Source organism: Methylobacterium oryzae (genome assembly GCF_036441375.1).
Taxonomy (GTDB): domain Bacteria; phylum Pseudomonadota; class Alphaproteobacteria; order Rhizobiales; family Beijerinckiaceae; genus Methylobacterium; species Methylobacterium oryzae_A.
This window is the reverse complement of sequence record NZ_MLCA01000010.1, coordinates 779,616-834,896: the sequence shown is the minus strand read 5'-3', so window position 1 is coordinate 834,896 and position 55,281 is coordinate 779,616. Positions and strand designations below refer to the sequence as shown.

55 protein-coding genes, 1 tRNA gene and 8 pseudogenes (2 of these 64 running past the window's edge) are annotated in these 55,281 nt (G+C 64.7%); 23 read left to right on the top strand and 41 right to left on the bottom strand.

The window, feature by feature from the left end:
* Positions 1-2,220, top strand: partial view of a glycosyltransferase family 2 protein gene (locus tag MOTC310_RS22420; protein ID WP_331303344.1) — the 3' portion only. The gene continues 165 nt to the left of window position 1, outside the view; only the last 2,220 of its 2,385 coding nucleotides appear in the window; its start codon lies off the left edge, out of view; its stop codon occupies positions 2,218-2,220.
* Between the two features lie 123 nt (positions 2,221-2,343).
* Here MOTC310_RS22420 and MOTC310_RS22415 read toward each other — a convergent pair whose 3' ends face one another.
* The 8 genes from MOTC310_RS22415 to MOTC310_RS22380 all read right to left on the bottom strand — a co-directional run bounded on the left by MOTC310_RS22415 (position 2,344) and on the right by MOTC310_RS22380 (position 11,119).
* Positions 2,344-4,002, bottom strand: coding sequence for a GDSL-type esterase/lipase family protein (locus tag MOTC310_RS22415; RefSeq protein WP_331303343.1), 1,659 nt, complete (start codon positions 4,000-4,002; stop codon positions 2,344-2,346).
* A gap of 22 nt (positions 4,003-4,024) precedes the next feature.
* On the bottom strand, positions 4,025-5,269 hold the full coding sequence (locus tag MOTC310_RS22410; RefSeq protein WP_331303342.1) for a hypothetical protein: 1,245 nt from the start codon (positions 5,267-5,269) through the stop codon (positions 4,025-4,027).
* Between the two features lie 78 nt (positions 5,270-5,347).
* Positions 5,348-6,682 (bottom strand): coagulation factor 5 8 type domain-containing protein, encoded by a 1,335-nt coding sequence (locus MOTC310_RS22405; RefSeq protein WP_331303341.1) that lies wholly within the window; start codon positions 6,680-6,682, stop codon positions 5,348-5,350.
* Between the two features lie 138 nt (positions 6,683-6,820).
* Positions 6,821-7,771 carry an N-acetyl-gamma-glutamyl-phosphate reductase gene (argC, locus tag MOTC310_RS22400; RefSeq protein ID WP_234080953.1) on the bottom strand — a complete coding sequence of 317 codons (951 nt, stop codon included), beginning with the start codon at positions 7,769-7,771 and terminating at the stop codon, positions 6,821-6,823.
* Between the two features lie 171 nt (positions 7,772-7,942).
* Positions 7,943-8,428, bottom strand: a complete 486-nt coding sequence (gene rpsI, locus MOTC310_RS22395) for a 30S ribosomal protein S9 (RefSeq protein ID WP_012318176.1) — start codon at positions 8,426-8,428, stop codon at positions 7,943-7,945.
* Between the two features lie 2 nt (positions 8,429-8,430).
* Positions 8,431-8,892 (bottom strand): 50S ribosomal protein L13, encoded by a 462-nt coding sequence (gene rplM, locus MOTC310_RS22390; RefSeq protein ID WP_012318175.1) that lies wholly within the window; start codon positions 8,890-8,892, stop codon positions 8,431-8,433.
* 210 nt (positions 8,893-9,102) lie between these two features.
* On the bottom strand, positions 9,103-9,720 hold the full coding sequence (locus tag MOTC310_RS22385; RefSeq protein ID WP_331303340.1) for a CoA-binding protein: 618 nt from the start codon (positions 9,718-9,720) through the stop codon (positions 9,103-9,105).
* A 127-nt stretch (positions 9,721-9,847) separates the two neighbouring features.
* Positions 9,848-11,119 (bottom strand): nucleotide sugar dehydrogenase, encoded by a 1,272-nt coding sequence (locus tag MOTC310_RS22380; RefSeq protein ID WP_331303339.1) that lies wholly within the window; start codon positions 11,117-11,119, stop codon positions 9,848-9,850.
* 196 nt (positions 11,120-11,315) lie between these two features.
* On the opposite strand from MOTC310_RS22380, the gene MOTC310_RS22375 reads away from it, so the two are divergent.
* From MOTC310_RS22375 to MOTC310_RS22365, 3 genes are all read left to right on the top strand, one after another.
* On the top strand, positions 11,316-11,597 hold the full coding sequence (locus MOTC310_RS22375; RefSeq protein ID WP_012318172.1) for a hypothetical protein: 282 nt from the start codon (positions 11,316-11,318) through the stop codon (positions 11,595-11,597).
* 69 nt (positions 11,598-11,666) lie between these two features.
* Entirely contained in the window at positions 11,667-11,801 is a 135-nt protein-coding gene (locus tag MOTC310_RS22370; RefSeq protein WP_020096204.1) for a hypothetical protein, read from the top strand.
* Between the two features lie 137 nt (positions 11,802-11,938).
* On the top strand, positions 11,939-12,292 hold the full coding sequence (locus MOTC310_RS22365; protein ID WP_331303338.1) for a hypothetical protein: 354 nt from the start codon (positions 11,939-11,941) through the stop codon (positions 12,290-12,292).
* Between the two features lie 257 nt (positions 12,293-12,549).
* Here MOTC310_RS22365 and MOTC310_RS22360 read toward each other — a convergent pair whose 3' ends face one another.
* From MOTC310_RS22360 to MOTC310_RS22345, 4 genes and pseudogenes are all read right to left on the bottom strand, one after another.
* Entirely contained in the window at positions 12,550-12,915 is a 366-nt protein-coding gene (locus MOTC310_RS22360) for a c-type cytochrome (RefSeq protein ID WP_012318169.1), read from the bottom strand.
* 398 nt (positions 12,916-13,313) lie between these two features.
* Positions 13,314-13,496 carry a hypothetical protein gene (locus MOTC310_RS22355; RefSeq protein ID WP_331303337.1) on the bottom strand — a complete coding sequence of 61 codons (183 nt, stop codon included), beginning with the start codon at positions 13,494-13,496 and terminating at the stop codon, positions 13,314-13,316.
* A 533-nt stretch (positions 13,497-14,029) separates the two neighbouring features.
* Positions 14,030-14,926 carry an IS701 family transposase gene (locus MOTC310_RS22350; RefSeq protein WP_331303336.1) on the bottom strand — a complete coding sequence of 299 codons (897 nt, stop codon included), beginning with the start codon at positions 14,924-14,926 and terminating at the stop codon, positions 14,030-14,032.
* A gap of 335 nt (positions 14,927-15,261) precedes the next feature.
* Positions 15,262-15,509, bottom strand: a pseudogene (locus tag MOTC310_RS22345) (IS5/IS1182 family transposase); the annotation flags it as partial.
* A gap of 115 nt (positions 15,510-15,624) precedes the next feature.
* On the opposite strand from MOTC310_RS22345, the pseudogene MOTC310_RS22340 reads away from it, so the two are divergent.
* Both MOTC310_RS22340 and MOTC310_RS22335 read left to right on the top strand, forming a co-directional pair.
* A pseudogene (locus tag MOTC310_RS22340) lies at positions 15,625-15,888 on the top strand (Arm DNA-binding domain-containing protein); the annotation flags it as partial.
* Between the two features lie 111 nt (positions 15,889-15,999).
* The gene (locus MOTC310_RS22335) at positions 16,000-16,905 is read left to right on the top strand and encodes a tyrosine-type recombinase/integrase (protein ID WP_331303387.1); all 906 of its coding nucleotides are present in this window, start codon (positions 16,000-16,002) and stop codon (positions 16,903-16,905) included.
* Between the two features lie 153 nt (positions 16,906-17,058).
* Here the strand turns inward: MOTC310_RS22335 and MOTC310_RS22330 are convergent, their stop codons facing one another.
* Positions 17,059-17,283: a hypothetical protein gene (locus tag MOTC310_RS22330; RefSeq protein WP_331303335.1), complete on the bottom strand. Its 225-nt coding sequence runs from the start codon at positions 17,281-17,283 to the stop codon at positions 17,059-17,061.
* A 44-nt stretch (positions 17,284-17,327) separates the two neighbouring features.
* On the opposite strand from MOTC310_RS22330, the gene MOTC310_RS22325 reads away from it, so the two are divergent.
* Entirely contained in the window at positions 17,328-17,594 is a 267-nt protein-coding gene (locus MOTC310_RS22325; RefSeq protein WP_331303334.1) for a hypothetical protein, read from the top strand.
* A gap of 62 nt (positions 17,595-17,656) precedes the next feature.
* On the opposite strand, the gene MOTC310_RS22320 is transcribed toward MOTC310_RS22325, so the two are convergent.
* The 3 genes from MOTC310_RS22320 to MOTC310_RS22310 form a co-directional block, all read right to left on the bottom strand.
* Positions 17,657-18,349, bottom strand: coding sequence for a hypothetical protein (locus tag MOTC310_RS22320; protein WP_331303333.1), 693 nt, complete (start codon positions 18,347-18,349; stop codon positions 17,657-17,659).
* Positions 18,350-18,831: 482 nt separating this feature from the next.
* On the bottom strand, positions 18,832-19,512 hold the full coding sequence (locus MOTC310_RS22315; protein ID WP_331303332.1) for a hypothetical protein: 681 nt from the start codon (positions 19,510-19,512) through the stop codon (positions 18,832-18,834).
* Positions 19,509-19,952: a hypothetical protein gene (locus tag MOTC310_RS22310; RefSeq protein ID WP_331303331.1), complete on the bottom strand. Its 444-nt coding sequence runs from the start codon at positions 19,950-19,952 to the stop codon at positions 19,509-19,511. Before MOTC310_RS22310 ends, MOTC310_RS22315 begins: the two co-directional genes overlap by 4 nt.
* A 131-nt stretch (positions 19,953-20,083) precedes the next feature.
* On the opposite strand from MOTC310_RS22310, the gene MOTC310_RS22305 reads away from it, so the two are divergent.
* Positions 20,084-20,353: a hypothetical protein gene (locus MOTC310_RS22305; protein WP_331303330.1), complete on the top strand. Its 270-nt coding sequence runs from the start codon at positions 20,084-20,086 to the stop codon at positions 20,351-20,353.
* Positions 20,354-20,528: 175 nt separating this feature from the next.
* Positions 20,529-20,723 (top strand): hypothetical protein, encoded by a 195-nt coding sequence (locus MOTC310_RS22300; RefSeq protein ID WP_331303329.1) that lies wholly within the window; start codon positions 20,529-20,531, stop codon positions 20,721-20,723.
* A gap of 7 nt (positions 20,724-20,730) precedes the next feature.
* Here MOTC310_RS22300 and MOTC310_RS22295 read toward each other — a convergent pair whose 3' ends face one another.
* From MOTC310_RS22295 to MOTC310_RS22275, 5 genes are read right to left on the bottom strand one after another with little or no spacing between them, the layout of a single operon-like run.
* Positions 20,731-21,048: a hypothetical protein gene (locus MOTC310_RS22295; RefSeq protein WP_331303328.1), complete on the bottom strand. Its 318-nt coding sequence runs from the start codon at positions 21,046-21,048 to the stop codon at positions 20,731-20,733.
* Positions 21,045-21,422: an SLOG family protein gene (locus tag MOTC310_RS22290; protein WP_331303327.1), complete on the bottom strand. Its 378-nt coding sequence runs from the start codon at positions 21,420-21,422 to the stop codon at positions 21,045-21,047. Before MOTC310_RS22290 ends, MOTC310_RS22295 begins: the two co-directional genes overlap by 4 nt.
* Positions 21,410-21,574 (bottom strand): hypothetical protein, encoded by a 165-nt coding sequence (locus MOTC310_RS22285; protein ID WP_331303326.1) that lies wholly within the window; start codon positions 21,572-21,574, stop codon positions 21,410-21,412. The genes MOTC310_RS22290 and MOTC310_RS22285 overlap by 13 nt, the downstream gene beginning before the upstream one ends.
* On the bottom strand, positions 21,571-21,909 hold the full coding sequence (locus MOTC310_RS22280; RefSeq protein ID WP_331303325.1) for a hypothetical protein: 339 nt from the start codon (positions 21,907-21,909) through the stop codon (positions 21,571-21,573). Before MOTC310_RS22280 ends, MOTC310_RS22285 begins: the two co-directional genes overlap by 4 nt.
* Positions 21,909-22,403 (bottom strand): hypothetical protein, encoded by a 495-nt coding sequence (locus tag MOTC310_RS22275; protein ID WP_331303324.1) that lies wholly within the window; start codon positions 22,401-22,403, stop codon positions 21,909-21,911. Before MOTC310_RS22275 ends, MOTC310_RS22280 begins: the two co-directional genes overlap by 1 nt.
* A 102-nt stretch (positions 22,404-22,505) precedes the next feature.
* Between MOTC310_RS22275 and MOTC310_RS22270 the strand changes: the two genes are divergently transcribed.
* From MOTC310_RS22270 to MOTC310_RS22255, 4 genes are all read left to right on the top strand, one after another.
* Positions 22,506-22,949: a hypothetical protein gene (locus MOTC310_RS22270; RefSeq protein WP_331303323.1), complete on the top strand. Its 444-nt coding sequence runs from the start codon at positions 22,506-22,508 to the stop codon at positions 22,947-22,949.
* 3 nt (positions 22,950-22,952) lie between these two features.
* Complete coding sequence (locus tag MOTC310_RS22265) at positions 22,953-23,141, top strand: hypothetical protein (RefSeq protein WP_331303322.1); 189 nt, start codon at positions 22,953-22,955, stop codon at positions 23,139-23,141.
* Positions 23,142-23,151: 10 nt separating this feature from the next.
* Positions 23,152-24,888 (top strand): hypothetical protein, encoded by a 1,737-nt coding sequence (locus MOTC310_RS22260; protein ID WP_331303321.1) that lies wholly within the window; start codon positions 23,152-23,154, stop codon positions 24,886-24,888.
* Between the two features lie 217 nt (positions 24,889-25,105).
* The gene (locus tag MOTC310_RS22255) at positions 25,106-25,303 is read left to right on the top strand and encodes a hypothetical protein (RefSeq protein WP_331303320.1); all 198 of its coding nucleotides are present in this window, start codon (positions 25,106-25,108) and stop codon (positions 25,301-25,303) included.
* Positions 25,304-25,416: 113 nt separating this feature from the next.
* Here the strand turns inward: MOTC310_RS22255 and MOTC310_RS22250 are convergent, their stop codons facing one another.
* Complete coding sequence (locus tag MOTC310_RS22250; RefSeq protein WP_331303319.1) at positions 25,417-25,620, bottom strand: hypothetical protein; 204 nt, start codon at positions 25,618-25,620, stop codon at positions 25,417-25,419.
* A gap of 4 nt (positions 25,621-25,624) precedes the next feature.
* Between MOTC310_RS22250 and MOTC310_RS22245 the strand changes: the two genes are divergently transcribed.
* A complete protein-coding gene (locus MOTC310_RS22245; protein WP_331303318.1) occupies positions 25,625-27,772 on the top strand; it encodes a hypothetical protein in 2,148 nt (715 codons plus the stop codon).
* Between the two features lie 93 nt (positions 27,773-27,865).
* Here the strand turns inward: MOTC310_RS22245 and MOTC310_RS22240 are convergent.
* Together MOTC310_RS22240 and MOTC310_RS22235 are read right to left on the bottom strand one after the other, a co-directional pair.
* Positions 27,866-28,992 (bottom strand): annotated as a pseudogene (locus tag MOTC310_RS22240) (IS701 family transposase).
* Between the two features lie 74 nt (positions 28,993-29,066).
* Positions 29,067-29,872 (bottom strand): IS5 family transposase gene (locus MOTC310_RS22235; RefSeq protein ID WP_091784875.1). Its coding sequence is split into 2 segments (ribosomal slippage): positions 29,067-29,542 and positions 29,542-29,872, totalling 807 coding nucleotides; the frame shifts between segments, so codons are not numbered across the junction.
* A 180-nt stretch (positions 29,873-30,052) separates the two neighbouring features.
* On the opposite strand from MOTC310_RS22235, the pseudogene MOTC310_RS22230 reads away from it, so the two are divergent.
* From MOTC310_RS22230 to MOTC310_RS22205, 6 genes and pseudogenes are all read left to right on the top strand, one after another.
* Positions 30,053-30,163, top strand: a pseudogene (locus tag MOTC310_RS22230) (NlpC/P60 family protein); the annotation flags it as partial.
* 98 nt (positions 30,164-30,261) lie between these two features.
* On the top strand, positions 30,262-30,750 hold the full coding sequence (locus MOTC310_RS22225) for a TIGR02594 family protein (RefSeq protein WP_331303317.1): 489 nt from the start codon (positions 30,262-30,264) through the stop codon (positions 30,748-30,750).
* Between the two features lie 80 nt (positions 30,751-30,830).
* Entirely contained in the window at positions 30,831-31,391 is a 561-nt protein-coding gene (locus tag MOTC310_RS22220; protein WP_331303316.1) for a hypothetical protein, read from the top strand.
* Complete coding sequence (locus MOTC310_RS22215) at positions 31,391-31,639, top strand: peptidoglycan-binding protein (protein WP_331303315.1); 249 nt, start codon at positions 31,391-31,393, stop codon at positions 31,637-31,639. Before MOTC310_RS22220 ends, MOTC310_RS22215 begins: the two co-directional genes overlap by 1 nt.
* Positions 31,640-31,850: 211 nt before the next feature.
* Positions 31,851-32,339, top strand: a complete 489-nt coding sequence (locus MOTC310_RS22210) for a hypothetical protein (protein ID WP_331303314.1) — start codon at positions 31,851-31,853, stop codon at positions 32,337-32,339.
* The gene (locus MOTC310_RS22205; RefSeq protein ID WP_331303313.1) at positions 32,339-32,722 is read left to right on the top strand and encodes a hypothetical protein; all 384 of its coding nucleotides are present in this window, start codon (positions 32,339-32,341) and stop codon (positions 32,720-32,722) included. The genes MOTC310_RS22210 and MOTC310_RS22205 overlap by 1 nt, the downstream gene beginning before the upstream one ends.
* A gap of 317 nt (positions 32,723-33,039) precedes the next feature.
* Here MOTC310_RS22205 and MOTC310_RS22200 read toward each other — a convergent pair whose 3' ends face one another.
* The 8 genes and pseudogenes from MOTC310_RS22200 to MOTC310_RS22160 all read right to left on the bottom strand — a co-directional run.
* Positions 33,040-33,708 carry a hypothetical protein gene (locus MOTC310_RS22200; RefSeq protein WP_331303312.1) on the bottom strand — a complete coding sequence of 223 codons (669 nt, stop codon included), beginning with the start codon at positions 33,706-33,708 and terminating at the stop codon, positions 33,040-33,042.
* Positions 33,709-33,990: 282 nt separating this feature from the next.
* Positions 33,991-35,132 (bottom strand): IS3 family transposase gene (locus MOTC310_RS22195; protein ID WP_331303311.1). Its coding sequence is split into 2 segments (ribosomal slippage): positions 33,991-34,865 and positions 34,865-35,132, totalling 1,143 coding nucleotides; the frame shifts between segments, so codons are not numbered across the junction.
* A gap of 381 nt (positions 35,133-35,513) precedes the next feature.
* Entirely contained in the window at positions 35,514-36,257 is a 744-nt protein-coding gene (locus MOTC310_RS22190) for a class I SAM-dependent methyltransferase (protein WP_331303310.1), read from the bottom strand.
* 664 nt (positions 36,258-36,921) lie between these two features.
* Positions 36,922-37,653, bottom strand: coding sequence for a class I SAM-dependent methyltransferase (locus MOTC310_RS22185; RefSeq protein ID WP_331303309.1), 732 nt, complete (start codon positions 37,651-37,653; stop codon positions 36,922-36,924).
* Positions 37,654-37,884: 231 nt separating this feature from the next.
* A complete protein-coding gene (locus tag MOTC310_RS22180) occupies positions 37,885-39,027 on the bottom strand; it encodes a glycosyltransferase family 61 protein (protein ID WP_331303308.1) in 1,143 nt (380 codons plus the stop codon).
* A complete protein-coding gene (locus tag MOTC310_RS22175) occupies positions 39,027-39,632 on the bottom strand; it encodes a hypothetical protein (protein WP_331303307.1) in 606 nt (201 codons plus the stop codon). The genes MOTC310_RS22180 and MOTC310_RS22175 overlap by 1 nt, the downstream gene beginning before the upstream one ends.
* Positions 39,633-39,634: 2 nt before the next feature.
* Positions 39,635-40,414, bottom strand: coding sequence for a class I SAM-dependent methyltransferase (locus tag MOTC310_RS22170; protein ID WP_331303306.1), 780 nt, complete (start codon positions 40,412-40,414; stop codon positions 39,635-39,637).
* A 551-nt stretch (positions 40,415-40,965) separates the two neighbouring features.
* A pseudogene (locus MOTC310_RS22160) lies at positions 40,966-41,334 on the bottom strand (IS701 family transposase); the annotation flags it as partial.
* A gap of 184 nt (positions 41,335-41,518) precedes the next feature.
* On the opposite strand from MOTC310_RS22160, the pseudogene MOTC310_RS22155 reads away from it, so the two are divergent.
* Positions 41,519-42,294: pseudogene (locus MOTC310_RS22155) on the top strand (IS256 family transposase); the annotation flags it as partial.
* 52 nt (positions 42,295-42,346) lie between these two features.
* On the opposite strand, the pseudogene MOTC310_RS22150 reads toward MOTC310_RS22155, so the two are convergent.
* Positions 42,347-43,743, bottom strand: a pseudogene (locus MOTC310_RS22150) (transposase).
* An 86-nt stretch (positions 43,744-43,829) separates the two neighbouring features.
* Here MOTC310_RS22150 and MOTC310_RS22145 point away from each other — a divergent pair.
* Together MOTC310_RS22145 and MOTC310_RS22140 are read left to right on the top strand one after the other, a co-directional pair.
* Positions 43,830-44,285: pseudogene (locus tag MOTC310_RS22145) on the top strand (transposase); the annotation flags it as partial.
* 338 nt (positions 44,286-44,623) lie between these two features.
* Positions 44,624-45,907, top strand: coding sequence for a hypothetical protein (locus MOTC310_RS22140; RefSeq protein ID WP_331303305.1), 1,284 nt, complete (start codon positions 44,624-44,626; stop codon positions 45,905-45,907).
* 973 nt (positions 45,908-46,880) lie between these two features.
* On the opposite strand, the gene cysC is transcribed toward MOTC310_RS22140, so the two are convergent.
* The 8 genes from cysC to MOTC310_RS22100 all read right to left on the bottom strand — a co-directional run.
* Complete coding sequence (cysC, locus tag MOTC310_RS22135) at positions 46,881-47,561, bottom strand: adenylyl-sulfate kinase (RefSeq protein ID WP_331303304.1); 681 nt, start codon at positions 47,559-47,561, stop codon at positions 46,881-46,883.
* A gap of 540 nt (positions 47,562-48,101) precedes the next feature.
* A complete protein-coding gene (locus MOTC310_RS22130; RefSeq protein WP_331303303.1) occupies positions 48,102-48,326 on the bottom strand; it encodes a helix-turn-helix domain-containing protein in 225 nt (74 codons plus the stop codon).
* 793 nt (positions 48,327-49,119) lie between these two features.
* A complete protein-coding gene (locus MOTC310_RS22125; RefSeq protein ID WP_331303302.1) occupies positions 49,120-49,914 on the bottom strand; it encodes an ABC transporter permease in 795 nt (264 codons plus the stop codon).
* 398 nt (positions 49,915-50,312) lie between these two features.
* Positions 50,313-50,402, bottom strand: a tRNA-Ser gene (locus tag MOTC310_RS22120).
* A 141-nt stretch (positions 50,403-50,543) separates the two neighbouring features.
* Positions 50,544-52,814 carry a glycogen debranching protein GlgX gene (gene glgX, locus MOTC310_RS22115; RefSeq protein ID WP_331291279.1) on the bottom strand — a complete coding sequence of 757 codons (2,271 nt, stop codon included), beginning with the start codon at positions 52,812-52,814 and terminating at the stop codon, positions 50,544-50,546.
* 124 nt (positions 52,815-52,938) lie between these two features.
* Entirely contained in the window at positions 52,939-53,922 is a 984-nt protein-coding gene (locus MOTC310_RS22110) for an ABC transporter substrate-binding protein (protein WP_331303301.1), read from the bottom strand.
* A 180-nt stretch (positions 53,923-54,102) separates the two neighbouring features.
* Positions 54,103-54,825 carry an NUDIX hydrolase gene (locus MOTC310_RS22105; protein ID WP_331303300.1) on the bottom strand — a complete coding sequence of 241 codons (723 nt, stop codon included), beginning with the start codon at positions 54,823-54,825 and terminating at the stop codon, positions 54,103-54,105.
* On the bottom strand, positions 54,818-55,281 hold the 3' portion of the coding sequence (locus MOTC310_RS22100) for a PhzF family phenazine biosynthesis protein (RefSeq protein WP_331291276.1). Its footprint extends 421 nt past the window's final position; the window shows 464 of its 885 coding nt (coding positions 422-885); its start codon lies off the right edge, out of view; its stop codon occupies positions 54,818-54,820. The genes MOTC310_RS22105 and MOTC310_RS22100 overlap by 8 nt, the downstream gene beginning before the upstream one ends.

Here is a 55,281-nt window from a genome sequence, read left to right as displayed (position 1 = left end):
GCCCGGCTTGGGCGACGGCCCCGTGCCGACTTCAGCGCGCCGCCAGACGAGACCTTCGACGGCAGCTTCGTCAATCCCTTCGCGGCCTGGCTCCGCGCGCGGGCCGAGACCGAGCCGGCGCCGGCCTGGAACCGGCCGGTCGTCTCGGTCCTGTGCATCAGCTACAACCAGGCGGCCTTCATCCGGCAGACCCTGGAGAGCATCCTCGGCCAGGCCACGGACTTCCCCTTCGAGCTGCTGGTCGGCGACGACCGTTCCACGGACGGGACTGCCGAGATCATCGCCGAGTACGCCGCGCGCCACCCCAATCTCGTGGCGGTCCTGCGCAGCGAGAATCTCGGGCCGAACCGGAACTTCGCCGACCTCACGGCACGCGCCCGCGGCGAGTTCGTGGCGATCTGCGAGGGCGACGATTACTGGACCGACCCGCGCAAACTCCAGCGGCAGGTCGACTTCCTGCGGGCGCGCCCGGAATTCACCCTCTGCTTCCACCGGGTGCGCGTCGTCTACGAGGACATGCCGGGGGTCGACGAGCTGTACCCGAAGCAGTGCAGCCCGCAGCCGTCGCTGTCCGATCTCGTGGCGCACAACTTCGTCCAGACCAACAGCGTGCTCTACCGCTGGCGCTACCACGGCGAGGAGGCGTTCGTGTTCGACGAGGGCATCGCCCCCGGCGACTGGTACGTCCACCTGATGCACGCCGAGGTCGGGCGCGTCGGCTTCCTGCCGGAGGTGATGGCGGTCTACCGCAAGCACGCCGCCGGGATGTGGGCGACCTACGCCACCGAGCTCGCCCGCCACAAGAAGCTCGGCAATTCCGAGATCGCGTTCTTCCGCAAGCTGCGCGGCCATTTCGGCGGCCGCTACGCGGCGGGCTACGAGGCCGCGCAGAAGTCGATCTTCCGGCGGCTGGCCGAGGCCTATCTCGACGAGGAGGACGTGCCGAGCCTCGGGCGCCTGATCGAGGCCAACCCCGACATCGCCCGGGACGCCTTGAGCGACATGGGCCTCGACGCGCCGGATGACCTTTCAGGAGAGCCGGAGGCCCTGCGCGCGTGGCTGCTGGAGCAACTCACCGTCAGCGTCATCGTCACGGCCTACAACCACGCCGCCGATATCGGCCGCTGCCTCGACGCGGTGCTGGGCCAGCGCGGCCTGTTCCGGCTGCAGGTCGTGATCGGCGACGACAAGTCCACCGACGGCACTGCCGCGATCGTCGAGCGCTACCGGGCACGCGACCCGGAGCGGATCGCGGTGCGGCCGCGGCCGCAGAACCTCGGCATGCTGCGCAACATGCAGGATTGCCTCGCCGCCTGCACGGGCCGGTACATCGCCTTCTGCGAGGCGGACGATTACTGGCTGTCGGACCGCAAGATCGCCATGCAGATGCGGATGCTGCGCAACGACCGCAAGCTGGGCATGTGCTTCAACTGGGTGCTGCTCCACTACCCGGCGACCGGCTCCTACGTCCCACACGACGAGCAGGGCCGCTATCCGACCGGCCCGATCAGCTTCCCGGTCCTGGCGAACTCGCCGCTCACCGCCAACTTCTCCTGCTGTTTCTACCGCGCCGAGGCCCTGCGCCGGGTGCCGGAGGCCTATTACGCGAACACCTCGGCGGCCGACTGGCTGATGAACCTCTACGTCGCCGACAAGGGCCGGATCGCGTTCCTGCGGGAACTGCTCTCGGTCTACACGGTCCAGGAGAAGGGGCAGTGGTCGGGCCTGCCGGAGGACATCAAGAACGCCCGGATCGCCCAGTACCAGAAGGAGTTCGCCGGCATCTTCGGGGAGGGGCGCGGCTTCGAGAAGTACGAGGTGGGCTGCACGGTCGCCGAGCTCGACGGCGAACTGCCGGATTCCTTCGCCCGCGCGAACCTGGAGGCCCCCCAGGACCGGGTCTGGGCCGAGATCCAGGACGGGCAGGTGGTGCTGGCGGGCTGGGTCGTCTCGGCGAGCCGCGCCAAGGCGACCCTGATCGTGGAGGCCGACGGCGAGGTCCAGCGCATCCCCGCGGACGTCCACCGGCCGGATGTGATCGCCGCGGTGCTGGGCGACACGCCCACCACGATGGAGGAGGCCCGCTGCGGCTTCCGCTTCACCCTCCCCTACGCGCTCCACCTCGAGGTGCTGCTCTCCATCGAGGTCGAGCACGAGGTCGCGCCCTGGCTCTCGGTGATCTTCACCCACCGGGTGAGGCGGGGGCCCCAGCAGGGCTGACTTTCGACATTGGACGGGGCGAAGCGACTCCGTGCAGCGCGACGTACCCCCTCTCCCGCACGAGAGAGGGAACCTGCGCCAATCGCGGCGCCGCGACCCCGGTGCGACGCCCTTGGCTGGGCTCTATCGCCGCCGACCGCCGAGGAGGTGCCGTAGACGCGCCAGTGGCGTGCGGGCGCGGGCCCGGTCCAGGGCCCCGCGGATCTCCGCGGCCAGCCGGGTCGCGACGATCTCGCGGGCGGGATCGTCGTAGTGGACGATGTCGTAGAAGGTCCCCTCCTCCCGGTCGCGGAAGATGCCGCTGAGGTCGAGGGCCGTGAAGGTGCGCCGGTACGGGCGCCGCGCCGCGAGCTGCGCGGTGAACGCCTCCAGCTTGGCGTATTGCCGGTCGAGATAGGCCAGGAACGCCCCCGAGGCGACGCCGCTTTCCACCTCGGTGAGGTGGCTTTTGCGCAGGATCGTCGGCTGCAGCACGCTGACGATCGGCACCCGGTGGTCGTGGGACAGCTTGGTCAGCCGGTGCGCCGCCAGCGCGTAGTGGTGGATGATCGCCTCCTCCCAGCCCGGGCTCTGCCAGCCCACCTCCGCGCGCAGCCGCTTCAGCTCCTCGTAGATCAGCGTGATGAGCGCCTCGTAGGACAGGCCGTCCTCGCGGGCCCGGGGATCGTGCGTGTCGAAGAAGTGGTCGTAGAGCCGCTGGGTGATGAAGGCGTTGTAGGGATGGCCCGGCCGCGGATCGTAGGTCCAGGGCTGGAACAGGTCGGTGCTGCCGCTCAGCACGAGGATCGCGTCGGGGCTGTAGGTCACCAGGCGCGACCAGATCAGGTGGGTCATCTGCGTGAGGCAGCTCGACATCACCCCGAAATTGTAGACCTTCGCGCTGTCGAGGCCGTCCGCCCGCAGGATCCGCTCGATGCGGCCCGGCAGGGTGTTGGCGATGTCGCCGCCGTCGATCGTGGTCGAGTCGCCGACGACCAGGATCCGGGTCTCGCCCTCGGGCTTGCGCGCGACGATCGGGGCGGCGTTCAGGAAGCCGTCGGCGTCGAACGGGACACCGTAATGGCTCGCCCCCGGCTTGCCGGCGAACTGGATGAACGGGCTCGGATAGCGCGTGTTCGAGTCGAGATAGCCGAAATGGTGCAGGAACTTGCGCCGCCGCGCGGCGTCCTCGCTCTCCGGTGGGGCCCAGATCTGCTCGACGCCCGGGGCGGTCAGAGCCGCCATCATCGCGCCCCTGAGCGCCGCGTGGCCGGCGGCGTTCAGCCGGATGCCGTCGTCGCTGAGAGCGGGCCTGAGCGCGCCCGTCCCGGTCGCCAGGACGGCGTCGTAATCGATGAACTGCGCGCCGTATGCCTGCACGTGATCGCGCAGCCACGCGTTGACCTGCCCGATGAGCGGGACGGGCAAGCCGGCCGCGGCCGGCGAGGCCGGATCCACCGGCGGTATCGAGCCGACCCAGGTCCGCACGTAGAGGTCGCGCGCGTCCTGCAGCATCGCGGCGAAGTCGGCCACGATGCTGTCCAGCGACGGCGCGGCCTTGCCGCTGAGGATGTCGTCGCGGCCGCCGATGAGGTGCAGGCCGCGGGCTCCGTAGAGGGCTATGTCGGAGCGAAGCCGGCGCCCCATGTCCCGGGTCGACTGCCCGGCAATTCCGCGCGCGACCGTCTGGGGGCCGGAGAAGAGCGGCGGTGTCTCGGCCACCAGCTCCGCCGTGACCGAATCGCCGAAGAAGAGGATCGGCCCGAACGGGAACAGCGGCTTGTCCTGCATCGGCGTGCTCATGCCGTCGCGATCCGGGGCGGCGTCAGCGCGCCGCGAAGATCTCGATCCCGTCGAGATGCAGGTGCTGCTCCTCGTCGAGATCGATCTTGAGGTAGCGGAACCGCGCGTTGTCGAACCGCAGGTGGAGGGGCAGGCCGGGATGGCAGTGGGCGTCCACGGCGTCGAAGACGAGGCTGTAGTCGCCCTCGGTCTCCCCCAGCCAGACCCGCATCAGCTGCGCCCGCTCGCTGAGCTGCCCCCAGCGATTGTAGATCCGGATCTCCGAGATCCGCTCGACCGCGCCGAGATCGAGGACGAACCAGGGGTTTCGGTCGAGCCCGGTGTGGAAGAAGAAGGACGGGTCGCCGGTGGTGCGCGCGCCGTAGGTGCCGGTCGTGCCCGACCAGGGCGAGGCGGAGCTCGCCGTCCAGGTCTTGCCCAGCGCGATGTTCTCGGAGGGGCGCATCGCCACCAGCGTGTCCATCTCCAGCTCGTCGATCAGCGTCCGGATCTGCTTGGACGGCTGCCGCAGGGGCGGGATTTCCAGCTCGAGCTTGTAGATCAGGTTCGACAGGATGCTCTGGTCGAAGCGGTGGTCGATGAAGCCCTCAAGATCCGGCAGGCCCATCTGATTCGGGATGTCGGTGACGACCCGCGGATCGCCGGCGTAGCGCAGCCACTCGGCCACGAGCCGGCGGGTGGCGGGGCTGACCATGAAGGCGATCCAGGAGGCCTGGATCTGGTCGGCGTCCCAGTAGCGCGCCGAGTCGCACTCCATCAGCACGAAGCAGTCGCGCTTGGTCCAGGCCCGCTGCGGCTTGCCGTGCAGCACGCCCACCGCGACCCGGCGCTCCGAGCCGTCGAGCCAGGTGAGCAGCGGCGCCACCGGCGGCAGCGGGTCGTCGCCGACCGCCTGCATGCCGGTGTCGCTGAACACGATGAAGTCGCCGTCGCGGCGCTTCTCCAGCGCCTCGGCGATGACGTAGGGCTTCCAGGCCCAGTTGCCGGCGCCCCGGGACCGGTCGAGGATCTCCCGGTGCGCGCGGTAGAAAGGCGTCTCGCGCAGCCGGTCGGGGGACCAGCTCTCGATCGTGTCGAAATCGCCCGTGGCGGCGGCCGAGGCCACCAGCCGGCGCTGGCTCTCGACGTAGTGGTACTTGGCGGCGAAGCTGACCAGGGTGGTGTGGCGCGGCCGGAGCCGGCGCCGCAGCCGCATCAGCACCTCGGCCCGGTGCATGTCGAAGGCGTTGACGCGCAGGGCCTCCGGGGATGGGTCAGCGCTGGCCAAGTCTGTCCTCCGGCGGTGGCTCGAGGGCTTGTCACCGGTTTTGCCGGCTTCGGCAAGGCGGCCGCGGCGGGGCCGGGCTCAGGCGTCGTCGAAGGCGAGGTTCTCGGCCGGATACGCGAGCATCAGCGCGCGGCGCTCGGGCGAGTTGTCCCACTCGCCGACCTTCGTGTAGCCGCCGGCGACGTCCAGCACTTCCACGACGCGTCCGATGGTCGGGATGCTCTTGAAATGCTGCGGCCAGCCGGAGGCGAAGTAGTAGACCTGCTCGACGTGCTCGGAGAGCTGGCAGACCCCCGGCCCGAACGTGCCGAGCCCGAAGACGAGGTAGCGCCCGTTCATCAGCGCCGCGACGTCGTCGATGAGGGTGCCGCTCTGAGTCGTCAGCGGCACGCCGATCTCGGCGATCCACGCTTCCAGCACCGGGATCACCGGGTTGAGCCGGTTCTCGAACACCATCTTGATCCGGGCGATGCGGCCCCCCGCCAGGAGCCGCCGGATCACCATCTGGTAGAAGGCGAGCGGTGGCTGCGGGTAGGTCGGCGCCACCCAGGTGCTGAAGATGTCCCCCGAGCGGATGTGGATCAGCAGCTCGTCGTCGGGCTTGGCCGGGATATCCCGCGGCAGCCGGTTGAACAGCGGCCGGATGCAGGTCCGCACGATGTCCCGGGTCTCGTCCGGGCCGAGGGTGCCGGCGAGCTGCTGGATCCCGAGGTCGAAATACATCCCCGACAGGAACATGCCCGCCTCCGGCAGCGGCTCCGAGCCGGGGATGAAGGTGAGGCCGCCGCAGGTCAGGGGGCCGGTGAGGCCGATCACCTCGCTCCGGTCGGCGGCCGGGAGCTTGATGTATTTCAGGTTCAGGTTGCGGGCGATGCCGATGGCGAGCAGCAGCTGGATCAGGCAGTTGCCGAAGGCGCCGCACTCGTAGAGCGCGAGCCCGACCAGGGCGCGGGAGCGCGGCCGCTCGGCGCTGACGAGGCGGTAGGAGACGTAAACGTTCGCGCCGGGCCGCTCGTCGGCCATGTCGAAGGGCACGTCGAGCACGCGCCGCAGGGCGATGAGGTCGAAATCCGCCCGGTCGCACAGCACCCGCACCGCCGGCGGCGCGCTTCCCGCGGGGCCGTCCGGGGCGACGCGGACGTGGCGCGCCCAGGCGCCTTCCCCGGCGGCGAGCACCAGGGTCGCGGGCCCGCTCCGGGCCGCGTCGAGATCGGGCTCGCGCCAGACCTGCCCGTCGTCGGAGAGGGCGAGGCGCGGCGGCGCCGCGCAGGCCGCCGCGATCTCGACCCGGCGGACCGGGCAGCGGAAGCCGAGATCGACCTGGAAGCCCGGTGGGCCGGCCAAGCGGTCGGTCGCGCCGGCCGCGCGGTGCCAGGGCCGGCCGAACGCCGCATCGATCAGGTCGCCGTTCATCGCGTCTCGCGCTGCGCAGGGAGCGGTCCGGGGCCCGCGCCCCGAGCCCCTCTCTTCGCCGTCCGACCCCCCTCTGTCGAGGCGGGCGTGAGGGTCCCGCCGCCGCGTCCTGCGGTGACGGGCGCGGCGCCCGTGCGGCTAGCCGTCGAGCCCGAGCATCAGCCCGAGATTCTGCACGGCCGCCCCGGAGGCACCCTTGCCGAGATTGTCGAGGCGCGCGACCAGCACCGCCTGCCCGTGCTCGGCCGAGCCGAACACCCGCAGCTCCAGCCGGTCGGTGTCGTTGAGATCCTCCGGCTCGATCTTCTCGCGGTGCGCGCCGGTGGCGGCGCCCGGCACGACCTGCACCAGGGGCTGGCCGGCGTACCAGTCGCGCAGGGCCGCCTCGAGGTCGGAGGCCGTGGGCCGGCCCGGCAGCGTCTCGAGGTGGAGCGGCACGCTCACCAGCATCCCCTGCCGGAAATTGCCCACCGACGGCACGAAGATCGGCCGCCGAGTCAGCCCGCTGTAGCGCTGCAATTCCGGCAGGTGCTTGTGGGCGAAGCCGAGGCCGTAGAGCTGGAACGGCGGCGCCGCGCCCTGCTCGTAGGCCTCGATCATGCTCTTGCCGCCGCCGCTGTAGCCGCTGACCGCGTTGACGCTGATCGGGTGGTCGGCCGGGATCAGGCCGCCCTCCACCAGCGGGCGCAGGAGCGCGACGCCGCCGGTCGGGTAGCAGCCGGGATTGGCGACCCGCCGGGCGCGGGCCACCGCCGCCCCCTGCTCCCGGGTCAGCTCCGGGAAGCCGTAGGTCCAGCCCTCCGCGACCCGGTGGGCGGTGCTAGCGTCGAGCACGCGCGGGCCGCCGCCCGGCAGGCTGTCGGCCAGCGCCACGGTCTCCTTGGCGGCCGCGTCCGGCAGGCAGAGCACGACGAGGTCGACCTCGGCGAGGAGCGCGCGCTTCGCCGCCGGGTCCTTGCGGTGCTCGGGCGCGATGCTGCGCAGGGCGACCCGCCCGTCGCGCTCCAGGCGCTCGCGGATGCCGAGACCGGTCGTGCCGGCCTCGCCGTCGATGAACACGGTGGGCTTCGTCGCGCCTGCGCCAGACATCGCTCGTCTCGCTCTCTCTAAAACGCCTTGCCGCCCGAGTCGGGCACCGCGGCCGGGGATCAGGTGCGCGCGGTGCGGCAGCCTGTCAACGGCCGTGCCGCGGCCTGAAAACGCGAAAGGGCGGCCCCCGCAGGAGCCGCCCTCTCCGTGACACCGGTGTGACCGGGTGTCTTAACGCTTGGAGAACTGGAAGCTGCGGCGGGCCTTCTTGCGGCCGTACTTCTTGCGCTCGACGACGCGGGCGTCGCGGGTGAGGAAGCCCTCACGCTTCAGCGGGGCGCGCAGCTCCGGCTCGTAGTAGGTCAGGGCCTTCGACAGGCCGTGGCGCACCGCGCCGGCCTGGCCGGAGAGGCCGCCGCCCGCCACCGTGACGGTGATGTCGTACTGGTCGACGCGGCCGGCGATCTCCAGCGGCTGGCGCAGGATCATGCGCAGCACCGGGCGGGCGAAGTAGGTCTCCACCGGGCGCTTGTTGATCGTGACCGTGCCGTTGCCGGGCTTGATCCAGACGCGGGCGACCGCGTCCTTGCGCTTGCCGGTGGCGTAGGCGCGGCCCTGCGCGTCCAGCTTCTGGACGTGGACGGGGGCCTCGTTGGCGGGGTCGACCGCGCCGGTGTTCGACCGGTTGAGGTCGGCGAGGGACTGCAGGGTCGCCATGATCAAGCGCTCACGTTCTTGCGGTTGAGGGCGCCGACGTCGAGCGCCTGCGGCTGCTGGGCCTCATGCGGGTGCTCGGTGCCCTTGTAGACGCGGAGATTGCCGAGGATCTGGCGGAAGAGCGGGCCGCGGGGCAGCATGCGCTCGACGGCCTTCTCCACCACGCGCTCGGGGAACCGGCCCTCGAGGATGAACTTGGCAGTCCGCTCCTTGATGCCGCCCGGATAGCCGGTGTGGTAGAAATAGCTCTTCTGATTGTACTTACGCCCGGTGAACTTCACCTTCTCGGCGTTGATGACGATGACGTTGTCGCCGCAATCGACGTGGGGCGTGTAGGCGGCCTTGTGCTTGCCGCGCAGGCGCATCGCCACGATCGACGCGAGGCGGCCGACGACGAGGCCCTCCGCGTCGATCACGATCCACTTCTTGTCGACCTCGGCGGGCTTCAGCGAGGTGGTCTTCATAGCCAAATCCCAGGGGTTCCGACGGACCGGACCCCGACGCTTCGGGATCCGCGGACATCGGGGTGCCGAAAAACGAGCCGCCGCGTGGGGCACACGCGGCGGCGGTGCCGGGTGCATAGACGGCCCCAGACGCTGGGTCAACAGGGAAGTTTAAGATCCCGGAAAAGCTATTTTGTTCAGCGTGTTGGCGGTTGAGGTACCAGAATACCGCTAGCCGTCGGAGCGCCGGCCCCGCTCCGCGATGGTCAGCTTCTGGACTCCCCTTCCCGCCAGCACCGGCTTCCGGGCGCTGAGGATCCGGGAGTTCACGCCGGTCCAGCCGATCTCGCCGGAGAGCCGGCCGTACTCGATCTTGGGGCAGCGGTTCATGATCACCGTCAGTCCGCGCGCCTCGGCCCGGGCGGCGGCCGCGTCGTCGCGCACGCCGAGCTGCATCCAGATCATCTTCGGCGGCGGCGTCAGCGCCAGCGCCTCGTCGACCAGCGGCCCGGCGGCGGCGGAGTTGCGGAAGATCTCGACCATGTCGATTGGCTGGTCGCCCAGCCCGGCCTGGACCTCGGCGAGGGAGGCGGCCACCCGGCGCCCGAGCAGGTCCTGGCCGGCGAGGCCGGGATTGACCGGCGTCACCGCGTAGCCCCGGTCGAGCAGGTATTTCAGGACGATCCAGCTCGGGCGCGCCGGATTCGCCGAGGCGCCCACCAGCGCGATCGTGCGCGTGCCGTTCAGGATCGTGCGGATCTGCGCGTCGGGGTAGCGGGCGTGCCGCTCCGCGAGCGCTGCCGCGTCGCTGGGCGCGGGTGGCCGGTTCTCGTGGCCCGTCTCGTCCATGGCGTGTTCCCTCGTCGTCCGGATGATCGCGGGTCGTGTCGCGCTTCTCGCCGCGTTCTGTGCCGCGTTTCTGGCCGCGCGTCGCGCCGCTGTCGCGGCCTCGGCGCGGCCGCCGTCACAGCCACCGTCATAGCCGCCAGACCTCGTAACCCAGCCGCGCGAACGGCGCCTTCTCGAAGAGTGCCTTCACGTCCACGATCAGGCCGCCGGGCTTCACCCGGGCGGCGATCGCCTCCGGGCCGAGTCGGGCGTAGTCGCGGTGCGGGACCGCGATCACGGCCGCGTCGGCCTCGGTGGGCAGGTCGGCCCAGTCGACGAGGGCGATGCCGTACTCGGCCCGGGCCTCCGCCGCGCCGGCGCGGGGATCGTGGACCGACACGGCGCAGCCGAATTCCTCCAGCTCCCGCACGAGGTCGGCGACCTTCGAGTTGCGCAGGTCGGCGCAGTTCTCCTTGAAGGTCAGGCCGAGGACGATGACCCGCGCCCGCCCGGTCCCGCCGCGCCGGACGATCCGCTTCACCGTGCTGCGGGCGACGTGGGCCGCCATGCTGTCGTTGATCCGCCGCCCGGCCAGGATCACCTGCGGGTGGTAGCCGATCATCGCGGCCTTGTGGGTCAGGTAGTACGGGTCAACGCCGATGCAGTGGCCGCCCACGAGCCCGGGGCGGAACGGCAGGAAGTTCCACTTGGTCCCCGCCGCCGCGAGGACCTCCTGGGTGTCGAGGTCGAGCTTGTCGAAGATCAGCGACAGCTCGTTCATGAGCGCGATGTTCAGGTCGCGCTGGGTGTTCTCGATGACCTTGGCGGCCTCGGCCACCCGGATGGACGAGGCGGCGTGGAGCCCCGCCTCGATGATCGACCCGTAGAGGGCCTTGAGCCGCTCCAGGGTCTCGGGGGTGTCGCCGGCGACGATCTTCACCACCCGGGCGAGGCTGTGCTCCCGGTCGCCCGGGTTGATCCGCTCGGGCGAGTAGCCGACGAAGAAATCCGTCTTCCAGCGCAGGCCCGAGGCGCGCTCCAGGACCGGGATGCAGACCTCCTCGGTGGCCCCGGGATAGACCGTGGATTCGAACACCACGGTCGCGCCCGGCCGCATGTGCCGGCCGACGAGGTCCGAGGCCCGGATCAGCAGGTCGAAATCGGGGCACTGGGCCGCGTCCACCGGGGTCGGGACCGTGACGACGATCACGTCCGCCGCGCCCAGCGCGGTCGGGTCGTCGGTGATCGCGAGGTGCGCGGCGGCCCGGAACGCCTCCGCGACGATCTCCCCGGCCGGGTCGTACCCGGCCCGGTAGGCCGCCACCTTGTCGGCGGCGCGCTCGTAGCCGATCGTGGCCCGCCCCCGGCCGAACGCCAGGGCGAGCGGGAGCCCGACATAGCCCAGGCCGACGATCGCCACGCTGTCCGCCGAGCGGTCCCCTGAGCCGTCTGCCGCTCCGTCAGCCACGCCGGATCCCTCTGCGGGCTCGGAGGGCGCCGATGACGATCCGGCCGCCGGGCGCGTATAGGGGCGGTCCGCGCCGGCGTCGACTCGCCTCGGCCCGCGCGGTGCGCGGCCCCGGACCGCTTACGGGGCGAGACCATGGGGCGTGACGATGCCTGATCTCCGCTGGACCGAGGGGCCGGTCCACTGCACCGACCTCGTCGACGGGACCGGAAAGGTCTTCGGCTACGTCGGTCCCTGCGCCGCGGGCACCCGCGGCTACGTCGTCCAGTCCGGGTCGGAATGGCCGCCGCGCCCCGCCGCCTTCGCCGATCACCCCGCGGCCGCGGCGGCCCGCGCCTGGGTCGAGGCCGCCGTGTCGGCGCGCGCTTTCCGGCCCGTCCGCATCCTCCGGGAGGACGTTGCTCGGGAGGACGGCGCGCCGGAGGCCTGATCGCCCGGCGCGGTTCAGGAACTCGTCAGGTTCGCTCGGCTTTGTTGTGGCGTGGAATGGAGGCGCCCGATGGCCGAAATCTGCATCACGGAAGACCAGAACGGACGGTGGACCGTCTACACCGCCGGACTAGTGGTGACGGACCTGACGCGCGAGGCCGCCGAGGCCTTCGCGGCGAGCTACCGCCGCGTCACGGCCGGCTGAGCGACGGGTCCTCCGACACCCCGGAGCCCGAACGCGCGGCCCCCGGGAGCGCCGGCGCGCTCGGGCTCCGGGGCGCGTCGTGCTATGAGGCCCGCCGAGCCCCGATCGCCCTGTCGCGGGCAATGAGGTCGATCACCATGCGCCTGTTCCTGCTCGCCACCGCCCTGCTGGCGCTGCCCGCCCCCGCCTCGGCGCTCTGCCGCTGCACGTGCATCCGGGGCGAGATGAAGGCGATCTGCCAGGAGACCGACCTGACGGTGCCGATCTGCCAGGGTCTCTGCGAGACCACGATCCGGCAGGAGCGGGTCATCATCCCGCTGGCCGGCGGCCGGCAGGCCTTCGAGCCGGCCCAGTCGACCAACCCCGCGCCCGGCGGCCTCGTGTCCCCCGATCTCAGCCTGGACACCAACCCGAACGGCACCCAGCTGGGCACGCCGAGCCAGCTCTCCGGCAGTGTCGGGTCGAGCCTCTCCTCCGGCAGCGGCCGCTGAGCCACGAAAAAGCCCCGCGCGGCGGGTGCCGGCGGGGCTGAAGGTTGAGGACGCCCGGTGCGTTACGCCGAGCGACTGCGCCCAGAGTAACACCATTCTGCGGGATGGGAAGTTCTGGCGAATAAAAATCAAGACTATTTTTGTCGATCGCCCTCTGGTAAAAGGAAAATTCCCCGCTCGGCTGGGCCGGGCGGGGTATATCGCGGCGGGTGCGTGGCGGGAGGCCGCGCGTATCCTTGGTCCGAAACCTGTCCGACTTAGGACTGGGTCTTCAGGTATGCGATGAGGTCGTTGATCTTCTTGTCGTCCGCGATGCCCTGGAAGATCATCTTGTTGCCGGGCACCTTCGCCTTCGGGTTCTTCAGCCACTCGTGCAGGTTGGCCTCGTCCCAGGTGATGCCCGAGTTCTTCAGGGCGGCCGAGTAGTTGTAGCCCTCGTAGGTGCCCGCCTTGCGGCCGACGACGCCCTTCAGGTCTGGGCCCACGCCGTTCTTCTGGAAGTTGTGGCACGCCTTGCAGGGGGCGAACGCCTTCTCGCCGGCGGCGGCGTCACCGGCCTCCTGGGCCTGCGCGGCGAAAGGCAGGACGACGGCGAGAACTGCGCCGATTGCGAGCATACGCATGTATAAACCCCAATCCAGAAGATAAGCTTCGCGGTTTTGGCAGAAAAAACGCGCGATGCAAGCGAAAAAATCTGAGCCTGAGCGCAGATTATATTGTGCGCCGTCTCACATCATCTCGAAAATCTTGCCGGCCGCGGTACAGCCCGTCGGGCCCGGCCGCCGCCCGTTGGCGGGCCGCCGCCCGCGCACGGCCCGTCTCGCCCGCAGAGGGATACGGAAGGGGACGGCGAACCTGAGAACTCTTCCAAGTTTGGCATGTCGCGATGTTGACGTGCGCCGAGGCACGATAATCCGCCCCGCGCCGGAAAATCCGTCTCGCCCGGGGAGCCGAGGACGGCGCGCACGAGAAAGGGCCCGCCTCGGCGAGCCCTGCCGAGTCCCTGGACGGGCGCGCGACGCTAGGCGGCGAGCGGCAGCCGGATCGCCGGCGGGCGAGGCTCCGGCACCGTCGCGGCCCGCGCCATCGCGGCGCCGGCATTCCACGCTGCGGGCGCCGCGACCCACGCGGCGAGGATCGTCGTCTCCAGGATGCGAGGCGCTGCCGTCAGCGGGCGGGGTATCGTCGGTCGTTGGCTGATCATGACGTCTCCGCGGCTTGCTCCGAGGGCCATGCGCTCGAATGGTTACCGCTGAGTCTCCGCCGGGACGGCGCGCGCAGATGTGATGCGCCGGCCCAATCCCGCAATGATCGATATTGGTGAGATCGATTCACTAGCGCAAGGCGCCACTGTCTTTCGTCGCAAGGTGTGGACGCCGCCCGGTGGAAAAACCTGTTTCGGCGATACGCTCGAGGCTCATGCGAGAAACCTGCTCGTGGCATATAAGCTCGACTTTGGCCTTTCATGCGGCGTAGCAGAGCGCATAGGCCCAGGGCGCTGGCAAACGGAAGCGGAGTTTTGTTCGGGGGCGTCGGCGCGGTGATGTTGCCAAAGTCCGCTCGCGCCAGATCGTACAGCGCACGGCGGCCAGAGCGTCGGGGAAGGTCGGGTGCGGTTTGGGGTACCACGCGGTCGCCGTGACGCGTCGCCGTTGGCGAGCCGAGAGGCGTGCGGCCAGCAGCGTGACGATCGAGAACAGAGCGAGCAGGCAGGGCGTGGTGCGGGCGATCGCCGTGTCAGACCACTGCCGCTGCGTCTCGACCCCGAGATGGGCACGCGCCTCCTGGAAAGTGACCTCGATGGTCCAGCACCGCACAAACCACCCTACGATCTGCGCGGGCTCGCGCGTCGGATCTGTGCAGAGCAGGGCCTGGGGTGGGAAAGCGCGCCTCGGGATCGCGGATGAGGACCCAACGGATCGGTACGACGGGCAAGCCACCGTGCCGCCACACCGCGGTGTCCGAGGCAATCTCGATCGTGCGCTCGCCTGCCCCGTACCAGCCGGGCACCACGACCGCGTGCCAGCGCGTGTCCTTGGCCGCTAGGATCGCGGCGAGCGTCGGCAGTCGCGCGCCTTTGGTCCGCGGGCGCCCAATCGTGCCCGGCGGGGCGGGATCGTAAAGTGCTGCGTCGAGCCGCAGGCGGGTGATCGCCGCGACGCGGGCGCGGCGCATCGCGTCGAGGAACAGCAAGGCCGAGAAGTCGCTGTCGCCCACCACCACGAGGTCGCGCCCCGGCAGCCAGCGTCGGGCCTGGAGGGCGAGTTGGCCGCCGACGTTGAGCAACGGCTTGTGCCGACGGCCCCGTTCACGACAGGCGCGTTCGGACGGCACCAGCGCGGTCAGAAACGGCAACGCCCAGACGCGCCCTGCCCAGGGGATCGGGGCGAGCACCATCAGGCTCATCCAGCGCAGCCCGCTCGCCTTGACGAAGTGGCTGTCGGAGGAGCGAACCGGATCACGGTAGATGCCCTTGGCGGCGATCCGCTTGCCGCGGCGGCGCTCGATCGTGTCGTCCAGTCCCAGGACCAGGGGGCCACGTTGCGCGAACGCATCGACGAGGAGCCCGAGCAAGATACGGCTGCCGGAGCGCGGGCACCACGCCGCTCGGTTGAGGATGCGGTGGACGTTCACGAATCGCCGCTCCTGCCGCGCGGCCCATGATGCGCAGGACGCGTGTCACCGTGCGCTGCTCCGGCGTGAGGATCGCGCCGACCAGCAGGTTCTGCGCGTGTCGCCACGAGCGGTGGACGAACAGCGGTGCGAACGCCAGGATGATCCCGGCGAAGCGGGCGGGCAGGGGAAGCATCGCGGTGTCTCTTGGCGGGGACGCCACCAGCCTATCCGTCACGCCCGCTTCGTCACCTCACACCCTCGACGCGCCGCAAATGGCCAAAGTCGAGCTTAGAGGATCTGACGCGACCTACGTCGCCAGCCCGATCTGGGTCGGATCGCCTCGCTCCTGGTCCTCAGACCGTCTTCGTTCGGGAGCTGTTGAGCCAGGCCGCCCGGTTCATGTTGTAGACGGGGTTGGCTAGCCCGATCTTCACGGCGGCTGGGGCCAAGCCGATGGTGCGCACAAGAGCTCCATCGGCCACTTTTGACGGGCGAAGACGTGCTCGACAGCGGCGCGGACCTTCGACTTCCCATCGTTGGCGCGGGCGACGTTCCCCGCCTTCGGCTTACCTGGCGGCTTCTTGCGATGGATGCGGGAGCGTCAACTGAACCCCCATCTCGGCCGGTCCACAAAGGTCCAATAGCGTCGGGAAAAAACCCTTCTTTATCAACCTCTTGCCGAGTGGTATAGGAACATAGGTCCAAACCGGTTCGGCGTGATCTGTTCCGATCTTGGTGGGGTTGGTGGGGTAAATGGTGGGGTAGATGGCGCGAGCGATCAACCGAATGTCGGCGCGGACGGTTCAGACGCTCGCCGAGCCGAGCCGGGCCGTCACGCCGACGGAGATGGGCTTTACCTCGTCGTCGACCAGAACGGCGGAAAGCGCTGGGTCTTTCTCTATCGCCTGGCCGGCCGACGCCGTGAAATGGGACTTGGGTCGCTACGCACCATCTCCCTCGCGAAAGCCCGCGAATTAGCAAGTCGTGCCCGGACGATGGTGGCCCAGCGGCAGGACCCTGTTGAGGCTCGACAGGCCGAAGCGCCCTCCCCCCGCCCGGCACCCGTACCGAGTGTGCCGACATTCGCCAAAGTGGCCGAAGCCTTCATGGATGAGCGTGCCGGTGGCTGGCGCAGCGCCACCCATCGCCGGCAATGGCACACCACTTTGACGACCTATGCCGCCAGCCTGTGGGAAAAACCGGTCTCCGAGGTCAGCACTTCTGACGTTCTGGCCGTGCTGCGTCCGATCTGGCGCGAGAAGCCTGAGACAGCGATCCGGCTTCGAGGCAGGATCGAGCGCATCCTCGATGCAGCGAAGGTCGAGGGTCACCGGCAGGGCGAGAATCCGGCGCGTTGGCGGGGGCATCTGGAGCACACGCTACCGAAGCCCGGCAAGCTGTCCCGCGGCCACCACCCTGCCCTGCCCTACGCTGAGGTTCCTGCGTTTGTCGCAGCCCTGCGCACCCGCGTGGCCGCTTCCGCTCGGGCCCTGGAGTTCATCATCCTGACGGCCGCTCGCTCCGGCGAGGTCCGCGGCATGCGGGCCAGCGAGGTCGATCTGGATTCGGCTGTCTGGACGGTGCCGGCGGAGCGCATGAAGGCTGGCCGGCAGCACAGGGTTCCGTTGTCGCGCGCAGCGCTCGAGCTGCTCGCCCCCCGCCTAGCCGTGATCGACCGCAACGACTTCGTTTTCGCGAACGGTCGAGGCGACATGCTTTCAGACATGGCGTTTAAGAGGCTGAACCTTCGAGCCGGCGTCGAAGGCATCACGACCCACGGGTTCCGGTCCAGCTTCCGTGACTGGGCCGGCGATGAGACAGATTTCCCGCGCGAGGTGATGGAGGCCGCCCTCGCCCACATGGTCGGTGATGAGGTCGAGCTCGCCTACCGACGCGGCGACCCTCTTGAGAAACGCCGTCAGCTGATGGAGCTCTGGGCTTCCTTCGTTGCGGCTGAGAACGGCGTCCCGTCGAGGAAGGCTTCCAGATCGCAGTGACGGATGACGGTGCTGCCGCCGATCTTCCGCGACGGAATCCGTCCGTGCTTGATGTACTAGAATAGGGCCGAGCGACTGATGCCGATCGCCGCCGCAGCATCTTCAACTCGGTAGGCCAAGGGCATGAGAACCATGCCACGGCGCCGCTTCACCTCACTTGTCATTGTCCACTCCCTTGTCTTTCAGCCAGGCGTCGCACGCCCGATTCAAATCGACCATCATCTTGGGCGCCCGGCGCTGCCGGCTGCGCTCGCGGTCTCCCGCCTCGCACGCGATGAGGCGTGCCGCGGTTCGACAGGTTGGGCAGATGCGGGCGGTCATGATCTCGCCACTGCAACCGCTGCCGTCGTTGCTGCGCTGCAACAGACGGTTAAGCATCGAGTCCCTACGCTGGTATCTCCCGCATGGAGGACATACGCAGCATGGCCAACAAGCACTTCGTCCACGCGTCCACGCACCCGACGGCTACGATCCGCCTCGGCAGCTTCGACGTTCCGTGCACGGTGCTCTCGTCCACCGAGGCCACTGCTCACGTGCGCGTACTCACCACCGGCGGCATCTCGGAGCACATCACCTTCGTCCGTGATGGTGAGGTGCGGCGTGCGCGCGTTGCGCTGCGCAAGCAGGGCCCGCTTGGTCTCGATCTTTGGCTCGACCTGCAGGCGTCGCAGGACGCGCGTGCGGCCTGATGTGGGGCCGGACCTAAGGCTGCTTCGAACCGCTGGGCAGCAGGCCTGGTGATACGCCACGGTCATTCTGCTGCCTCGGCGATCGGCGCGCGCTGGTCGATGTTGCGCGCGTGGACGGAGAAGGTGACGGCCACGATCCAGGGATTAGCGTCCCATGAGCCGTGCCCATGGATGTCCTCCCAGATCATCCGGTAGGCGACCTGCGGATGGGCGAAGTGGCCGTGCGGCGGGCCGGGGCCCCACATGCGCTGCCCGGCGCAAGTCTCCGGGATCAGCCCCTCGGCGATCGCATCCGCCTCGCTGATGTCCTGAAGTCGCTCAACCCGGATGTCCGTCACCATGAGCGTGAGGCGCGAGGCCCAGCGCGGCATGTGCAGCGGCGATCGGACCTTGCCGCCCAACTCGCGCCCGCCGTCGGCGAGGTATTCGACCGCGGTGGTCGATGGGTCGAACTCGGCCGGCCGCCGCGGTCTCCCGAGCTCCTCGACACGGTAGTCGAGGTCGTAGGGCGCACGCCATGCCTCGCGCACGTAGAGCCGATCGCCGACGGCGAAACGCAACTTTTGCCAGCGATCCCATTGCGAGGTGCCGCCAGTGACACTTGGGCCGCAGCCCATCCCTAGGTCGCGACACACGGATACCTGCGTGGTGCGCGGATGCGGCTGCGGCTTGAGGATCCGCCGCGTCTGCGTCTTCCGGCCGGCGAGCAGCGCCGTAATCATCGGCGCCGAGAAGATGATAGGACGGTCAGCCACGAGCCACCTCCCGCCCAACCTCAAGGATACGGAGGGGTGCAGGCGCTCCCGATATCAACCTAAAAGCAAATTTAGCTACATCATTTCCGATGCTGACTTTGCCAACTTTTCTACTCTCAGTTGTGCATTTTCCGCATAAACTATGTGCGAATAAGTCATCAGAACGGATTATTGCGCTTCGATGTAAACTGATAAAGCATGCTGGCACAGTGCAACGACACCGTGTGGGAGGGGGCGGAGCGACTGCGCGATGATTGACGCGAAAAACTCCTGGCGCGTGCAAATTGGCAGTCGCGTGCGCCTGACTGGTGACAGCGAAGCTCTGATAGTGCTTAGCAGTCATCAGGGGCCGGATGGGGGCGTACAGCTCCGATGCCTGAGGCAAAGCTCCCTGAAGTACGTCACAATTCGAGGCTCGAGGCTCGAACTGGTAGCCTAGAGGTCCACGTTCGCCCGTGATGGTGGCGGACTCGGCCATGCTGCTACTCCGCGGGCGTGAAGAGAGTAGCCGGGGCGGATCGGGCTGACCGCTTCCGGACCGGGAAGAACGCGGGCATGGTCGCCCGGGTCGCCTCCCTGGTGATGCGCGCCACGTGGCAGCGCAGATTGTGGACGGCCGGGAAGAAGCCCCTCGCCGGCAGGCGCAGGCCGCTGGGCGCTATCACTGCGAAGCCTTCACCGTCCGGGCTGCTCTCAGCCTGAAAGCCGTCACCGAGGATCCGCTGCGTGATCTCGACGAGCTTCGCCGGGTCACCGGTCCCCCACGCCCTGCCGGCCTGGTCTTTCGCGTAGACGGCCAGGATCAGGTCGACGTTAAGCGGGGAGGCGGCGAGCTGCCGAAGGGCGACCATCGCCCCCCGCGCCGGCTGCGGTCGCTCCTCGCCCGCGAAAGGCTGGCGATACACGGTAGCCGGAATCGGGAACGGCCCCTTCTTGTCCTTCCGCTGCTCCGTGATGACGGCGGCCAGGATGTCCTCGGCCGGCCCGGGGCGATCGTTGCCGGCCGACCGGAAGCCGGTCTCACTCGGGAACGGCTTGCCGGCGTCGATGGCATCGAAACAGCACCACCGGTCGCGCTCGACGATGGCGCGGATGCCCTCTACCTCGACTACGGGGAAGGTTCGGACTGTCGGCTCGAAGTTGAAGAGGTCGGGCGCGTTCATGCCGCCGCTCCCAGGACTGCGAAGAAAGGGCCGTGATCGGCGATCGCCAAGCTGATCGCGCGGTAGATTGCGGAGACCGAAACTTCGGCCCGCAAATGTTTCAATTGAAACCGTTCAGAAATATTCGAGAAAGAAAGATTACCTAACGGCGAATGATGGACGAACTTATATCTAAGATCTTGCTGTGGCTGGCTGTCGTTCTCCTTGTTGGAGCCGCGGTGATTTTGATCACGGTTCTGGCAAGGCAGTATCGAAGCATCGCAAAGCCTTCGCGAGGCGTGCCGCACGCATCCTACAGGCCGGACGGACGAATGATGGGTCGTTGAGGTGCGCGCATTCATGCCGCCACCCCTTCGCCGCTTGCCTGAGTGCAGTGCAGCGCCGCTTCGTTCTGGCCACCCAAGATAGGCTTGGCGGCCAAGCCTCTTGATGATTGTCATATGTTAAATCTTCGGCCGCACAGCGGCCGGAAAGCGATGCGCGGATACTTGTCGAATGCTGTATTTACAATCCTAATCGGCTGACATATAGACTCCGCGTTCTGGGGAGCGTGTTTTGTAGGGAACACGCCATGACTGACATGACACCGATCGCGGATGAAGCCGCGACACGCTTGGCCTTCGGCCTCATGCGCAGTGCCTATCTCGATCTTGCGCGGACGTTGCGCAGTATCGAGAAAGATTCCGCCAACGAATTGCTGCGCGCTGTAGAGCACCGGATTGTGTACCGGCTTGGCTCTTCTGCTGGGCAGGATTGCCCAGACGCTTCCACGCAGGAGGGTGCGCTTGCCTTGGCTGCTGGTCGCGTTCAAAGCGTGCTTCGCGAAGCGCAAGAGGCTTGAGCCTCGCTTCGTAATGGGTGGGCGGTTCTCCGCCTCGTGCACGAACCGCCCCACCACCGCGCACCTGCACGCGGTCAGCGCCAGCACGCCGGAGTCGTCTTCGTCGTAGAGGCAGTCGAGAATGTGCGCTGGCGCATGCCGAGCGATCACCACCCGACCCAGATACGAGCCAGCAATGATGCTGGAGGCGGTCATGGATCGGTCAGACAACGTCGTGCAGCTTCGTCCCCCGAGCGCACCGAGCCGTGCTCTAGCTCGGAGCCGGCCTGAGCCGGAACGCGGCCTCGCCGATGTGCTCGTGGTCGGCGGGGCGCTGGCCGGTCTGATGCTCATCGCGCAGCAGCTCGTGCTCGGATTAAGTGCGGGTTGAGAGCGCTTCATGCCGCCGCCTCCTTGCCGTTCGCCGGTGCTTGCTTCGGATCTCGCGCCCGGAGGCGGACACAGAGGCTCCAGCCACGGCGAAGCGGGACGAGCTCGCCGCGGCACAGCAGCGCCACGACAGTCCGGATCGGCAGGCGTCGGCCGCCGCACTCGGCGCGATAGGATTTCGGCTCGTCGCTGAGCTGCGGCCGCGCCATACGTAATTGGCCGTGCGACCCTGGGCGGCGCTGCGTCTTGCGGACCGCAATCCGGCACACGCCCGCCTCGCGAATCGTCGCCAGCACCGTAATCTGGCGCGGAGTGAGCGGCTTCATATCCGCGCCTCCACCACCGGCAGCCCGGCGGTGCGCGCCTTGCGCACCATGTCGGTCGTGCCGGCGCCGCCCGGGAATGCGATCACCGCGTCGGGCCGGCCCTCGGCGAGCATTCGGGTGTTCCGGAGGCCACCCGCCTGCCGGCCGTACTGCTGCCAGTCCGCGCGGAAGCACGTCACCGGGATCTCGCTCGACCGGGCCCACCGGTCGGCGCCCGTGTCGGCGCCGGTTGCGCCGCCCTGGATCACGTGGGTGATCTGGACATGCTGGGCGCAGCCGAGCGCGTCGGCGCACTCCTCGGTGGCGTTCGCCTCAAGCCAGTCCCAGACCAGCTCGGGATTGAGGTCGCGACTTCCGCAGATCAGGACGCGCACGGGCCGCCCTCCATCTGCTGATCGTCGGCGGACGCCGTGAGCATGGTGTACTCCGCGCGGAGGTCGCGGATGCTGGACACGAAGGTCCATGCGAGCAGCGCGAACAGCGAGGCGGCACCAACTCCTGCCATGAAGAGGAGGAAGCCCGTCATCGCGCCACCACGGCGAGCGGCGGCCGCTCGTCCCTGCTGGCGCGTGCCGGCACGGCTTCCTCGACGGCGACGACCGAGCCTTCCTGAAGCGCCAGGAATACCGGCAGCAGGCTCGCGTAGTGCTCGGCCACGAAGCCCATCAGCCGGGCGATGCTGGCCAGCGCCTGGCCGTGCTCGATCGCTCGGCCGGTCGCCCGCAAGGTCGAGCGCTCGGAGCAGGCGCCGAGGATCCCGGCGGCCGCGAGGTTGACCCAGGCCGCGGTCTCGGCCGCGAGGGCGAGGTGCGCCGGATCGATCGTCGAGAGGTCGAGGGTCTCCCTCGCGCCGGCGGCCATCACGCGGCCTGCCCGGTGGCGGGCGTGTCGCCCGGGAAGCCCTCATCGGCCTTGGCGATCAGCTCCTGGAGTTCGGCCCAGATCTGCCCGAGGGCGTCGTACGCGGCCTCCGGAAGCGGGTTGACCCATTCGTCGAAGGCGTCCTGCCCCTTCGCCGCAGCGACGCGCGCGGCGGCGTACAGCTCCCGCTTCGTCATGCCGGCGGAGGTCGGTGCAGACGCCTCGATCTGCTTCTGCTCCGGCGTTCCCTTCGTCTCACGCGGGGCCGTGTCGCGCTCCTCGGGCAACGGCTTGACCGTGAAGGGCTTGCGGCTCGCCCGCTTTTCGGTGAGCGGCGTCGTCACCGCCGAGGAAATCCCCGACATGTGGCTGATACGGATTCCGCCGACGGCCACGCCGCCGAACTGCACGGCCTCGTCCCAGTAGAGCGTCATCCGCCGGCCGACGTAGGTTGTGCCGTCGACGCCCCAGATGCGCACGAGCACGCGGCGCATGGACTTGCCGGGCTTGTACGGCTTGGCAACCTGCTCGGCGACATCAAGCTGCGGCTGCCGGCGTCGCTGTCGAGTGGCCGCCTGTCGGTGGACGGGTCCGGCGTGACGCAACCGGTCGCTGGCGCCGGCGCCGTGGGCTCGGCTCCGACCACGGGCCCGCTGCACGTCGCAGCGATCGACGCCAACGGCAAGAAGCGGGCGCTGCTGGTCGACGACGATGGCGCGCTGAAGGTGGCCACCTCGGTCCCGACCACCGTCCGGTCCGGGCAGGTCAAGATCGTCACCACCGGCACCGCGGTGCAGCTCCCGGCCTACCAGCTCCGGAACGGCGTGGCCATCAAGGCGCACGTGGCGAACGCGCAACCGGACGCCACGAACATGCTCAGCGCCATGGTCGGCCCCTCGGGGGTGACCATGCAGTACGACGGCGCCGGCAACGGCTACCCGCTCTCGCCAGGTGAGGGCGCCTCGTTCGCCTGTGCCGACGCCAGCGACGTGTGGCTCGTGGGTACGGCCGGCGACATCTTCTCCTTCGAGGGTAACTGAGCCATGGCCGCACCTCCCATTCCCCCAACCACGCTCAGCGTCGCCGCTCTCGTGGCCGCGCTGACCGCGCAGAACGGCGCCGCGCTCGCCGCCGTGAAAGCCGCCTTGCCCACGACGCCCGATGGCCTTCCGCCCGGCGCGCCGTGGGCCAACGGCGACACGATCTCCTTCGTCCCGCAGACTCAGTCGTAAGGAACCCGCCATGCGGACCCGTTTGCTCGCCGCGGCGCTCCTGGCGCTGCTCTCCAGCCATGCCTCGGCGTTCGATGCGTCGAAGGCCTCGCGCTACCCGTCCCCGGACATGAATGCACCCAACGTGGGGCAACTCACCTCCCACGGGCCGATCAACTGCGCGCCGGGCTCGGTGTGCGACGTATCCACCCTGAGCATCGCGTTCCCCAGCCTTGCCACGCGCACGCTGCTGGATCGCCTGCTGGAGCGCCCGTCGGTCATCGACTACGGCGTCGACACGACTGGCACGGCCGACAGCTCGGCCACCTTCTCCGCTGCGCTCAATTCCGGCAAGCGCGTCTCGGCGCCGTGCGGCACGATCCGTCTCGTCTCTATGGTCACGGTCACCAAGCAGGCCCTGTTCGATGGACCCGGTGATTGCCTGCTACTCAAGTTCGACGCGCCCGCTGGCTCGCCGGCAACTCCGCTGCTCAACATCAAGGCCGGCGCGGTCGGCTCGCGGCTCAGCGGCTTCTCCTTCGACCATCAGGCCGGCACGAAGGGCTTCACGGCCAACACCATCTACGGCGGCAATATCATCGCCGGATCGGCCATTCTCGTTCAGGCGGACGACACGAGCCTCACGCGGGTCACGGGACGGAACAGCTACAACAACTGCATCTCCGTCGTGCAGCTCCCGGATAACGGGCCGTCGTGGGAGGCGATTCCCGGAAAGCCCGTCAACTATTCTCTCCAGACGATCCGCACCTATTCCTGTGGCCAGGACGGATACGCGGCCGCGGCCGGTATCGACATCGGTTCCGGATCGCACGGCTCTGTCAATGATCATACCGATGTCGGCTCATACGGCGCCTTCATCCTCGACATCGGTGCTGGGGCGCAGGGCACATTCTCGAACCTGACCGGCATCGCCACGGCTTTCAACCAGTCTCGATATGCCCTAGACGGCACGCGCTCGCAGACCTTCTACATCGGATCCGGTGGTTCGACCTGGACCAACCTCGTTTCCATCGACGCGGGCGATCGTGCGCTGTGGCTGGACTATTACGCCACCCAAACGCTCATGAGCAATGTGTTCTTGAAGACGTCTGCAGCAGAAGCGGCGTACATCAAGAGCCCGCAGGCGACGATTTCTGGACTGACGATCGACGGCCCGGGTTATCTGAAGCCGACCGGCACCGTTGATGCCATCGTTCTGGATACTTCGGCCGGGCCGCTGACCGGGCTCAATCTGGTCAACCCGGTCATCAAGAACACCTTCAACAAGGCCCGGTACGGAATCACTCAGGTCGGCACCAACGGTGGTGCGGGATTCGCGCTCGGCTATGATTTCTCTGGCGCGGTGACCGAGAGCAACGGTCTTTCCGCAACGTTCGGCATGATCAACGCCTCGGCGCTCGGCGGGACGTGGATCGCTTACACTCCGACCGTGACGTTCAGCAGCGGCACGGCTACCACGATGAGCGTCAGCGGGGCCTACAGGCACGTCGGCAAGACGATCGAGTGGCGCGCCAGCGTCAACATGCCGAACATCGGCACTGCAACTGGAGCGGTGTCGGTGACGCTGCCGTTCGCCGTCTCCGACGTCACGGCCTTCAACGGAACCGAGATCGTGAACACCGGCTCGTCGGTCCCCGGATCGGCCATCGGCGGTTCGACCACGGCGACGTTCAAGCGCTACGACGGCTCCTCGCCCATCGCGAACAACAACTTCCTCGCGCTGAGCGGCACGTACCAAACGCCATGATGTCAGCGGCGGCATCCATGTGCTCGGCCATGCGACCGCTGGCCATCGCAGGCCTCCTCGGGATCGTCTTCTGCGGTCCCGGGGAGGCAGCCAGCCGCCGGCACAAGCCGCGCGGCATCTGCGTCCCGGTGCTCATTGAAGGCGCCGGCACCATGCAGCTCTGCCCACCTGCGCGCGGCCGCTGACGCAATACCAACCCCGACATCGTGAGGACGACATGACCGCTGCCCTGGATCGGGCGACGTTCTACGCGGCTGTGCGGAAGGCCCCGTTCGGCCGCCTCGCGCAGTCGCAGGTGGACGGCAGGAACGCGATGCTGGACATGGCGCCGCCGCTCATGGCGACCATGGATCTCGCCTACTGCTTCGCCACTGCGCATCATGAGACCGGCGGGGCGATGGTCCCGCGGGTATAGAACCTGACCTACACGACTGCCTCGCGGATCAAGGCGGTCTGGCCGTCGCGGTTCGTCTCCGAGGCCGCAGCGGCGCCCTGCGTCCACAATCCGCAGGCCCTGGCGAACAAAGTCTACGGCGGTCGGCTCCGCACCCAGCCGCCGATCAACGGCGGATACGGCAGCCGCTCGCCCACCACGTATCCCAAGGGCCTGAGTTCGTCGATCACGTAGGCCGGCATCGGGACCATCAATATCATCAACCGTTGGGATCCGGGGAACGCGTCCGCGAAGGGCGTGACGCGATGGGCAAATGCGAACCCCTGCGATCTGACCATCCTCATGTCCAGCTACAACGACCCGAACAACTATGGCGACACCGGCAGGCAGACGGCCGCGCAGTTCCGCGCTAACATGATGACGATGATCGACGGCCTGCTCGCGCATGGCTCGGCCGTGATGACCAAGACGCCGCCCACCGCGTCAGACTCCAACCAGAATCGGGCAATCCAGCTCTACGCCATCGAGGCGCGCCGGCTAGCGGCGGAATACGGGCTGTTCGTCTGCGTGAACTCCCTAACCGGCTTTGAGATAGAGCATGACCGTCCTTTCTACCGGCTAAGGCGGCATCACCTCGCACCGATGCGACGGCGCGGCCATAGTGGCTTATCTTATCGCATCCGCCAGGCTGCGCCGGAGTGCCTTCGATATCTGGAAGATTGTTCAATGCGTAAGAATTGGCTTCTCGCTGCCGCAGCGACGCTGCTCATCGCTGTCCTGCCTGCGCAAGCGGATCAGAGCCCCGGTGCCGCCCGGATCGTCTCCGGCACCGATAAGCCGGATCTGCCCGGCGGCCCCACCCTCGGCACCTATCAGAACGGCCAGTTCACCTTGCAGCCCTACGCTATCCAGATTGGAGCTGGTGGCACAACCGGACCCGTTGACGGGGGGACCGTCTCGTTCCCGAGCCTTGCGACCCGCACCCTTCTCGACCGTCTGTCGGAGCGTCCGTCCGTCGTCGACTACGGCGTCGACATGACAGGTGCGGCTAACAGCACTGCCGCCCTCACTGCTGCGCTAAACTCGGGCAAGCGCGTCACGGCACCATGCGGGACTATTCGCCTCGTTTCCACTGTGGCCGTAACCGCTCAGGCTGACTTTCAGGGTTCGGGAGCTTGCACCCGCATCAAATATGACGCGCCGGCAGGCGTGGCAGTCACCCCGCTCCTCGACATCCAGAAGACCGCCAGCGGCACACGACTCGACAATTTCGCCGTCGACCATCAGGCCAACACTAAGGGCTTTGCACGCAGCACAGTTTACGGCGGCGACATTCTCGCTTCGTCAGCTGTCCTTGTGCAGGCCGACGACACAAGCCTGACGCGGATAACGGCGTCCAACGGCTTCGACAACTGCATCGCCATCGCCCAGTATGCCGGGGCGGGTGCGACCGTTAACGCAGGTTTCCCGCGCAGGGTCTCTGTTCGGGGAGCTCGAACGAATGGCTGCGGGGTCGGCTCCTCGCCGAAGGCTGGGGCCGGTATCGATGTCGGGTCCGGCAGCCTAACCGTAGTCGATGACCTAGTCGATATTGGGTCCTACGGCGCGTTCATCCTCGACCTCGGAGCGGGCGCACAAGGCTCATTCTCGAACCTGCAGGGTTTTTTCAATAAATATGACCCGGCAGGGAAAGGTAATTACTCCTTTTACATCGGCGCGCCCGGAAGCCAGTTCTCAAATTTGCATTCGTTCAAAGCCGGCTATCGAGGGCTATGGGTGGACGGGTTCGCGACTGACACCACCATTGCCAACGTCATGATCAAGGGGCCCGCGGCCGAGGGCGTCATATTGATGGCGTCGCGCACATCGATCGCCAACATGGCGGTCAACTCTCCTGGCCTCGGCAAAAAACCCGGAACCGTCGATGCGATCACGATACCTAATGGAACGAGGTCTCTCACGGACATCAACATCACTGGACTCGTCGTCAGCAGCGACTTCAATACGGCTCGGTACGGCATCAGCAAGAATGGTACGGGCACGGTTTCTGGCTCGGTCGTAGGCTCGTCGTTCACTGGCGCAGCCTCCGGGGCTGTCGCCCCTGACGTCGACCCCACCTTCGCGGTTTTGGATGCGACTGCGCTGCTAGGGCCTTGGACTACCTACATGCCTGCCGTCACAACTAGCCGCGGCGCATTTGCTACCGTCTCGGCAACCGGCAAGTATCGCCGTGTGGGCAAGAGCGTCTTTGTCTCGATTACCGTGAGCCTCGGAGACAAAGGCACCGCGACAGACGTCAAAGCATCCATTCCGTTTGCGGCCAAAGGTGTATCGCCTCTGTCTGGGGCCGAGATTGCCTTGACCGGGCGCGGCATGGCCGGGGTCATATTCAACGGGCAGTCGACCGTCCTCATCAAGAACACCGACGGGACCAACCCACTAACGAACGGCTACGTGCTGACAGTCGGCGGCGAGTACGAGGCGCCTTAGTACTACAGTTGCAGAGACGGGCGAGCAGGTGCCTGATCTCTGGGACGGAGAGCGGCAACATGTGCTCGGACAATTGTCGGGGCGCACGTCGCTTCAGGCGGCCTCGACGACGGCGTCCGGACTCGTTTCGTTCGGTTTACCAGTTGCAAGGCGCACCAACTCGGCGCGCAGCCGCGCGAGGAAGGCGAGCGCGGCCATGCACAGCGTCATGTGACGGTGCCACCCGTCCCAGGAGCGGGCCTCGCAATGATCGAGGCCGAGTTCACCCTTGGCGGTGCCAAAGCAGGTCTCGATCGTCCAGCGTAGACCAGCCACACCGGCCAGTTCGGCCAGCGTGGTCTCCATAGGTGCGAACACGACGTAGTAGGCGCGTTCAGACGGCTCACGCAGGCTGCGTCGGATCAACAGCCAGTGGTCCCAGGGCGGCGTCTGTAGGCGCAGGAGACGCACCCGCGCCCAGTCGTAGAGCCGCGGCCCCTTCGACCCCTCTCCGGCTGCATACCGATGCCAAGCAGAGGCGGGCAGTGCGTCGGCGATGTCGGACGCGTCGCGGGTCGAGAAGCCATCCGCTATCGTCATCAGGCGCTCGTTGCTACGCACCGCGAGCACGTAGGGCTGCGCGCGCGTCTCCAGCATCATCCGCAGCCGCTTATCCGACCCATACAGCGCGTCGGCCAGCACGAAGGCGCAGGGCAGCCCGGCATCAAGCGCTGCGGCGATCAACGTGCGCGCGATCGTCGGCTTGGTGGCAAACTCGACCGTATCGGGGACGCCGGCCTTGGCGCGTCGAGCCTGATCGGCGGCCCAGGCCTCGGGCAGGAACAGCCGCCTGTCGATCAGCGCCTGGCCGTAGCGGCTGGCATAGGCCACGAACACACCGACCTGACAGTTGTCGATGCGCCCGGCCGTTCCGGAGTACTGCCGCGCCACGCCGACGGAGTGCGCGCCCTTCTTCAGAAAGCCGGTCTCGTCGACCACCAGCACCGGTCCCATCGCCCCCGTCCCAGGACGGCCTGTAACCGATGCGGCCGCGCGTCACCCGCGCGCTCGGCCAGTAGCCAGCCTGTCTTGCGTTCGACGCCGGATAGGAGCCCGTCGAGATAGTGCCCGATCGACGTTCGCAACTCGCGCCGCCGCACGCACAGCCCAACGCGATCCTTCAACGATGCGAGCTCCCGCTCCCAGGCCAACAGCGAACCAGACCAAGACGCCACCGACATCGCCAAGCCTCCGCTCTCGCAGACGGCCAGCGGACCACATCACGCCTTGATACGCAACTGTAGTATTAGAGCGCCTAACAGAACCGTCTGATCTGGTTGAGGGTGATGAGGCTGGCAGCGAGGCTTGTGAAGGCTTCGTAGATGTCGGCGCGTCGCTCGTAGCGCACCGGCAACCGGCGGAAGCGATTGAACCACGCGTGGGTGCGCTCGACGACCCAGCGGTGACGCCCGAGTTTCTCGCTGCTCTCGATGCCTTTGCGGGCGATGCGCGGCACGATCCCGCGGGCCCGGCATTCCTGCCGCCTCACCCTGGCATCGTAGGCCTTGTCGGCGTGCAGCTTGCTGGGCCGCCGGCGCGGTCGCCCGCGCCGTCCGCTGCTCAGAGGCGGGATGGCGTCGAGCGTCGGGGCCAGCATCGGGCTGTCGTGCCGATTGGCCCCGCTCAGGCAGAAGCTGAGCGGCGTGCCACGCGCGTCGGTGATGAGGTGGCGCTTCGTGCCCGGCTTGCCCCGGTCCGTCGGGTTCGGGCCGGTGGCAGAGCCCCTTTTTTCGCCGGAACAGACGCGCTGTCCAGGCTCGCCCGACTCCAGTCGATCTCACCCGCCGCGTGCAGGCGCTCCAGCAGGACCTGATGCAGGCGCCCCCACACCCCCGCCTCCTGCCAGTCGCGAAGCCGGCGCCAGCAGCTCATCCCGCAGCCGCAGCCCATCTCGGCCGGCAGCATCTCCCAGGGCAGGCCGGAGCGCAGCACGAACAGGATCCCGGTCAGCGCCGCTCGGTTCTCGATCGGACGGCGCCCGCCCTTCGGGCGTGGCCGGGGCGGCGGCAGGAGCGGGGCGATCACGTCCCAGAGATCGTCAGGTAGAAGTGGGCGAGCCATGTCGGACAACGCCTGACCCACCTACCCGTGCCCGTTCTGTTAGGCGCTCTTAATCCTCGTACTCTGTCCTAGCAACTATCCTCGCCGTCCGGCCGTGAACGCGGGCAGAGCTGACATTCCAATGCTCGTGCCGGCCCGCGGGCGCTGACTTTTCGCACTCCCTGACATCGTGAGGACGACATGACCGTGGAGGAAATCCAGCGGGCTCTGATCGCGCGCGGGTACGACCTCGGCAAGGCGGGGGCGGCCGGCGATGCGGGCCCGAAGACGATCGCGGCACTGGCCGCGTTCCAGAAGGTGGCCGGGCTGCACGCGGACGGCATCGCCGGACCGCTGACCCAGAAGGCGCTCGGCTCGGTCGACTTGACCCAGCAGAAGGCCACGTCGACATGCCCGGCTGGCTGGCGCTGGCAAGCCACGAGCAGGGCACCCACGAGGGCGTCGGCAAGGCGAACAACCCGAAGGTGGTGGCCTACTTCAGGGATGCGGGCTTCCCGGGCATCAAGGACGACGCGACCTCCTGGTGCGCGGCGTTCGTCGGGGCCATGCTCGAGCGCTCCGGTCACAAGCCGTCCGGCAGCCTCGCCGCCCGGTCCTACGAGGGCTGGGGCATCGGTCTGAAGGGACCCGTGCTCGGCTGCATCGCTACCAAGAAGCGCGGCAACAGCTCCTGGCAGGGGCACGTCTTTTTTATCGTCGGGGCCGACAAGACGCACGTCTACCGGCTCGGCGGCAACCAGGCCGACGCGGTGAACGTGGCGACGTTCAAGCGGTCCGAGATCACCTCATTCCGGTGGCCGGCCGACGTGCCGATCCCGACCGGCGCGAAGCTGCCGACCAGGGTGGCAGGTGCGAAGGCCGGCGTCAGCGAGGCCTGACCCAAGTTCCGCGGATTCCGCGGTAGTTCGACCCGAGCCGGCCGGGCCCGCCGAGCAACCCACGATAATCGAGACCCGACATGAACCGCTTCCTTCGCAGCGGCGCGCTCGCCTGCGCGCTCGCCATCGCCGCCGCGCCGGTGCTGATGCCGCTGGCCGCCCATGCCCAGACGGCCACCACCGTCGCCCAGCCGGCCACGGACACCGCCGTCGTCACGGTGCCGCTCGGCACGTGGCTGGCCTCCTATGCCGCCGGCATCCAGGAGATCATGGACTCGCTCGTCATGGGCCTGATCGCCTTCGGCTGCCGGAAGCTGCCGGCGGCGCTCGGCACGGTGATCAAGGGGGTCCTGACCCAGCAGCTCGTCGAGCGCGCCATCGCCTTCGGGTTCAACACGGTGCAGGGCGCCGCGGCGAACATGAAGCTGGACGTCGACGTGCGCAGCACCGTCCTCGCCAACGCCCTGAACTACGCCGTGCAGCACGCGCCGGAGTGGTTCATCAAGTGGGTCGGCGGCACCTCCGCGATCCGCGACCACATCATCGCGCTGCTGCCGCAGGATCCGGACGCCTCGCTCGCGCACGCCACGCCGACGGCGGTGGGCCCGACCACCGCTGACCCGGTCAGGTCGCTCGGCTGATGTTCAGCCTTTCAGCCCTGCTGAGCACGCTGCTCGGCCTCCTCGCGCGGACGTTCTCGGACGCCATCGTGAAGGAGGTCGACAGCCTGCGACACGATCAGGATCAGCGCGACCTCGGCGCGGCGCAGCAGGCGAACGCCTCCACGCTGGTCGCCGAGGCGCAGGAGGCCCGGGCGCGCGCGGCCGCCGACGCCGCAGCGGACGGCCCGGATGACGACCGTGACATCCTCCCGGAGGCGACCTCGTGACCTGCATCGGCTTCGCCCTGGGGCTCGCGATCCTGCACTGCGATCTCGCCCAACCCGCGGTCCCGGCCGCCCGGCTCTGCCAGGTGATGACATCGCCCGTGCAGTACGCGCGCACGGACGACCCACGGACCCGGCGTCGGCTGCGGGCGCTCAATGCCGCTTGGCGCTCGGCGTGCGGAGAGCGGCCCTGATGCCACACAGGAACCCGCTGATGGCGGCGCATCCAGCCGGGCCGTACAGCACCTATCGACTGTTCGAGTGGTGCATGGCGACGATGATGATCCTCATCGCCGTTACCCTCGTGATGCCTGGCGACACGATGGAGCGGTCGGCGCTGAAGCCGATCGCCGACATGGGCTTCACCGAAGAGAACATGGCCCTGTTCTTCGGCGCAGTCGGTGTCCTGCGCGCTATGGCGCTCTACCTGAACGGGCACTTCAACAACATCGTGGTCGGCCCGAAGGGAGCCTACATCCGTGCCGCCTGTGCGGCCGGAGGCTGCTTCATCATGGGGCAGCTGACAGGCGCCTTGATCTTCGAGGCGTTCAAGGGACCGGAGGCGCCGAGCTTCGTCATCCCTGTGTTCGGCACACTGGCCGGCTTCGAGGCGCTCTCCGTCTACATCGCCGCGCTTGATGGGGTGGCTCGCAAGAGCCGAATCGGCAAGGCCCTGGACCAGCTTGAGAGGATGGTTGGTTGATGGATGCGTTCCTGACGTTCCTGGCCAACATCGTCGCGACCCAGCAGTTCTTCCAGGTCTTCGTCGGTGGCTGCACCATGTGGCTGATCGGCTGGATGGTGACGCGCGGTCGCAATGACAAGGAGAGCCTGCCGGCCCCCGCTGCTGGCACGATCGCCGACGTGCCGGCGGTCCCGTTTGCCCAAGGCCCGCGCGAGGTTCTGGACATCATGCGCGAGCAGCGGGACATGGATCGCCGCCGCACTGAGGACAACACCCACATCCGTGAGTGCGTGCGGGTCATCAAGGAGGAGACAAAGAGGCAGACCGAGCTACTTCAGGAGATCGCCGAAGATCAGCGCCTGGAACACCGCCTCAACGCCGAGCGCCAGCACCGGCACTGATGCTCTGGACCCATGCCGGCGAGACCATGATGTGGGTCGGCCTCGGCCTTGCGATCGGCCTGTTCGTCGGCGGCTGGGTCGCGGACCGGCAGCGGCCGCCGCCCGGCTAACCGGAACTGCCGGCCTGCTTGCGGGTCTACCCAGCATCCCTGATGCAATCACCTCCAGCCCCGCCGGCACTGCCGCGCGGGGCTTTTTCGTGCCCGTCGCCGCGGTACGATACGCGCGGATTCGGCCTCGCGCTTCCCGAAGCTCGGATCTGGGAAGGCACGCCTGGTCCACCGGCGCGGGCTTTTTCAAGTTTGATCCACTTTTGCTCAGATCACAGCACGTCCAAGTTCATACCCATCACCCGCTCGCCGGACGATGACGGTGTTGGGCTGCGACTGAGCGGGAATTGGATCAAATTGAAATTTGAATCCATATCTTCCGTTGCCGATATTTTCCTCTAAAAGATCGTCCCTGAGCTGATCTGCTTTTATGCGACCAACAATAATCTCATCAACGAAGATGTGGATCTCCGCCGGTGTTTCTGACGAGCGAAGCGGCAGCGCCCAGCCGCGGACGTAAGTGTGCGTAATCTCGTCGACGTAGCCCTGCAAGACGGGGTCTGAGCCTGGCGCTTCAGGCCCCGAGAGGAGCTTCACCGGCTCGGTGGTAGAATTGGGCCGCGGAGCCGGCGTCGCAGGATCCTTGAGGTAGCCGCCACGACCTTCCGAGAAGCCGGCATTCAGGAAGTGCAGCAGCGGGTTGTAGTCCCTCGCCGCGACGTCTGGGTTCGCGGCGAGATAGCCTCCTGTGCTGAAACCCGCGCTCGGATCCCGGCCCTCCCTCCAGCCAGCGAGGAGATAATGGCGCAACGGGTCCAGACCAGCCGCGCGCACGTCGGGATACCAGTAGAGGTAGTAGATTGGATCGAAGCCGGGCAGCGGTGCTTGGACGAGCGGCGAGCGCTTATCGAAGAGGTTAGGCAGGCGCAGCTTCATTGGAGATCCGAGATCAGGCGACCAGCGCTCGATCCATCATCACGCGCTGCGCCGCAAGCCCCAACTGATCGGTCCCGGCCCGGGACGGCTCGCCCGCCGGTGTCGGCACGGCGCGGTAACCGCCGACGGCCATCCTGCCCCTGACCCGAGTTGCGTATCGGCTCGGCTCACATGCTGGTGAGATCGGACGCTCCCCCGCCCCGTGAGCAGATTGGGCAGTTGACTGCGCAGAGCCCGGAACATCTGACCTGACCGTTATTTTGGACCGAGCCGAGTGGAAGGCTACTGCATGGTAGCGGCCATGGGTAGCCGGAAGGCCAGATCTGGGAAGCTGACCGGCGCGGGTGGCCGATAGCCAAGCGACGAATGCGGTCGGACGCGGTTGTAGGTGGATTGCCATAGGTCAATCACGATCTCCGCCTCCTTCAGCGAGTAGAAGATCTCTTGGCGTAGGCACTCGTCGCGCAGCTTGCCGTTGAAGCTCTCACAGTACCCGTTCTCCCACGGCGAGCCGGGTGCGATGTACTGGATCTGCGAGCCAGCTTTGGCGACCCACTTGCGCAGTGCCTTCGAGATCATCTCAGGGCCGTTGTCGCAGCGGATGTTCTCCGGGATGCCGTGCAGGCACATGGCGTCGGCCAGCGCCTCGATCACGCCGACGCTGTTGATACGCCGCGCCACCTTCAGCGCGAGGCAAGCCCGGCTGTGCTCGTCGATCAGCGTCAGGATGCGCAAGCTCCGGCCGTCGTGGGTCTGAGCCTGCACAAAGTCGAAGCTCCAGACATGGTTGCGGTGGAGCGGACGCAGCCGCACGCACGAGCCGTCGTTCAGCCAAAGCCGGCTGCGCGGTCGGTGCTTCTGCGGGACCTTGAGCCCCTCGCGACGCCAGATGCGCTGAACCCGGTCCTTGCCCACCCGCCAACCGTCTGCCTGCAGCAGCGCGGTGACGCGGCGATAGCCATAGCGTCCGTACTCGGACGCCAGGGCGATGATGGCACGGGTCAGCGCATCCTCGTCGGCCGGTACCGTCGGCATGTAGCGCTGCGTGCCCCGGTGCTGTCCGACGATCCGGCAGGCGTGACGTTCCGAGAGGCCGTACTTCTCCCGGATCCCGTCCACCGCCTGTCGGCGTCGCTCGGGGGCTACAAGTTTCCCGAGGCGACGTCCGCCAACACCTGCTTTTCCAGGGACAGGTCCGCCACGAGCCGGCGCAACCGCGCGTTCTCGCGCTCCAGGTCCTTCATCTTCCGGGCTTGGTCGACTTGGAGGTCGCCGTACTCCTTGCGCCAGCGTGAGTCACTCTGCTCGGAGATCTCCGCCTCCTTGCACGCCAGCGCTAAGCTTTTGCCTTGTGCCGTCTGCACCTCGATCTGGCGCAGCTTCAGCACGACCTGCTCCGCACTCGTCTTCTGACCTCGCCGCATGTCCGACTCCTTCAGTCCTGGCTGATCCTCTCAATCAGCCCGGTCCAAAGCCAGCCGGTCGGGTCAAAGAGGGCTATCAGAGCCATTAATTGGCCCTCGACGGCCAATCATAACAGCTGCTGCGAGCCAGGACATTGCTGAAACATGGGCTCTAACGCGGTGGGAGATCTAAATTGCACGCCGGATAAAGCACCTGGGCAGATAGATGCCAGATCCGGCTTGCATGGAAAAACCCGATTGAGCGGAATGATGTGGGTATCCCAGACAGTAACGACTATCACCCGTTGCCGAACAGCATCCATCAAACACTGCGACGGCAGCTACTCGAAAATTTAGCCAGGGATCTCATGGCAAAGCTCCGATCGGGGCGCCCGACATCATTCATTTGTCTTTAGCGATCACCTTAAAGCCAGAAAGCATGGAATACTTCCACTTGTGGTGCAGCTCCTCTCCGAATAAGATATCAATATATTCGCGATATTTCTTAAGCACAATTTCATGTTCGGAGAATGTGGTCAAAAACAGTTTATTTTGAAATATAAGGAACGGCGCCAGCCGCCGATTATGAAATTCCATATATCTGAAATAACCTTCAGTGACCGAAGGCCAGTGATAGCCGAAGAAATCGTCTAAGGCGACAATACCAAACGGCGTAAGATTGTCCTGAGCAATATTCAAGTCATTGATAACGTGTGCGACAGTGTGGCCACCATCGACAGAGAAGAGCCGCACTCTTTGGCCACTCAAACGCTCTCTGAGATCGGTCGGCGACAGCGACATGCTGTCGACCTTCCAAATATCAACGCTATTCCTCTTTTCAGGGAAAACGTTAGCCAAATGACCTTCGAATGTGGCGAGTGATCCCTTGCCACTTTTATCGACATTAAGATGTTGATCATCGAAAATATCCATCGCAAGGCATTTCTCGTTGCCGGTCGCGATTGAAATCAAGATAAAAAACAGCGCCCCGTGATGTATCCCAACCTCCGCGATGGCTCCAGAGATCGAATACTCTTTATGAAGCTTTCCTGCAAAATCAACTATATGGTGTATTTGATCGCCTACCCAGCCCTGGACATTATCAAGTGCGCGGCGGTTAGCATCCAATACTTTATCGTCGATCATTGTCGGTGTGATCCCATCTCGTGATCTGGCGCAGTGGGCAGAGAGTTTGATAAGGCCCGCTAGCTCGTGGACGCAGTCTATTTGCCGATAGATATTTCGACAAGAGACCAGGCGCGTTTCTCGGATCGCAATCGTTCAAAGGGCGATGAAATCGTGTTCATTGTGCCTGCCCTTCCTCCGTTGCTGATGCATCAACGTCTCTAAGATTGTTGGAATGACATGGCCGCTGATCTCGACCGAGCCACGTTCTTAGCTGCGCCGCATAAGACCCCGTTCGCCGGCATCCTCGAGCAGTCACAGGTGAGCGGCACGAACGCAATGAGAGATATGGTGCCGCTGCTAATGGCGGCCGTAGATCTGGCGTCTCGCATCAACGTTGCGCATTACGTGACTGGCGGTGCGCTCGGCAACATTCGACTGATTAGAAGGATGCTTTACGGAGCTGCGGTATAACACCCTGAGCGCTGTTCCAGGTGACTTGGGGCATGCAAGGCTGGTCCGGCGCGTTCTACGCTTCTCTTCAGAAATAACTTCCAGCCCCGCCGGCGACCACCGGACGGGGCTGTATTACCCAGAGTACTGGCCGCCCGCGAATCAGCACAAGCGCGCTGTGGCCCGGAGTGATACTAAAGCTAGCGCTATCAACTAGGTCTTTTCGGGCCTTTTATATACGAAAGTACGAGCTCTGGTTGAAGTTGGAAATAATCGCTTCTGCGGAATAAATCACTCGATTGCTGTAAAAATCTTCCATTGCATCGGCATTGTTCGGAACGTCCCTCCACTCGTTAATGATCTCGTTATATCGGTCTTCAAGTATAGTCGACGAAGGATCGAGATTAGAGATACAGATAAGACCAGTTGGAGCGCAGTCGACAGCGGTGATCTGGAGGTCAGGACGATACTTCTCTAGGATCTTAACCACCTTCCAGACATCGCCAGTCCAAGCCGCGGCGTGAGGCCCCGGGGTTCGAGCGGCATAATTGTTTACGCGCTCAATCATTTCGCTGTTAAAAGGCAAGCAGTCATGTAAAGCAATCACAGAGGATTTCCTGCAGTTACGTTCCGTATTGTAAACGTCACGCAGCAGATATTCGAACAGATGCATTCCGTCCAGAAAAGCGAAATCGATACCGCCGGCCGCTTTCAGTGCATGTGAGTGATCGCGGAAGAATGCATCACTTGTCATTCGATATAGATGAAGCGCCTGCTTGTTAGTCGTTGGATCAACACTTAACATAAAGCCCGGGTCCACCCCATATGCAGTCTTCACGGCAATGCGTGATAATGCCAGCCCCTGCTGAACTCCTACTTCCAAATAGACCTGTGCTTCACGTGCCGTGACAAGATGGGACATAAATTGACCATATTCCATGCCTTCCCAGGGGGAGCTACGCATTGCAATCTCTCGTTTTTTGGGTTGCACTAGTTAGAAGTGAACGTCCCTTTTGGGCACTTTGCCACATTTGCTCGGAGGCGTACGGACAAAGGACTTATAGCTCTGTCCAATCTGTGAGTTGTGGCCGTCGTTCTCTAAAGCATTAGCTGGTTGCGAACTTGACCGGTATGGATTGGTACGATGGGCGCAGGATTCGTAGGTTCCGCAACGCTATGCCCCAATCCCAACGGCTTACAACAGACGCTCCAAAACCACGCGGAGGAGCCGTTCGTCAACCTTAAACGCCGTTTCCCAAGACCTCGAATTGAACCCATCTAACGCCTCTCCAAACAGATAGCTGATCTGGTGTCCGCGTATTGTTGCTATCGATGTTTGTAGATAATTAAAAGTCTGGTTCGATTGAATCGTAAGCACTGTTGCATTAGATCCAGTAAAGACTGTATTATGAAGTCCTGAGCCCCCATAACCCACTATATGGGTCGCGGAGCTAAAGATCTCGATTTGCCTTTTCCAACCGACCGCGCCGGGATCAACGAGGGTGTAACCCATCTCGCGAGCTACATCTTCCACAAGATCATTATCTACGACCGGCCGCGGGTCGCGGGCCCGGGAAGATCGGGTCACGAATATTTTGTTAGAAATGGCCGCTGCGTTGGAGACAGAGTCGCTTCTTTCTATAGAATTTATCAGCTGATCATATACAATGTTGGCGAAGGGGTTGAGCCAATATTGATTGGCGTGCGCGACACTTGGAATGATCAACCTCTTGCACTTTATGATCTCATGCTTGTCAATCTTGACAATTTTATCGGCTGATATGCCGAGCTGGCAAAGCATCTCGATCTGGTAGGCAGGGGTAGCCGCGGAAACGACATAAACACTGCTGTCATCAGCAACGCGTTGCGCTAAAGGCACTTTTGGCAATATCTCAAGCAGCCAATGCCCGTGAACAACATCGCCGCGTCTGATTAAAAGCACGGCACTATCAAGGTCGTTGCCTCTCACATAATCCCGACCTAGCCTAAAATCGTTGTTGTCGACCCGAGCGTCTTTGAAATAGTCGAAGCTTCCAATTTCTTCTTTTGGCATCGTAAGATTGCGATCTGAAAGTATATTGCCGCCTTTTTCTACCAATCCGTAGCCAATGATCGAACAATCCTCAACGGTCATGCAGCCCGCCTCGGGTATTGCCAAAATTTTGTTACAGTAAAAATTCGCAACACGATCAAACGCGATGGCGCCTGCGATTACAGAAGGATCGGCCATATTCAGTGTGCGTGTGGGGAAAAAATTTAACCACTGTACAGTGTCATTGATGCTTCGTGAAATAAACTCAGGTTTCTGAACTATCCTGTAAGCCAGATTTTTGTCCATTACTCCTCGACCCCCCACGAAACGCAGGATAAAGTCTCACTCTGTTGGAACTCCGAGATCGCCAATTTTGTAACTGGATAATTGGTGCTGGCCTTCAGGTAGTTGAATAAATTCGATGAGCTTTCGTGAATTAGTATGCCGCACTTAGGTATGTCAACATCACTAAAGCAATCACGGAAGCTGTCCGCATCAGCGAATGCAACAACCGACCTTATGGATCTCGCGTCTTCCGGCTCAAAGTCATCAATATATTTAAAAGCACAGCTCATTTTTGACTCAATGCGCTGATACAGCTCATGCGCGGCCAGCCCGAACGTCGTTCCTCGATTTGCCAGCATCAAACAGGGCTGATGGTTCCAAGTTAAATAATCGATGAATTTGATCAGGGTAGCAATCTCATGAAGCTCCTCGTGGCAACACATTTGGGCCACTCGGCGAGCAGATTGAATCAAGATTTCAGTTTGGTGGGAGCCTATATCCGGACGATTTACAACTAGGCCTATCGTCGTGTCCCTGCGATGAAAGGCATACTCGTAGGGGACGTCGTGGGAGGCGCGGAATGCCGATCGTGATTTATATGCTCGGATGGCGACATTAATGTTCATTATTATCTCGCAGCAGTTTGACGGTCATATCCAAACTGCACTCGAAGGTCGGATTTTATGATCCTCTTTAGGCGGTCTAGATTCCTAAGTTCGGAATTCAAGGATTTTACGGATTTCAGGTAATCTATAAAGATGGACGAGAAATCAATTGGCTTCAAAATTTCCGATTGTCTTGAATGCATTTCTTCGTAGTCGATACATGCATGTTCGGCGCAAATCTCCTGAAAATCAGTATGGAGTTTGGTATTGGGCGCATCCAAATTGGAAATCAAGAGCATGCCGGTTGGGGGTACATTCAAAACAACAACGAACAAGTCGGGCCGGTGCTGTCTAAGGGCAATTGCAATGCCAAATACGTCACCTGTCCATCCGTCGGGCTGAGGTTCGCGCATCGCCATGCGCGCTGTTTGCGGAAGGACATCGTGAATGCATACAACCGTTGCGGGGTGACTATATTTTTCGACGTTCATGAAGTCTTGAAGGGTGTTTTCGAAAAGATGAACGCCGTCGAGTAAGGCCAAATCAATAGGTCTACCGCATGTGTACCGTAGCAGATCGTTTTTCAGGAAGAAATCGGCACTTGTTTCGTCAAACATTTGTACATTTTCATTTAACATGCCCGTAAATGATGGATGGGGCGCAATTCCGATCGCGACATTTGAGGACATGTTGATCCGCGTAGGGGACTCAACACCGATCTCAACGTAGACTTTGGGCGCAATTTCACGATGCAGGGCCTCTAAGAGGCCGATATAATCGACGCCTTGCATAGGTTCTTCCATCGAGCGTGACCGATTTTCATAAGCGCTACCTTAAGGGTTCACGCTGCGGTCTTTCAGGCGGCTGGCTCCAATGATGCGGTAAGCAGCGTGGATCCTTATCGAAGGCAGGCATAGCGTTGTTAACGGCACTATGCCATACCCAAAGGCAAGGGATCACATCGGTCTCACACTTGGTGAGACCATGCAACTTCGGTCAGCTTTGATCGACATGCCGGAAGGATCGCTTCACTGAGTTCCTCTCGCAGCTTCGTCAAACTCGGGTTGCTGGGCTGATGCCGCCAGAGAAGGGCCGAGAGCGTACGTTGCAGGTCCTGCGGTCGCGTTGTGGCCTTTGGCCGGCACGCCTCGACCAGGGGCTCCAGCTCAGATTATTGCGCGTCACTCAGCATCATACCTCCTGCTTTGCAGAGAGGAAAACGCGAGCCTCGCCAGCCCGTTCGCGCGACAACAGGCACTAGCATTACGGTTGCATTTTCGCCCTGAGATGGGCCTGTCGAGCGGTAGCTTGGTGTGCGCGTCGCCAAGCTGACCAAGCGAGCACGAAAGCGGGTTCAATGCGCCGTTGCGCCAGCCTCATCGCCACGCGCCGGATCTCCTGGATGGACTGCGGCACCTGCGAGCTTGGCGATGAGCGTCGTTTTCGGGGGCGGCCCGTTGGCCAGCCGGCGCACCCGCGCCAGTATCGCGAAGGCCAGCATCACTAGGTTGACGTGCCGGTGCCAGCCGTACCATGAGCGGCTCTCTACCCTCACCAGCGTCTCGACCGGGGTACCGGCCGAGCACCAGGTGGTGTAGTACGCCAGCGCCCCATCCGATAGGCTGCGCCGCACCAGCAGGCCGCGCGTCCATAAGCTCTGATCGGGCGCGGCGTCGAGTGCGTCGGCCCGGAGCGTGGCCAGCGGTGGATAGGCCCAGTCGTACGGCCAACCACGGCGCTACACAGGGTCGTGTCCCTGGAGGTGGTGTAGCTCGCCGGTAGCGGGAGAGCCCGCCTGCGCGCCCTTCACAGCGCTGTAGCAGGCGGGCTCTCTCGCGGGGTGGTCATCGGCGGTTGCCGGGTAGGGTCGGGTTGCGAGCACCAACCTCGAACCCGAGATACCCCCGATGACCGACGAGATGATGGCCCTGCGCGGGCTGATGGAGAAGAGCGCCGACACAGATCTCCTGCGCGAGATGATCGGCTTTGCGGCCGAACGCCTGATGGAGCTGGAGGTTGGTGGCCTGACCGGCGCGGCCCATGGCTAGAAGAGCGCAGAGCGGCTGGTCCAGCGCAACGGCTACCGTGACCGGGATTGGCAGACGCGGGCCGGCACGGTCGAGCTGCGCATTCCGAAGCTGCGCAAGGGCAGCTATTTTCCGGGCTTGCCTCTCGCCGCGACGCATGGCTGAGAAGGCGCTCACGGCTGTGATCCAGGAGGCCTACATCCAGGGCATCTCGACCCGCTCGGTTGATGACCTCGTCCAAGCCATGGGTGGTACGGGCGTGTCGAAGAGCCAAGTCAGCCGGCTCTGCCAGGAGATCGACGAACGGGTCGGCGCGTTCCTCGACCGTCCGCTCGAGGGCGAGTGGCCCTACCGGGAACCCCATCGCAGCAGGCTGCGATGGGAGCCCGCTCTGGATCGACGCGACCTACGTGAAGGTGCGCCAGGACGGACGCATCGTCTCTGTCGCCGTGATCGTGGCGGTCGGTGTGAATACTGACGGCCGTCGCGAGGTGCTTGGCATGGATGTCGGCCCCTCCGAGGCCGAGACGTTCTGGACGGACTTTCTCCGCAAACTGGCGCGCCGGGGCTTGCGCGGGGTCAAGCTGGTGATCTCGGACGCCCACGAGGGCATCAAGGCGTCAGTGGCCAAGGTCATGAACGCGACCTGGCAGCGCTGAAGCGTGGGGCTGTTGAAGAACACGCCTTCGAGTTTGACCCGGTGTTCGCTCAGAGGCGCGCTGGCCGGATCAGCCTGGGCGGCCCAACGACGAGCACGATCCACCTCGCGTCCGTCAGCGCCCGTCCTGCCGACCCGAGAACAAGCCACAAAATCGCGGCCGCGAGCCGCTTCAGGTTCACAGCGGATGCCGTCAGGAAGGCCTGGATGCGCATGTTCTGCAGGCCGCGCCGGACGGCGCGGGCCAACCCATGCCAGGTCTTCGCCTCGCCGTGGAAACCCTCGGACCGCCAGCGGTGTCGCTGGTAAAGGCGCTTGTCCTCCTCCGACCAGCGTTCGCGCCGGCGGCGCGCCCGCAGCAGCGCTGGGTAATCCTCGCTGATCACGATCGCCTTGTTGACGCGCCCCTTGGACAGGCACAGGGCGGCCAAGTCGCATCCTTTGCAGTCGCGGGCCTTCGAGTAGAAGAAGCGCCCATGGGCGACGAGCCGTGTCGGTCTTAGGATGCGCCCGCGTGGGCATTTGACGATGTCGTGTCGGGCATCGTAGCGAAAGCGGCGCAGCGGGACCGGGCTGCGGATCGGCTCGGCCTTGGCCGGTATGACGGCATCGATGCCGCGTCGCTCCAGGCCACCGTAGACCTTGGCATAAGCGTAGCCGGCATCCGCCGTCGCCGTCACGATGGCCTGCCCGGTGGTCACCGCGGTTGTGTCGAGGCGCTCCAGGATGACCTGTCCCTCGTTCAGCTCGCCGGTGGTAATTTCCACATCAAGCACGATGCCCCGGACGTCATCGACCACCGCGCGCTGCTGTAGGTCGGCTCCAGACGGCGGTTGCGGCCATTGGTGGCCATCGTCGCGTCCGGGTCAGTTGTACTGACTTTCTTGTAGCGGCCAGTCTGCTTCGTATTGCGTTCGATAATCGGGGCTTCGTCGCCATTGACCTCGGCGACCCCCTCGACATGCCGAGCGACCAAGCTCTCCCAACTCACGTCGGCTCGGATCAGCGAGGCGTCGACATGCACAACCTCGCCCTTGGCGATCCCCGCCGCGATGCAAGCCCGTACGGTGCGCTCGAAGATGCTCCGGAACCGATCCGCGCCCCAGCGCTGCCGAATGCGGGTCAGCGACGAGTGATCCGGCAGCGTCTCATGGAGCCCGTATCCGGCGAACCACCGGATGGCGAGATTGACCTGTGCCTCGCGCAGTAGGCGACGATCGTGGACGATCCCCATGAGGAAGCCGGCCAGCATCAGGCGGAGGGCAGCTTCCGGGTCGATGCCGGGCCGGCCGTTGCCGTGGCAGTACAGATCGGCCACAGCGCCGCGCAGCCATGACAGGTCGAGCACTCGGTCGACCCGGACCAGAATGTGATCGTCAGGAAGCAGTTGCCGCAGCGAGCCGGTGATGAACAGCTCGCCCTGATCGCGTTCTTTGTGCCCCAGCATGCCGGCCTCCCGACCACCGCCTCCGCAGTGAATCAGCCGATCCAATCGCTCGCAAAGCTCTGAAGGGGTTTATCAACAGCCCCTGTGTCCACTTCATGCGCAACGTGCTCGCCCATGCCGGGCGCAGCGGGCGGCGTGTCGTCTCCGCCTTCATCGCCACCGCATTCGCCCAGGACGACGCCGAGGCGGCCCGCCAGCAGTGGCGGCGCGTGGCTGATCAGCTCCGGCCGAAGGTCCCCAAGCTCGCCGCCCTGATGGACGAGGCTAGGCCGGACGTGCTGGCCTACATGGGCTTCCCCACCCAGCATCAGGTCAAGCTGCACTCCACGAACCCGCTGGAACGCCTCAACGGCGAGATCAAGCGCCGGACCGAGGTGGTCGGCATCTTCCCCAACGAGGCGGCCATCACACGCCTCGTCGGCGCGATCCTGCTGGAACAGAACGACGAGTGGGCCGTCCAGCGCTCCCGCTACATCACTCTGGATAGCATCGCCCCGATCGGCGATGATCCCCTCGTCAGCCTGCCGACCCTGGCAGCCTGATCAATCCGGCCCCGGCCGGTGATCGTGGTGGCCACGCCGAAGCTACACCACGCCAGGGGACACAACCCTACACAGCCGCTACCGGGCCTTCATTTATGGTCGAGCGTGTAGCTTGTAGCCGCTGATGGTAGCACCTTCAATTTGCCTGCATAGAAGCTCAGCTTCGGCCCCGATAGCGACCGACGTTTGTCCAGGCGTGCAATTAGCCGGCCTTGCCAGAAGCTGCGATCAGCGGCCATAGTTTCCACTTCTGCGGGGGCTGGGCACCTCTCTTTCGTCTAGGCCTGCTGAACTAGTCAGCAGGATTAGAATGCAACTGTTTGGTGGAGTATTATAGCGTGTCTGGCCAAAATCACGTTCGTCCTGATGAAAGCGCAACTGGAATTGATCGACAGCAGCCAGTTGACATTCGTAAGATTTCACTTTTGCATTTAAAAAAAACGTCAGGTACGTCAGTTTATCGACAGCTTCGCGATGCTATTATGCCAGGACTGATTGCTCCATGGAATGCGGAATTTTCGCAGGCAAAGCAATTCTCTGTCCTGGGCGGGCACTACAGTGCCGAAAGTATCTTTGAACTGAATGGCACAAATATTTGCTTTTTGCGAGATCCGATTGGTCGAGTAGTCTCACAATACAATTATGTGCAGACGTTATCAGATTTCGAGATTTTTCGAAACAACGACCGCGGCGCCACGGCCATGCGCTCGTTAAAATTTGAGGATTGCCTGGAGTCGGCGGACCCTGCTGTAATGAAGGATACCTCTAATTACTACTGCAAATCATTTTTTGGAGATAATTACGACAGATCTGAGGTATTCTCTGAGGAGGGCTTGTTAACTGCCCGAGCATGGATGGTCTTAGACCATATAGATTTTTTTGGCTTCAAGGAAACCTTCGAAGTCTCTGTTTCCGACCTAATGGGTTTTCTTGGTCTTAGTCAACCAATGAAAATATATAAGGAAAAGGACATTCGGAATCTAGACAAAAGCAGTCGGCAAATCGACAGCCTGAAAACGCTTGAAGCACTTTCTGAGAAAATTGCAGCGCTTAATTCAGATGATATCGCTCTTTTTTCCAACATCGTCCCGCGTAAAGTTCCTGGTCATGCGCCACAGCCCAATGCAACACTAGGGGCATTTCCAGAAGCTAGGCCTGGTTACAAGTTCAATTTTCACGGTAAAGTTGATCCGTTTATAAATATCTTATATCTAGGCTGGTATGACGTAGAGCAAGGCGTTTGGTCGAGAGGAAAAGCTGCAGAATTGGCTTTTTTTAATACCGGTGACGCGAGTGTAATATCGTTTGATATCGAGTTGCCGTTGCATCCTAACTTGTTGTCGGAAGTGATTACGATAACAATCAACGCTCGACAACGTTACGTTTATCACGCAATTCGATCACACGCCTCAATAAAGGTAAGAGGTATGAGCGACGACGATTTTGTTGTTTCCATTGGTGCTTCCGGTGTTGTGCGTCTGAATGTTCCAGTAAGTCACCTCCTCCCCTCTTTATGCCACGTTGTTGTCTCAACCGATAATCATTTTGTGCCGTCGGCTTACGGTGATTCTGGAGATGATCGAGAGTTAGGGTTCAAACTGCATGGGATCGAAATTTTTTAATGCTCTATAGCCGTGTTCTTCAACCAGCCGGTCTCGAGCATTCGGATATGTGGATGACAGAGAGATTGTAGGTATAGGTTTAGCCGCTGGTGGCTCTGTGTGTTGAAGAGCCACTCTTTTAATTTCAGGCGAATGCCGAAGCTGGCATCTCCGGCCTTCCGATCGCTGTCGCTTCCTGCGTGGCCAGACTGTGCGCTTATCTGCACACGCCGTGCCATGCGGCACAGAGTTGCTGGATGAGGAAGAGCTAGTCGAGGGGTTCGCCACTTCCCAGGAACAGAACGTTCCCAACGAAGGTGGGAACCAAAACCAATAGCGGAAGCCAGATTTTGGCGAGGCGTATCGCGGCTCGGACGGTTTTGGCGAGCTGTCCAGACTTTCGCTGGCGCTCAGGTTTGAGCGCCGCTGTTCGGTCTCGTCCACGCTGCCGCCGCACGTGCGGACCAAAGTGCATGTGCAGGCCGACTTACCTGCATGATCGAGGTCTGATGGAAGACCGGCCGCGACATCGGGTTCTACAACCCGACCATCCGACCGCTATTGAAGGCGAGGGTCGAGTTCGAGGCGACGCGCTTCGAGTGGCTGACGCACGAGGTGCCTCTGCCGGACTGAGTGTGCGTAAAGCATGGCGTAGGCTGCCGCCACGGAGCACCAGTGCTTCAAGCCGACGACGCTTACTGACCGTTGTCAGCCTTAAGAGTCATCGCTTCTCGGGCTGTTCCTCGCTAGGGACGAACACGCGCACAACTTCGGAGGTGGAATGCAGACGGATTAATGCTTCTGAACCGTTCTCTACAGGCCAGACCTTAATTATTGTGCCCTGAACTCTGCCGTCATCTGATCGGTAGTCTTGTCCGAGCTCCAGGTGCTTTCGCATAAACTTCATAGATGGTGCCTGACATCGCTTTTGCGCGCGCAACTCAGGCGAAACTTAGATGTTTCTGAACGTTTCCACTATGGATCGCCATTTGTTTTAAGCTGCTTTCGATGCCAAATCGCGATCAAGATCTCGTGAGTTTGAGTCCAAATCAATCGTTGATCTAAGACTTGAGTTACCCATCAACCTAGAGATGATTGATGTCGCTGATTGTTCAATCGTTCGTCCGTCGGTCGAAGCGACCAGATCAGGTGCTTCAGGAGTTTCGTACGGGGAGGAGATGCCGGTAAAGTTCGCTATTTTTCCGGTGCGGGCTTTAAGATAAAGCCCTTTTGGATCGCGTCCTTCACAAACCTGAAGCGGCGTATCAACAAAGATTTCGAGAAAAGGGATGTCGCCTGCGATGCAACGCGCCATCGCGCGCTCTCGGCTGAAGGGGGAGATCAGTGAGACGATTACCACTAAGCCAGCGTCAGCCATTAGGCGAGCAGTCTCGGCCGCCCGACGGATGTTCTCGATGCGGTCAGCGTCGGTGAAGCCCAGGTCGCTGCTGAGGCCGTGACGCAGATTGTCCCCGTCTAGCACCATGGTGTGGCGCCCGGCCTCGATCAGCGCACGGTCTACGGCATTGGCAATGGTCGACTTACCAGCGCCGGATAGGCCGGTGAACCAGGCAATCACCGGGCGCTGTCCTAGGGTGCGCCACCGCTCCTCACGAGGTTGCAGCGTCTGCCAAGTCAAGTTGCGGTTTTCCATGCCGTCAGGTTGCTTGTCCATCGATCTGCCAGTCTCACAACTTGTAGGTAGGCTACACGTTTCTGTGATGATAGATGTGTTAAAATTGGCACGGGGACGAATTAGATTTGCGGCAATCTGAGGGCGCGAGCGTGTGAACTTCACGATGGAGTCTGTCACCGCGTCAAGTTCCAGCGACTATTGCTGCTCGTTGCGCCGTCTTCTTCTATACGTATCGGCGCGCGGGCGGCATGCGTGGTGCGCTCTCGTCCAGAAATGCCGGCGAGGTCAGCGATCCCAGCGGCAGCCGAGTGCCCGGACGTGTGAGCGGCCAGGTGTCGCGTGCCTTCGTGCTGGAGCAGTCTGGCGCTTTAGGGCGGTGAGGTCGTTGGCATGGTGTTACCCCATTGAGACGGTTATGCGTGAGTGTGCCACGTCAAGCCCCTCGTCCATGAACCGGTCCGGTATGTCGTATCAATTTTCTCGACGGTCTGGCATGTAGCCGCCTCATCAATGCCGAGACCGGGCGAATCTGTCTAGGAGGCGTCTTATATCTGGATCGCTGATGCGCGAATTGCGTCCTCAGCCCGGCGCCATCAATGCCGCAGTCTTCATGCCGAGGTCGATCCCGAGAACGGCTAGGATGCGCGAAGCGTGCTGCTCACCTCCAAGGCCACGCTCCAGTTTGCTGATTGAGCCTTGCGAAATGCCGAGCTGACGGGCGAGATCGTTCTGCGAAAGCCCTAGCCCGCGACGCCTGTTGCGGATGAGCAGACCGACAGGCAAAGGCTCGCGATAGTTGCTCATGGTTTTACCGCCCGCCGACGGCGCTTGGGCGGCAGGGCCTTGTCGACAATGCTCTTGATCATCTGGATGATCGGCTCAGCTGGCGTCCGTAGGTTGTCTCGCACGAGCCCTCGACGAGAGCTCTAATGTGCTTCAGCGCTTCTGTCGGCTCCATCGGAGGCGGGAAATCGAGCTGTGCTGCCATGGCGGCGGCCTATCGCCATTCGCTCAGAAGGTTCGATGAGGCCAAGTCGCGCGACCATGGCGATCTGATCTCCACTGCTCAAACCCTCGCTGTCGACGATTTAGAGTGCGAAGCGGCCGCTCACTGACTTGACCGAATGGCCGGCGAAGATCGGGACCTCTGCGGCCTCCGTGACGAGGTCGTATTTGCTCATACCTTCACCGGCTGTGCCACCAGAATCAAGATCCCGATCTTGTTGCGCTTCCAGGCCGGCTCGTTCGTGATCAGCGCCTCGGCCGCGCGGGTGCTCGTACGGACGGTCTCAGCGAGGTTGAGTGTTCAGCCCTTCGCAAGTGGGTAAGCCTCGGTCGCTAAATCCGTAAGCACCTGGTCGGTCTCCTGACATGAACCTTCGGCACCCTTTCGCAAGTTGGAGCGGGTCGGAGACTCTTTGGCCGCTCCGGCGGACTATTGCAGGCCGCCGGGCGAGTTCATGAGTCTGAGGCGCACAGCTGGAGCCTTAAGACCTCGAACGGCATTGATATTGTCACTTGGGGCGATAACACACCGGCTGCCGAAGCGATTGCCGCGGTCACCCTGCCGGTTCGTTGCCCATATCGGTGCAGCGCTCTAACCGCTCAACTTGCTAACGACGTGCTTGATTAGGAGTAACCCTATAGTAGCCGAAGTTAAGGCGAACATTACCACGTAAAGCCCATCCACGTGGATGCCGGCGTATGGATAATATGCTGATCTAACCCATTCGGCGCATTGAAGCGCTGGATTGTACTTCATCCAATAGTAAATTTTATCCGGCATATAACTTGGTAGAAACATCACGCCGCTAGACACGTAGAGGAGAATACTAAATAGCGCGTACCCAATCATCCATCCTGGGAAGAAGCCAATAATAGCCACGTTGATAGTTCCGATTCCAATCCCGAGCAGGATGGCGGCTACATATCCACACATAGCGGTAAATGGATCCGCCGGTATGGGATTTGTGCCAATCGCAACCAATACCGAGACAACTACTAAAAGTGCTAGAAAGCCCGTTACGATCTCGACAAGAATACGAGACAGGACAACGTCAAATAATTTTACCTGAGGGTAGTAGGTCAATGGCCGGTTCATGATCACCGACTTCATGACTTCACGAGACACGTACTGGAAAACTAGAACCGGAACTGCACCGGTCGCAAAAAACAAGGCTCTGTTGTCACCCAGAGGTGCGGCAAGTTTCTGAAACGTATAGATTGCGATCAGCACGAAAACGTGAACGCAGGGCCAGAGCACGACTACGGCATATCCCCACAGCGACGCCCCAAATCGGGTTCGCATGTCTCGAAGGATCAGGGCGTGTAGAACGTGCAGATACGACTCGCCAGGGGTTTTCTCGTAGCGAGCTGCGATTGGAAGTTCCATGGTACCTAGCCTCGATCGGTCGGTAGCGATCTGGGCAAAAAAGCGGGCGAAAGTGCGTTGACGGAGCGTCAAACGGTTGCGTGGCCGTCCCAGGACGCGGCCGCCGTGTCATGCTGCGGACCAGCTACCGGCCCGTTGCACCGTCGCCGGTAAGCCTCTCACATTAAGCTAAGGGGCTCGCCGTCCGATAGGCCCTGGCACGTCGGGAGAGATCCTTCGAACGGTCCGCCGCCTCTTCAAGCCGAACCGATGAGCGAATCAGACCAAAATCCGCATCATCTGATGGGAGGTTCGCCGTCCAGGATGGAGGGATCGACGCCGGATCGTATTCATTGGTGGGGCAGCTGGTGGGGTAGGAGCACTAGATCGGAAAATTATTCAACAAAATCAATGCTAATTGGCGGAGGGAGCGGGATTCGAACCCGCGATACCGTTTCCGGTATACACACTTTCCAGGCGTGCGCCTTCAACCACTCGGCCACCCCTCCGTCCGCGAACCGGGCACCCTGGCGCGCAAGGGGCGCGCCGGGCGCGGCCAGGGCCGCGCGGTGCCGTGCTGTTAGCCGGGTGCGCCGTCCGGCGCAAGGCGCTGACGGCCGGGCGATGCGAAAACCGCCCGGCCGCGTTCCTTACCCTTCGGCGTCGTCGAGGTGGAAGCGGACATGCTCCACGTTCGCCCGCTCGAAGGCTTGCATCACGTGCTGGTAGGAGCGCTCCATGGCGTTGTCCTCTACGCCCGGGCTGTCCTCGGGCTTCAGCACGAACATCAGGAGCGAGCGCCCGGTCACGTCGTAGCCGGAGCCGAACTTGAAGCTCTCCACGTCCTGGCTGTCGGGCAGGTTGGTGTCGAGGAGACGCGTCCAGGCCACGCCGCCGACCGATTCCGGCAGCGTGAACGTCACGAGGTCGTGGTAGGCGTTGAACATGATCAGCAGGGTCGCGTCGCCGCCGCGGCGGTGCAGACCGGTGGCCTGGGCGCGCCCGTCGAGCTGGACCGCGAAGGCCCGGGCCTCGCCGTCCGACCAGTTCTCGCCCGCCATCTCGCTGCCGTCCGGCCGCAGCCACGTCACGTCCTTGACGCCGAACTCCTCGTCGTACTGGCCGGTCAGGAACCGCCCGCGGCTCAGGATCGGCAAGGCGTTGCGCAGGATGATCAGGCGCTGGGTGAACTCGGCCAGATCCCGCTGCTCGTCGCCGATCGCCCCCCAGTCGAGCCAGGAGACCTCGTTGTCCTGGCAATAGGCGTTGTTGTTGCCCTTCTGGGTCCGGGCGAACTCGTCGCCCGCGAGCAGCATCGGCGTGCCGCGGGACAGGAACAGGGTCGCCAGCATGTTGCGCATCTGGCGCAGGCGCACCGCCCGGATCTCCGGATCGTCCGTGGGGCCCTCCACCCCGTAATTGTACGAGAGGTTGTGCGAGTGGCCGTCGCGGTTGCCCTCGCCGTTCGCCTCGTTGTGCTTGTCGTTGTACGAGACCGTGTCGTGCAACGTGAAGCCGTCATGGGCGGTGAGGAAGTTCACCGAGGCCCAGGGCTTGCGCCCGCGCTTGTTGAACTTGTCGGCCGAGCCGGTGATGCGCGCCGCCAGATCCGGCAAGAGCCCGCCGTCGCCCTTCCAGTAGGCGCGGACGTCGTCGCGGAACCGGTCGTTCCACTCGGCCCAGCCCGGCGGGAAGCCGCCGACCTGGTAGCCGCCCGGGCCGCAATCCCACGGCTCGGCGATCAGCTTGACGTTGTTGAGAACCGGGTCCTGCCGGCAGGTGTCGAGGAAGCCGCCGCCCTCGTCGAAGCCGTAGGGCTCGCGGCCCAGGATCGTGGCGAGGTCGAAGCGGAACCCGTCCACCTGCATCTCCTGCGCCCAGTAGCGCAGGGAGTCGGTGACGAGCTGCAGCACCCGCGGATGCGACAGGTTGAAGGTGTTCCCGGTGCCGGTGTCGTTGATGTAGTAGCGCGGATCGTTCGGCAGCAGCCGGTAGTAGGAGGCGTTGTCGACGCCCTTGAACGACAGGGTCGGACCCTTCTCGTTGCCCTCGGCGGTGTGGTTGTAGACCACGTCGAGGATCACCTCGAGGCCGGCGCCGTGGAAGCGCGAGACCATCTCCTTGAACTCGGAGAAGGCGAAGTCCGGCACCGCGGCGTAGCGGCGCGCGGGCGTGAAGAACGAGATCGTGTTGTAGCCCCAGTAATTCACCAGGTCCTTCTGCTGCAGGTAGTCGTCCTGCACGAAGGCGTGGACCGGCAGCAGCTCCACCGAGGTGACGCCGAGGCTCTTGATGTAGTCGAGCACGTCCCGGGTGCCGAGGCCGGCATAGGTGCCGCGCAGCTTCTCCGGCACCCTCGGGTCGAGCTTGGTCATGCCCTTGACGTGGGTCTCGTAGACGATCGTCTTCTCCCACGGGACCAGCGGCTTCTGGTGCCGCCCCCAGGTGAAGGCCGGGTCGATGACGCGGGAGCGGCGCGTGTAGGGGGCGCTGTCGCGCTCGTCGAAGGTCAGGTCGTCGCCCGTCTCCATCTGGTAGCCGAACAGCGCCGGGTTCCAGGTGATCGAGCCGACGAGCCCCTTCGCGTAGGGGTCGATCAGCAGCTTGTTGGGGTTGAAGCGGTGGCCGGCCTTCGGCTCGTAGGGGCCGTGGACGCGGTAGCCGTAGATCGTGCCGGGGCGCGCGTCGGGCAGGTAGCCGTGCCAGATCTCGTCCGTGTACTCGGGCAGCTCGATGCGCTCGATCTCCTGCTCGCCCTGGTCGTCGAACAGGCAGAGCTCGACCTTGGTGGCGTGGGCCGAGAACAGCGCGAAATTGACGCCCAGCCCGTCCCAGGTGGCGCCGAGCGGATAGGGGCGGCCTTCCTGGATGCGCGAGCGGGTCGCGCGGGCCTGCGATGCGGGACGACGGGAATCGGACATGGACACTCCGGAACGCGACCCGCACGGCCACGTGCCGCTGCGGGGAGCCCCTGGTGAACGTGCCGAAAACAGCGAAGCTCCCGCATCGCCGCAAAAATCGCGGGGGGCGTGACGACCGTCCCCTTCAGTTCGAGGCCGCGGCCGTGAAGCTCCGGTCCACGGCCCGCCCGACGTCGAGGGCCTTCGACAGGATGCCGTACCGCGTCGCCCGGTCCGAGGCTGCCTGAACCTCCCTCACGACGCCCGCGTCGAGCGCGATCGGGCTGGTCCGCTGCGCCGTGTAGGCCGCGCGCAGGACGTCCTCGGGCAGCTTGGTCGGCGCGGCCGTGTTCCGGGCGTAGGCGTCGAGGTGGTCCAGCGACCAGAGCCGCGCCCGGTTCAGGCGGCTCAGGAAGTCCTGCAGGGCCGCCCGCTTGGTGGCGATGGCGCTGTCCGAAGCGACGACGAAGGTGATGGTCGGCGTGAGGCCCGCGCCGTCCGCGATCGGCCGGGCCTTGTCCTTGAGCGTCGCGAACGCGACGTAGGGTTCCCAGACCGCCCAGGCATCCACCGAGCCGGCCATCAGCGCGACCTTGGCGTCGACCGGGTTGAGCGGCGCGAAGGTGGCGTCGGACGGCGCGATCCTGGCCTTCTCCAGCGTCGCGCTGATCAGGAACTGGCCCCAGCCGCCGCGGGTGCCGGCGAGCCGCTTCCCCTTCAGGTCGGCGGCCGAGCGGATCGGCGAATCCGCGCGGACCAGGATCGCCTGCGTCCGCGGATCCGACTTGGTCCCGCCGATCGCCTTGATCGGCGCCCCGGCCGCGACGGCGGTTAGGAAGGAGAGGTCGCCGGTGTAGCCGACATCGAGGGCGCCGGCGTTGAGCGCCTCCAGGATCGGCGCGGCGGCGGGGAATTCCGACCATTCGATCCGGTAGGGCAGATCCTTCGCGTCGCCGGCGATCTCGAGGAGCGACCGGTTCCCGCCCTTCTGGTCGCCGACCCGCAGGACGACCGCCTCCGCGTGGGCGGTCACCGCGGCCAGCGTCGTCGTGGCCAGCGTCAGTGCGGCGGCGAGCAGCGCCCCGGCGAGCCGGCGGCCGCCGGGACGCGCGTGAGATCCGATGAGCATGAGGCCTGCCGCGATCCGCTGCCCGCGTTGTGCGGGGCTGTTCTGTGGAGGGTCGATTTTATGCTTGGCGCCAGGGCGGTCAACGAAAAGAAAATCTGTATTGCTCGCGGTCGATGCGCGAGATGACATCCGATCGACCCGCGCGGGGAGACGAATGTCTTTCCCCGCGCGCCGCGGCGGTCAGCGAGCGGGCGGGAACGCGTCCGCCAAGTAGGCCCGCACGAAGCCCGGCATCCGCGCGGCGTCGATGTCGTCGCGGCCCCGCACCACGTGCATCCGGGCGAGTTCCGGCTCGGCCTCGGCGCCGAGATGGTCGGCGATCCGGGCCACGAGCCGCGCGGCCGGCTCGGGGAAGCGCACAGGCCGGAGGAAGGCGAGCTGGCCCTCCCCCTCCAGCAGCACCCAGTCTGTCTCGGCCTCGTCCGGCAGCGCGAGGCCGGTCTCCTCGGCGAGTTCCCGGGCGGCGCTGCCGGTGAGATCGACCTGCGCGCCGCGCACGTCGTCCGGATCCGGGGTGCCGCAGGGGAAGTAGAGCTGGCCGGCATTGGCCGTGTGGGCGCCCATCTCGCCGAGCAGGACGGCACCGTCCGCCGTCCAGGGCACGATCGCCGCGAAGGCGTTGGCGATGCCGGCCTCGGCGTGGGGCACCTCCCGGTAGTAGGTGAAGGTCGCGTAGCGCGTCGCGAACAGGTCGAGGCGGGCGACCCCGTCGGAAACGGCGTGGTCGCAGCACAGCAGGACGGTCCCGTTGAACATGCCGGGGCTGCGCCGCAGCCGGGCCTGCCAGTGGGCCGCGATGGCGGCCGCGTGCGCCCGGGGGAAGGCCCAGTCGTGGTCCACGAACCGCGCCACCACGTCCGCGACGCGGGTGATCCGGAAGCCGTCGGAGACGCCGTCAGACATGCAGGGTGCCGTCCGACAGGATCACGGCGGCGCCGCCGATCTCGACGCCCTGCAGGGCGCCGGCCGCGATCGTGAGCTGGAGCGCGATGTCGCTCGGCCGCCCCATCGCCTCGCCCTGACGGATCGCCACGTCGTGGGTGCCGTCGCCCAGCGCCTCGAACTGCATCAGCACCCCCGCGAAGGCGGAGGCCGCCGAGCCGGTGGCGGGATCCTCCGACACACCCAGATTCGGCGCGAACATGCGGACGCGCCAGCTCTGGCCGGTGCCTTCGGGATCCGGGGTGTAGAGGTAGAGCCCGTCGGCCGGATCGGGCGCCTGCGCCGGGCGGGCGGCGTCGAGGGCGGCGACCGAGGCCACCGGCACGCAGGTGAAGGTCGGCCCCACGCCGTGGCGGCTCGGCGCGTGCCGGCCGGTGCCGATGTCGCCGGGCTCGAGGCCGAGGAGCCGCGCCAGCG

Coding starts and splice junctions, on each gene's coding strand:
- MOTC310_RS22220 (WP_331303316.1), top strand. CDS start 30,831: ATGAACCGCTTCCTTCGCAGCGGCGCGCTCGCCTGCGCGCTCGCCATC.
- MOTC310_RS22315 (WP_331303332.1), bottom strand. CDS start 19,512: ATGAACGCGCCCGACCTCTTCAACTTCGAGCCGACAGTCCGAACCTTC.
- MOTC310_RS22415 (WP_331303343.1), bottom strand. CDS start 4,002: ATGAGCACGCCGATGCAGGACAAGCCGCTGTTCCCGTTCGGGCCGATC.
- MOTC310_RS22260 (WP_331303321.1), top strand. CDS start 23,152: ATGCGGACCCGTTTGCTCGCCGCGGCGCTCCTGGCGCTGCTCTCCAGC.
- MOTC310_RS22110 (WP_331303301.1), bottom strand. CDS start 53,922: ATGCTCATCGGATCTCACGCGCGTCCCGGCGGCCGCCGGCTCGCCGGG.
- MOTC310_RS22285 (WP_331303326.1), bottom strand. CDS start 21,574: ATGACGGGCTTCCTCCTCTTCATGGCAGGAGTTGGTGCCGCCTCGCTG.
- MOTC310_RS22205 (WP_331303313.1), top strand. CDS start 32,339: ATGGATGCGTTCCTGACGTTCCTGGCCAACATCGTCGCGACCCAGCAG.
- MOTC310_RS22105 (WP_331303300.1), bottom strand. CDS start 54,825: ATGTCTGACGGCGTCTCCGACGGCTTCCGGATCACCCGCGTCGCGGAC.
- MOTC310_RS22300 (WP_331303329.1), top strand. CDS start 20,529: ATGATGCTGGAGGCGGTCATGGATCGGTCAGACAACGTCGTGCAGCTT.
- MOTC310_RS22405 (WP_331303341.1), bottom strand. CDS start 6,682: ATGAACGGCGACCTGATCGATGCGGCGTTCGGCCGGCCCTGGCACCGC.
- MOTC310_RS22200 (WP_331303312.1), bottom strand. CDS start 33,708: ATGAAGCTGCGCCTGCCTAACCTCTTCGATAAGCGCTCGCCGCTCGTC.
- glgX (WP_331291279.1), bottom strand. CDS start 52,814: ATGTCCGATTCCCGTCGTCCCGCATCGCAGGCCCGCGCGACCCGCTCG.
- argC (WP_234080953.1), bottom strand. CDS start 7,771: ATGTCTGGCGCAGGCGCGACGAAGCCCACCGTGTTCATCGACGGCGAG.
- MOTC310_RS22310 (WP_331303331.1), bottom strand. CDS start 19,952: ATGACAATCATCAAGAGGCTTGGCCGCCAAGCCTATCTTGGGTGGCCA.
- MOTC310_RS22185 (WP_331303309.1), bottom strand. CDS start 37,653: ATGCGTAGCTCCCCCTGGGAAGGCATGGAATATGGTCAATTTATGTCC.
- MOTC310_RS22190 (WP_331303310.1), bottom strand. CDS start 36,257: ATGATCGACGATAAAGTATTGGATGCTAACCGCCGCGCACTTGATAAT.
- MOTC310_RS22125 (WP_331303302.1), bottom strand. CDS start 49,914: ATGGAACTTCCAATCGCAGCTCGCTACGAGAAAACCCCTGGCGAGTCG.
- MOTC310_RS22355 (WP_331303337.1), bottom strand. CDS start 13,496: ATGATCAGCCAACGACCGACGATACCCCGCCCGCTGACGGCAGCGCCT.
- MOTC310_RS22295 (WP_331303328.1), bottom strand. CDS start 21,048: ATGAAGCCGCTCACTCCGCGCCAGATTACGGTGCTGGCGACGATTCGC.
- MOTC310_RS22265 (WP_331303322.1), top strand. CDS start 22,953: ATGGCCGCACCTCCCATTCCCCCAACCACGCTCAGCGTCGCCGCTCTC.
- rpsI (WP_012318176.1), bottom strand. CDS start 8,428: ATGGCGACCCTGCAGTCCCTCGCCGACCTCAACCGGTCGAACACCGGC.
- cysC (WP_331303304.1), bottom strand. CDS start 47,561: ATGGACAAGCAACCTGACGGCATGGAAAACCGCAACTTGACTTGGCAG.
- MOTC310_RS22250 (WP_331303319.1), bottom strand. CDS start 25,620: ATGGTCAGATCGCAGGGGTTCGCATTTGCCCATCGCGTCACGCCCTTC.
- MOTC310_RS22385 (WP_331303340.1), bottom strand. CDS start 9,720: ATGGACGAGACGGGCCACGAGAACCGGCCACCCGCGCCCAGCGACGCG.
- MOTC310_RS22275 (WP_331303324.1), bottom strand. CDS start 22,403: ATGCGCCGCGTGCTCGTGCGCATCTGGGGCGTCGACGGCACAACCTAC.
- MOTC310_RS22330 (WP_331303335.1), bottom strand. CDS start 17,283: ATGCTTAACCGTCTGTTGCAGCGCAGCAACGACGGCAGCGGTTGCAGT.
- MOTC310_RS22170 (WP_331303306.1), bottom strand. CDS start 40,414: ATGGAAGAACCTATGCAAGGCGTCGATTATATCGGCCTCTTAGAGGCC.
- rplM (WP_012318175.1), bottom strand. CDS start 8,892: ATGAAGACCACCTCGCTGAAGCCCGCCGAGGTCGACAAGAAGTGGATC.
- MOTC310_RS22180 (WP_331303308.1), bottom strand. CDS start 39,027: ATGGACAAAAATCTGGCTTACAGGATAGTTCAGAAACCTGAGTTTATT.
- MOTC310_RS22175 (WP_331303307.1), bottom strand. CDS start 39,632: ATGAACATTAATGTCGCCATCCGAGCATATAAATCACGATCGGCATTC.
- MOTC310_RS22375 (WP_012318172.1), top strand. CDS start 11,316: ATGCCTGATCTCCGCTGGACCGAGGGGCCGGTCCACTGCACCGACCTC.
- MOTC310_RS22210 (WP_331303314.1), top strand. CDS start 31,851: ATGGCGGCGCATCCAGCCGGGCCGTACAGCACCTATCGACTGTTCGAG.
- MOTC310_RS22130 (WP_331303303.1), bottom strand. CDS start 48,326: ATGAGCAACTATCGCGAGCCTTTGCCTGTCGGTCTGCTCATCCGCAAC.
- MOTC310_RS22305 (WP_331303330.1), top strand. CDS start 20,084: ATGACTGACATGACACCGATCGCGGATGAAGCCGCGACACGCTTGGCC.
- MOTC310_RS22255 (WP_331303320.1), top strand. CDS start 25,106: ATGACCGCTGCCCTGGATCGGGCGACGTTCTACGCGGCTGTGCGGAAG.
- MOTC310_RS22245 (WP_331303318.1), top strand. CDS start 25,625: ATGTCCAGCTACAACGACCCGAACAACTATGGCGACACCGGCAGGCAG.
- MOTC310_RS22360 (WP_012318169.1), bottom strand. CDS start 12,915: ATGCGTATGCTCGCAATCGGCGCAGTTCTCGCCGTCGTCCTGCCTTTC.
- MOTC310_RS22280 (WP_331303325.1), bottom strand. CDS start 21,909: ATGGCCGCCGGCGCGAGGGAGACCCTCGACCTCTCGACGATCGATCCG.
- MOTC310_RS22365 (WP_331303338.1), top strand. CDS start 11,939: ATGCGCCTGTTCCTGCTCGCCACCGCCCTGCTGGCGCTGCCCGCCCCC.
- MOTC310_RS22370 (WP_020096204.1), top strand. CDS start 11,667: ATGGCCGAAATCTGCATCACGGAAGACCAGAACGGACGGTGGACCGTC.
- MOTC310_RS22215 (WP_331303315.1), top strand. CDS start 31,391: ATGTTCAGCCTTTCAGCCCTGCTGAGCACGCTGCTCGGCCTCCTCGCG.
- MOTC310_RS22325 (WP_331303334.1), top strand. CDS start 17,328: ATGGCCAACAAGCACTTCGTCCACGCGTCCACGCACCCGACGGCTACG.
- MOTC310_RS22225 (WP_331303317.1), top strand. CDS start 30,262: ATGCCCGGCTGGCTGGCGCTGGCAAGCCACGAGCAGGGCACCCACGAG.